The sequence below is a fragment of the Stutzerimonas stutzeri genome (assembly GCF_000952685.1).
In the GTDB taxonomy this organism is placed as follows: Bacteria; Pseudomonadota; Gammaproteobacteria; order Pseudomonadales; family Pseudomonadaceae; genus Stutzerimonas; species Stutzerimonas stutzeri_E.
Genome location: NZ_JYHV01000004.1, coordinates 1 through 56319 on the forward strand (window position 1 = coordinate 1; position 56319 = coordinate 56319).

Genomic DNA, 56319 nt, shown 5'->3' on the forward strand with positions numbered 1-56319 from the left:
GCAAGCGTTTTTGCTTACTTTTTTGGCAACTGAAAAAAGTGAGTCGCCCAGCAGGGCGAAACCTACGGTGCGAAGCGACGACGGAGCCGGGCTATACGAAGATGGCCGTATCGTCCCCTGATCGCGAGCAAGCTCGCTCCTACGAAAAGCGATAGACCGCTCAGCGGCTGAGGCATAGAGGGAACGATGACTCATCACGGCGCCCCCTAAAACGGCTGAACACTGGTGGTCAGCGTCCCCATCAACAACGCCCAGCCATCCACCAACACAAACACCATCAACTTGAACGGCAGCGAAATCATCATTGGCGACAGCATCATCATGCCCATCGCCATCAGCACACTGGCCACCACCAGGTCGATCACCAGAAACGGCACGAAAATCATGAAGCCGAGCTGAAAGGCCGTCTTCAACTCGCTCAGCACGAACGCCGGCAGCAGCAGGGAGAAGTCCAGTTCTTCGAGATTCTCCGGCACTTCTTCGCCGGCCAGCGACACCATGGTCTCCAGCGAGGTCTTGTTGGTCTGCGCCAGCATGAACGCCGAGAGGCTGGTTTTGGACACCTCCAGCGCCTGCTCCAGGCTGATCTCGTCGTTCTGAAACGGCTCGAACGCGGCGCTATGAATTTCCTGCCACACAGGGCGCATCACCAGCAGGGTAACGATCAGCGCGATGCCGATCAGGACCTGGTTGGGTGGGCTCTGTTGCAGGCCGATGGCCTGGCGCAGGATGGCCAACACGATGATGAAGCGGGTGAAGCAGGTCATCATCATCAGCATCGCCGGCAGGAAGCCCAGCAGCGTCATGATGATCAGGATCTGCAGCTTTATGCTGAATGCCTGACCGTTCTCGGTATCGTTCAGGTTGAACAGCGTGATTTCGCCGCCGGCAGCCTGCGCGGCCAGCGGGAACAGGCTGGCCAGCAGCAGGCACAGCAGCAACAGCCCGCGGCGCAGCTTCATTGCGTCAGCGCATCCAGGCCGACGCCGGACAGTTCGACGATGCGCAGGCCGTAACTGCCGTTCATCACCACCACTTCTGCTTTGGCGAACAGGGTGCCGTTGACCTTCACGTCCAGCGGCTCGCCGGCGACCTTGTCGAGGACGATGACGCTGCTGGTGTCGCACTCCATCAGTTCTTTCAGCGAAATCTCAGCCGAGGCCACTTCCAAGGTGACGTTCACCGGGATCTTGCCGAAGAAGCTCAGGTCCTGACGCGGCGCCTGGAGCTGGGGAGCGGGCGCAGCGGCTGGCTCGTCGATACCGTCGAGGCTCAGGTCGCCCTCGTTGATCAGGTTCTCGAATTCGTTGTCGGACAGTTGACCGGTCATTGGGATTTCACGCTTTCAAGTGAAGTGAGGAACAGGGCGCCGTCTTCTTCGAAGACAGTCCCCCGGAAAAGCTTCTGCTGGTTGATGCGCACTTCGTAGCGGTCCAGCGGGCGCACCATGAGGATGTCGTTGAGCTGCAGGGCAAGCACTTGCGACAGCGGCATTTGTACCGAGGCGACCACACAATCGAGGCGTACCGGCAGGTGCTTGATGTGATCGAGCGGATTGCCGGTCAGCCGAGCAGGCAACGGGCCGGCCAGGTGACTGGTGAGTTCATCGACCAGATCGGTGTCTAGATAAATGAAAATCGATGAACGGCTATTGGTCAGGTGGCTGATGTATTCGAACTCAGCGACATATTCCCAGGTGGTTTCTTCGTAATCGTTTTCATAGCGCTCAAGTTCACCGAATGTTTCGCCGGACAATATCGAGCGCGCAAAAATATAAGTCAGATCCAAGCCCAGTCGATCACGCATCCGTTGTTCTGAAGTGCTGATCGGCGGTGCTTCCTGACTCGGCACTATTGTTCCGCCGTAATAGCATTCGAGTGCCTCGGTGAGGAGTGCCCGATCAATTGAAAACCCGACCTTTCCCATCGGCGAGCGATAGATGCATTCCGGTGCTTTGTTTGCCGGCTCTTGAACATCCACCTTGCTCAATTCGAGGCTGATCCGGTAATTGCGCAAGAAGTAGTCACCCATCAAGCGTGGGTTCTTGTTGGTGGTTTCCTTGATGAACTGAGGAATCTTGTGGTGATGCCGGCCAAGCTTCTGCGGTTTCAAAACAGTCAGGCTTTGGGCGGGCACGCCATGGTGGACTTTTGAATTGCCAGACATGTTGTGAACGGTATTTCCTGGTTCTTGCACGGCAGGCGATGGCCTGTCGCGCGGGTAAAAGCAGAAGAATGTTTGGCCAGGGCGGGTTTGCGGTGCCTGAGATGACGGGCACAGCTCTAGCGTGCCGCCAGTCTAGGCTTGGGCGCGAGGAAGAATTAAATCAATAGGTATCAATTGATCTTTTTTGAGATCAGCTGTGAGCAATTGATTTAATTTTAGCGGAACTGATTGGGCGGTTCCGGGCGGGCTTGTTAGCGTGCGCGCAATTGTTTCGGAGCGGTCGGCTGCAGTTACCTGTCTCGTTCGGCGAGTTGGACAGACAAGGCGACGAAAGTTCCAGAAGACTTAAATAAATTTTTCAGCGAATCCGGCGTTGTGCTCGAGCAACAGGCGTAACAGCGCCAAGGTGGTCACATTGAATAGTGTCAGTCATGCAATGAACTACTCCCGCGATGAGCTATTCGCTCCAGCGCCGGCGCGCAAGAAAATTCTCATTGTCGGCAATCCCGCAGAGGCGGGTTGCGAGTTCCTTGAAGCGGGCTTGCGAAAGGAAGGCTGCGCAGTATTTTCACACGCCGATCTGAATGATCTGGATAACGCCGCTTTGAAGGGCACATCGCTGGTTTTCATCATAATCAGCGGCATACAACAGCCGGCCTTATATACGCAGGTCGATTCACTGATTCGTCGTGGACGCGCCATCAGCGTTATTCCCGTCGTGCAGTACGCCGACCAGGAAAAGGCCGCAGCCTTACTTGAACTGGGCTGTGTCGATTACTTGTTGTCGCCATTCAGCGCAAGCCAGTTAAGCGCATTGCTGCGCCGCCAGGAATTCGCCGATACGGCCCAGGAGAGTTTCGTCTCCTGTTCCCAGGCTGGCCGCCGTCTGCTGGCCATGGCACAGCGTGTGTCGCTGACCCGGGCGCCGATTCTGATCACCGGTGAAACCGGCACCGGTAAGGAGCTGATGGCGCGTTATATCCATCGCTTCTCGGCCAGTGCGGATGCACCTTTCATTGCAGTCAACTGCGCAGCGATTCCGGAGCAGATGCTCGAATCGATACTGTTCGGCCATGAGAAGGGCGCCTTCACTGGCGCGGTGACGGCCCAGCCGGGGAAATTCGAACTGGCCAACGGCGGCACGCTGCTGCTCGATGAGATCGGCGAACTGCCCCTGGGGCTGCAAGCCAAGCTGCTTCGCGTACTGCAGGAACAGCGCGTGGAGCGCCTCGGCGGGCGCAAGGAAATCGAGCTCAACGTGCGCATCATCGCCGCCACCAACCGCGATCTGCAGGTGGAAGTCGCGGAGGGGCGATTCCGTGCCGACCTGATGTTCCGCCTCGACGTGCTGCCGCTGCACATCAGCCCGCTGCGTGAGCGAAAGGAAGACGTGCTGCCGCTGGCTCGCCGTTTCGTGGCCAAGTACGCGCCGCAGGAAGCCGACGAAGAACTGTTCACCAGCGATGCCTGCCGCGCCCTGCTGCGGCACGACTGGCCGGGCAATGCCCGCGAGCTGGAGAACACCGTGCAGCGCGCCCTGGTGTTGCGCAACGGTCTGTTCATCCAGCCGCAGGATCTCGGCCTGGCAGCCCCTTCGCAAGTCGAAGTACGCACCGAGCGGTTGCCGCTGCCCACGCTCGAAACCGGAAAGGCTGCCCTACGCGCCAGCGGCAAGTGGGCCGAGTACCAGCATGTGATCGACACCATTCGCAAGTTCGACGGGCACAAGACCAAGGCGGCGGCCAGCCTCGGGATGACCTCGCGTGCCTTGCGCTACCGCCTCAATGCCATGCGCGAGCAGGGCATCGAGCTGGATTTCTGATTTAGACAAGGCAAGGGGAGAGCCAGCGATGAGTTCAATCACTCAGGTGCAGCAGGATTTGCTGGGCCGCATGCAGCAGCTGCAAGGCGTCGCCAGTGGCACCGTCATCAAGCCGGCCGAGCAGGCGGCGCCGGATGCCGGTGGCCTGTTCATGGCGGCGATGCGTTCGGTCGATGCCCAGCAGCATCAGGCCGGAGCGGCCATGGCTGCGGTGGACAGCGGCAAGAGCGACGACCTGGTGGGCGCCATGCTCGACAGCCAAAAGGCCAGTGTGTCGTTTTCCGCGTTGCTGCAGGTGCGCAACAAACTGACCACGGCGTTCGACGACGTCATGAGAATGCCGCTTTGATCCGGCGTGAGAGCTAAGACGTGCTGCAGAAAATCAAAAGCAAGCTGCCGGCTGGCGGCCTCCAGCTCGACCCGCGGGTAACGCTCGCCGGCATGGCGGTGATCGCCGCCGCGCTGGCTGTCGCCGTGGCCTTTTACCTGTGGCGTGACAACGGCTCGTTCCGGCCGCTGCATGGCGCCGGTGAGGCTTTCCCGGTAGCCGAGGTGATGCAAGTGCTCGATGCCGAGGCCGTGCAATACCGCATCCACCCGCAGAGCGGGCAGATCCTGGTGCGTGAGGACCAGCTGTCCCGAGCGCGCATGCTGCTCGCCGCCAAGGGCGTGAAGGTGGCGATGCCGGCCGGTTACGAGCTGTTCGACAAGGAGGAGCCGCTGGGCACCAGCCAGTTCGTCCAGGACGTGCGTCTCAAGCGCAGCCTGGAAGGCGAACTGGCACGCACCGTGATGTCGCTCAAGGGCGTTCAACATGCCCGCGTGCACCTGGCGCAGGAGGAGAACAGCTCCTTCGTGGTCAGTAAACGCGCGCCGACCAAGGCCTCGGTGATGCTCCAACTGGAGCCCGGTTACAAGCTGGGCGCCGATCAGGTTGGCGCGATCGTCAATCTGGTGGCTGGCAGCGTGCCCAACCTCAAGCCCGAAAATGTTGGCGTGGTCGATCAGTACGGCGCGCTGCTGTCGCGCGGTCTGAATGTCGGCGGTGGGCCGGCGCAGAACTGGGGCGCTGTGGAGGATTACCAGCAGAAGGCTGTGGCCAACATCGAGCAGGTGCTGGCGCCGGTGCTGGGCAGCGGCAACTACCGCATCAGCGTCGCCGCTGATATCGACTTCAGCCAGAAGGAGGAAACCTTCCAGTCCTATGGCGAAACCCCACGCCTGCGTCGCGAAGTGCTGAGCAACGAAAGCGCGCTGGATCAGCTGGCGCTGGGCATTCCCGGCTCGCTGGCCAACCGTCCCGTCGCCCCGCCGAAGGAAGGCGAGGAACCGGCGCCGGCCAAGGGCGAAACCAAGGGTGCCACCTCCTTGCGTGAAGAATCCACTCGCCAGTTGGACTATGACCAAAGCGTGGTGCATGTGAAGCACGCCGGTTTCGCCCTGCGCCAGCAGAGCGTGGCGGTGGTGCTCAACGCCGATGCCGCGCCCGAAGGCGGCTGGAGCGACGAGGCGCGCGCCGAGCTGGAAGCCATGGTCCGCAGCGCGGTGGGCTTCAAGCAGGATCGAGGCGATCTACTGACCCTCAGCGTCCTGCCCTTCGCCAGCGTGGAAACCGTCACTGAAGAGGTGCCCTGGTGGGAAAACAACCAGGTGCACGCCTTGGCCAAGCTGGGCGTGGCCGGCCTGATCGCGCTGCTGCTGTTGTTGATCGTGGTGCGTCCCGCCGTGCGCAGCCTGACCCAGCGCAGTGCGCCCGCTGAGGCCGATCCGGCTGCTCTGGAGGGCACCCTGGCGGGGATGGCGGGACCGCTGCCGATCGAGACCGAGTCGCGTGCGGCCCTGGCCAGCCCAAAATCCAGTGGCGACGGCGTACACGTATTCGGCGAGCTCAACCCGCTGTCCGAGATTCGCCTGCCAGCGCCCGGTTCGGGCCTGGAGCTACAGATCGAGCACCTGCAAATGCTCGCCAAGAACGACCCGGAGCGTGTTTCGGAAGTCATCAAGCACTGGATAGGCCGCAATGAAAGAGAACTCAACCCAGCCAGCTGAGTCGGCTACCGGCTCGAGCAAGGAGATCAAACCGCGTCCGGTACAGCTGCGCTCGGTGAGCTCGCTGGACCAGGCGGCCATCCTCATGCTGAGCATGGGCGATGACATCTCCGCCGGCATCCTGCGCAACTTCTCCCGCGAGGAAATCATCAGCATCAGCCAGGCCATGGCGCGCCTGTCCAACGTCAAGCAGCCGATGGTGTCCGACGTGATCAGCCGCTTCTTCGACGATTACAAGGAGCAGAGCAGCATCAAGGGCGCGTCGCGTACCTACTTGTCAGGCATGCTCGGCAAGGCGCTGGGTGGCGACATCACCCGCTCGCTGCTCGATTCGATCTATGGCGAGGAGATCCGCGCCAAGATGGCCAAAATGGAATGGCTCGATCCGAAGCAGTTCGCGGCGCTGATCGCCAAGGAGCACGCGCAGATGCAGGCCGTGTTCCTCGCGTTCCTGCCGCCGGGCATGGCCACCGACGTGCTCGAGTGCATGCCGGCTGAGCGCCAGGACGAGTTGCTCTATCGCATCGCCAACCTCAACGAGGTCAACAGCGACGTCATCGCCGAGCTCGAGCAGCTCATCGATCGCAGCCTGCAGGTGCTGTCGAACCAGGGCTCACAGGTGCGCGGCGTGAAGCAGGCGGCGGACATCATGAACCGCTTCAAGGGCAATCGTGACCAGATGTTCGAATTGCTGCGCGCCCACAACGAAGAGCTGGTGAGCAAGATCGAAGACGAGATGTATGACTTCTTCATTCTCTCCCGGCAGAACCAGGATGTGCTGCAGACCTTGCTGGAAGTGATTCCGCTGGAAGAATGGGTGGTCGCCCTCAAGGGCGCCGAGCCGGAGCTGGTCCGCGCGATTCAGGGCGCGATGCCCAAGCGTCAGGCGCAGCAGATGGAATCGATCAACCGTCGCCAGGGCCCGGTGCCGCTGTCGCGGGTCGAGCAGGTGCGCAAGGACATCATGGCGGTGGTCCGCGAGATGTCTACCGATGGCGACCTGCAGGTTCAGTTGTTCCGCGAACAGACGGTCGAGTAAGCGCCGATGAGCATCAAGATCATCAAGGGCGAAGGCCGCTCCTGGCGCCCGTTCCGCTTTCCGCCACGGGTCAGAACCGCGGCAGAGCTGGCGGACAGTGTTGCCGGCGACCCGGCCGCGCTGCAGCGCGCTGTTGCCGATGGCTTTCAGGAAGGCATCGACAAGGGTTACGAACAGGGTCTGGAGCAGGGCCGTGAAGCCGGTCACCGTGAAGGCTTCGAGCGTGGGGTGGAGGATGGCAAGGCGATCGGCCGAGAAGAGGGCCGCGCCCTGGGTCGCCAGGCTTTCGACCAGGCGGCCCGGCCGATGGACGATCTGGTCGAGCGCTTCGAGCGCTTTCGGCAGGAATTTGAACAAGCGCGTCGTGAGCAGCTGCTCGAGCTGGTGCAGAAGGTCTCCAAGCAGGTGATCCGCTGCGAGCTGACCCTGCATCCGACGCAATTGCTGTCGCTGGCCGAGGATGCCCTGGCAGCCATGCCCGGCGATCAGGACGATGTGCGCATCCTGCTCAACCCCGAAGAATGCAACCGGATCAAGGAGTTGGCGCCGGAACGCGCCGCTGCATGGCGTTTGGTGCCGGACGACAAACTCGCCCTCGGCGAATGCCGTGTGATCACCGCCGAATCGGAAGCCGACATCGGCTGTCAGCAGCGTCTGGATTCGTGCATGGATACGCTGGCCGAACACATCAGGGCAGAGGGCTGATATGTCCCTGCGCGAGAGCTTCCGGCTCGACGAGGCATTGCGCTCGCTGGATACGGTGCAGCTGGCCAAGGTCAGCGGCCGGCTGGTGCGCGTTTCCGGCATGTTGCTGGAAAGCCTTGGCTGCCAGCGCATGACCGGCCAGCGCTGCTTCGTCGAGCAGGGTGATGGCAGCATGCTCGAAGCGCAGGTGGTGGGCTTCAACCGCGATATCACCTATTTGATGCCGTTCAAGAAGCCGGTGGGCCTGACCGCTGGCTCGCGGGTGTTCCCCGCTCCGGACGACGCCAAGCTGCACATCGATGACTCCTGGTTGGGGCGCGTAGTCAACGGCCTCGGCGAGCCGCTGGACGAAATGGGCAAGCTCAGCGGGCGCGATCCCCTGCCCACCGAGCTGCCCTCGGTCAATCCCCTCAAGCGCAAGCCAGTGAGCGAACCGCTGGACGTCGGCGTGCGGGCGATCAATTCCATGCTCACGCTCGGCAAGGGCCAGCGCGTCGGGCTGTTCGCAGGCTCCGGTGTCGGCAAGAGCGTGCTGCTGGGCATGATCACCCGGCAGACCAAAGCCGATGTGGTGGTGGTCGGGCTGATTGGCGAGCGTGGGCGCGAGGTGCAGGAGTTTTTGCTGCATTCGCTGGGCGAGGAGGGCCTGAAAAAGGCCGTGGTGGTGGTGGCGCCGGCCAACGAATCGCCGTTGATGCGCCTCAAGGCCACCGAGCTGTGCCACAGCATCGCCGCTTATTTTCGCGATCAGGGCAACGATGTGTTGTTGCTGGTGGACTCGCTGACCCGCTACGCCATGGCCCAGCGCGAAATCGCCCTGGCGTTGGGTGAGCCGCCAGCGACCAAGGGTTATCCGCCGTCGGTGTTCGGCATGCTGCCGGAGCTGGTGGAGAGCGCCGGCAACGGCGCCAACGACAATGGCAGCCTCAGCGCGCTGTATACGGTGCTCGCCGAAGGCGACGACCAGCAGGACCCGATCGTCGATTGCGCGCGGGCGATTCTCGACGGCCATATCGTGCTGTCGCGGCGCCTGGCCGATGCCGGCCATTACCCGGCCATCGACATTTGCGCCTCGGTCAGCCGCTGCATGAGCCAGGTCGGCCAGCCACCGCACCTCGGCGCGGCGCGCCAGCTCAAAGAGTTCTACAGCACCTACGAGAAGATCAAGGACCTGATCCCGCTCGGTGGCTACAGCCCGGGTGCCGATATCAAGACCGACCGCGCCGTGCAGCTGGCGCCCACCATCGAGCGCTTCCTGCGCCAGGAAGTGGGCGAAGCGGCGGAGCTGGAAACCAGTCTCACCATCCTGCAGAGCATCATCCGGAAGCCATGAAACAGCAGATCGAAACGCTCACGCGCCTGGCCAGCCTGCGCGGTAACCGGGTCAAGCAGATGCTCGGGCAGGTTCAGTACCAGCAGAACCTCTGTCAGCGCTATCGCAACAACATCACCGGCCTCAGCCGCCTGTGCGGTTTCAGCGTGCCGATGAGCACCCCACTGCAGCGCGACAATCAGCAGCGCTACAAGGCCACGCTGTACAAAATGGTCGAACTGCAACGGCGCGAACTGGCGGTGGCCGAGCAGGCGCTGGCGCGAATCCAGCAGGAGTTGTTGCAGGCCATGCGCAGCGAGAAGGTGGTCGAGCATGTCATCGACGCCAAGATGCAGCAGTGGCAGCACTTGCTGATGTCGCAGGAGCAGAAGATTCAGGATGGCCTCGCCGCGCAGTCCTGGTGGCGTAACCAGATTGCCTAGGGCGCCCGGCGGTGCGACAGGAGACCTCGAACAGCGGCACCTGATCAGAGCGCTTCCGTCAGCCGCTGAAAAAAAGATTTAAGGTTTTCGCCCGAGCGGTCGCTTGTTTGGCAGTAACCACCGAGTTGGAACGAGATCATGGAAATCAGCCGGCAATTCAAGCCCGCCATTGCAATCCCCACCGAGACCGCCCCGGCGCGTCCGGCCGGTGTTCGCCCCGCCGCGCAGCCGGCCGCACGTCAGGCCGAAAGTCTGCCGCTGGAGCAGATGCACGACGCGCTGCGCGCCATGCCCGAGGTCGATCTGGACCGGGTAGCGGCCATCAAGCAAGCGTTGCAGCGCGGCGAGATATCCACTGACGTGGGTGAGCTGGCCAGCAGCATGCTCAGCTATCACCGCGGTAACGATGCGTGAGCCAGCGCGAGAAGCTGCTGGCCGTCGTCGATGACGATCTGCAGCAAGATTGCGGCGATTACCTCGCCTTGCGTGAGCTGATGCAGGAGCTCTACGGACGTCTGCTGGAACGCGATGTCCTGGAGATCAATCGGATCAATCTGCAAATCACCGTCCGCGTCGAGGCCATTGCTGCGCGTGCTCAACGTCGCAGCAAGGTGCTGGCCGCCTTCCGTCTGGAAACCTCGGGCGTCGGCATGCGTCGCCTGTTGTCCAGCTGCACGGGCGAGCGGGGTGAATCCTTGCAGCGGCATTGGCGGCAGGTCGGCGACCTCGCTGTGCAGTGCCAGCAATTCAACGAGCACAACGGCAAGCTGCTCGCCATGCACCACGATATCCTGCAGCAGCTGCTTGTCGGCAGTCAGGATGCCCGGCTCTATTCGCCTCAGGCCTACTGAGGCGCAAGCTACTCAGCGCCGTGGCCCACCTCGTCTCGCAGAAGTCGTAGCGCAGACCGCGCCGCGTTTCCGCCAGCAAAACAGCGGCTGTGAAAAGCGCATCCGCCCTACGGCTACCTTCGATCCTGCGCTAACCAACCACCCGACCGGTAAGACGGCACCGGGTCGTGTCGCTCGGATTGGTTCTTAACAAAACCATCCCCACCGTCGCCTTTACAGACAGATGTTCCGCCCTAGCAGTAGGCGGAAACGGTACTTCCCCGTTTCCTCGTCCTGCCGCGTTGCGGAAGTTCCTTTTCTGCATGCCATTGGCTGAGATGCCCGTATCACGGGGGCTTGAGACCTGGCATGCAATCTGCTCTGCAAGCATCAAGAGGGGATGGTGATGGCTATAGATTCCGATTACGTACAGCAGATGTCGACGCAGTTGGCGACCTACGAAGTTCAGTCTTCGTTGGATCGGCTTAACCGCAACGAAACGCGCTACAAGGCGCAGCGCGATGCGTTGAGCTCGCTGCGTACCTCGCTGACCACCTTCAAGTCGGCGATGACCAAGCTCAACAGCCGTACGTCGAGCATGCTGACCAACAGCGCGACCTTCAGCCAGGAGGGTTTCGCCACGGCCACCGTGGGCACTACCGCGACGGCCGGTACCTATGATTTTTATGTCGAGCGCCTGGCCGGCAAGCAGCAGGTGGCGGTGCAGGGGCTGGTCGACGGCAGCCTGAGCGGCACCCTCACGCTCAATGCTCAGGCTTTCGATCTGAGCAGCTACGCCACCCTCGATGACGCGGCCAAGGCCATCAACGCGGCAGGGCTAGGCGCCCAGGCCACATTGGTGCGCAGCAACGGCGCGGTCAATCTGGTGGTGACCAGCGAGAAAAGCGGTGCGGCCAACGGCTTCACCCTGGATGTAGCCGGCAATGCGGCAGCCACCACTACCACGCTGTCCACAGCGCAGGATGCCCTGATTCGCCTGGGCGGCAGCTACGGCGCCGGCGGCATCGAGCTCACCAGTGCCAGCAATACTTTCACCGACGTCATCGACGGCGTCAGCATGACCGTCAGCAAAGTGCATGCGGCGGGCGATGCACCATTGACCGTCACCGTCGGTCAGGACAAGGCTGGGACCAAGGCCAAGGCGCAGAACTTCATCGATGCCTTCAACAGCCTGATGACAAGCTTCGATTCGCTGACCGCCAGCGGTAGCGACAGCAGCGCCCGTGGCGCCCTGGCCGGCGATTCCAGCGTGCGCTCCATCGAGAGTCGCCTGAATGGCCTGCTGCGTACCGACTTCGGCGGCAAGAGTCTGGTCGAGTTCGGCATCAGCGCCGATCGCAACGGCAAGCTGAGCATTGACGCCACGCGTTTCGAGGCCGCAGTCGCCAACGATCCGGAAGGTTTCGAGGCACTGTTCACCGGCAAGGACAACCTGCTCGACAGCATCGACAAGACCGTCGCCAGCTACACCAGCAGCACCAACGGCATGCTGAAAAACCGCATGGACACGCTGGACATGAGCCTGCGCCGCATCGATGAGCAGTTCGACAATCTTCAGCAGCAGTACGACAACCACTACAGCCGCTACCTCAGACAGTTCACTTCCATGATGCAAACCATGCAGAGCATGGAACAGACCTACGGATTGTTCGGATGAATCCTTATCTCCAAAACGACAGTTACGACAGCTACCGCGCAGTAGACCTCGAAGCCCGCGCGGCCTCCGCATCGCCTTACGAGCTGGTGCTGGTGCTGATGGACGGCCTGCTCGACGAACTGGCTCGCGCCCGTGGACACATCGAGCACAAGCGCTATCAGCAGAAGGGCATTTCCCTGGAGAAGTGCATGAACATCCTTAACGGCCTCAACGGCGCGCTCGACGAAGAGGGCGGCGGAGAGGTCGTGCAGGGCCTGGCGCGGCTCTACGAATACTGCATCTACCGGCTCTCCGACGTCAGCGTAACGCTGTCGCTGGAAGGTCTGGATGAGGTGATCAATCTGCTTGGCATCCTGCGTGAAGGCTGGGAGGGCGTCAGTGCCGCCCGTAAATGACAGCGAACGCCTGATGGCGCTGCATGGGCAGCTGCAACAGGCGTTGCAGGCCAATGACTGGACAGCGGTTGCGACGACCGATGCCGCGATCCGCCAGTGCCTCGAAGCGCTGGCCGGTCGGCTGGAGCAGGACGAGCCCACACGATTGGCGAAAAGCCGCCTCAAGCAGCTGCATGGCGAAGGTCTGCAAGCCTGCGCCGACGAATGCGAACGCCTGCGCCTGTTGCTGCTGAACCATCTGGAGTACGCCGAGGGGCGTGCCGCTTACCAGCGTATCGATATGTTCCAAGCCGGAGACCGGGGATGATCCAGTCGATTCCAACCGCACGCGCGGCTGCCGAGAGTGCCGGGTCGGCCATGCCGACGCCCGCCCGCGTGAGCCAGGGCGGCAAGCCCGTCGAAGGGCGCCAGGTGACGGAGCGCGCCGTCCATGCTTTCGGTGAGCGCATGCGACTGGCCTCTCGTGAAACCGAGGCGCGTTCGACCGAGCCGCCTGCGGTCTGGATGCCTGATGCACCGGCGGCGCTGCCGACCGAGCAGGGGCAGGTGCTGCGGTTGGGTGGCGATGCGGCTCAAGGCGCCGAAGCGGCGCGAGAGCTGACCCCCGAACAGTGGTTGCTGAGCATGATCGACCAGCAACTCGCCGAGATCCAGGCGCGCGACGCGGCGCAACTGGAGGCGGTGCCCGAGCCGGTCGCGCCGGCTTCGGTGGAGGCTGCCGCGCCCTTGATCGATGAGCTGCTGGCCTGGATACCCGGATCTTCGCCTCTTGGTGAGCAGGAGTCCGAGGCCGATCAAGCGTTGACGGCCGACCCGCTGGACCTACTGGGCGGCTTTCACGGCAAGACCAGCGGGGCGAGCCTGACCGCGTCGCCCATGCCGAAGCCTGCCGCCGAGATGGCGCCAGGCCTGTCGACGCCAGCGCTGACCGATGTCTTGCCGACGGCATCATTGGAACCGCTGCTGAATGCGACCGAGTCCCTGGACGCCGGGGAACCGCTTGCCGGGGCCATCGAGCGGGGCCAGGCGCCGCTGGTGCAAGGCGCTGATCGTGGGCTGAAGCTGCAGGCGCCGGAAGCCAAGTGGGGCGAGCAGATGTTGCACGCCCTGCGTGAAAACGTCGATTTGCAGATCCAGCAGAAGATTCAGAGCGCCACCATCCGCCTCGACCCGCCGGAGCTGGGCAGCATGGAAATCCTGCTCAGCCACGAGTCGGGCCGGCTGAACGTGCAGCTGAGCGCGGCGAACGCCGACGTGGCGAGGCTGCTGCAGCAGACCAGCGATCGCCTGCGCCAGGAGCTGGTCGGTCAGCACTTCGTACAGGTCAACGTGCAGGTGGGTGCCGACAGCGGCGGTCAGCAGGGCCGACGCGATCAGCGGGCAACGTTGCCCGGTGAGGAGCCGCCGCTGGCAGCCCGGCCGGCGGAGCAGGAACAGCGCCGCGAGAACGGCCGCGCCCGTGACGTATTGATCACCGTTTGACCCGATTCAACCCAATTAGCCAACTGTGAGTGTGTTATGTCGACCCCCCGTCTCGTCCTGCTGATGCTGCTGCTCAACGTTCTGACCGTTGCCGGTGGCGTTGGTGTCAGCTACTGGCTGCTCAAGCCTGGCATCGAAGGTACGGTTTCCGAGGAAACCGCCGTGGTTGAATCTGTCGAGCCCTCGGAATACGTGTTCTTCCCGGTGCAGAAAGTCATCGTCAGCGTGCGTGGCGACGGTCGCGAGCACTACTTCGTGCTGGACCTGGCGTTGCAGGCAGACGCATCGGACGAGCCGCCGAAATTCGAGCAAGCCGAGCCCATCGTGCGCAACTCGGTGGTGGGCTACCTGTCGTCCCTGCCCTTCGATGAGTTACGCGGGCTGAAGATCGGTGAGTTACAGGAGCGTCTAGAAACGGCCCTGTTCGCCGACTTTGCCAGCAAGAACGCAGCAGTGCCGTTCAAGCACGTGCTGGTCAACAAGCTGATCGTGCAGTAAAGGCCCCGCCATGAGTGCCATTTGCCCCGTCGACTATTACGGCGCTACGCCGGCCGGCCCCTCGGTGTTCGCACCGGCCGCCGAACAGCGCTGGCTTATGCAGTATCTGCCGCTGGTCAAGCGCATCGTCCGGCAGTTGTCGCTGCAGGCCAACCAGGTGCTCGACCGTGAGGATATGGAGCAGATCGGCTTGATGGGGCTGCTCGAGGGGTTACGGCGCTACGGCGAGCCGGACGAGCAGTTCGGCAAGTTCGCCTCGCTGCGCATCCGCGGCGCGATTCTCGACGAGCTGCGTCGCCAGGACTGGCGTCCGCGCCAGGTTCGCCAGCAGGCGCACAAGATTCGCGACGCGATTCGCGACCTGTCCCGTCAACTGGGCCACGAACCCAGCGACGAGGAGATCAAGGCGTACACGGGCCTCGCCGAGAAGGACTATCAGGATTTCCTCTGGGCAGACTCGTCCGAGGCGATAGAAAGCCTCGACGAGCTGCTGCAGAGCGGACACGAGCATTTCCCCGACACCACGGAGTTGTTCGAGGAGCGCTTGATCAAGGAACGGGTGCTGGCGCAGGCGCTGGCCCGGCTGGACGAGCGCGAGCGGCTGGTGCTGACGCTGTATTACCAGCATGAGTTGAGCCTGAAGGAAATTGCCCTGGTGCTGGAAGTCAGCGACGCCCGGGTTTGTCAGCTGAGTAAACAGGCGATCGGCAAGGCTTGTCGCTTCCTAACAGAGAAGAGTCAGTAACGTCATGCAGAAAGTATTAGGCGCCTTCATCATCATCGGCTGTGTGCTGGGCGGATACGCCATGGCGCACGGTGACATGAGCATGCTCTGGCAACCGGCCGAGGTGGTCATCATCCTGGGTGCCGCGTTGGGCAGTCTCGTGGTTGGCAACCCCAAGGAAGTGCTGATCGAGATGCTGCATCAGATCAAGGGCGTATTTGCCTACAAGCGCCGTGGCGAGGAGTTTCAGCGCCAACTGCTGATGCTGCTGTATGAGCTGCTGGAGATGGTCGATGTCGGTGGCCTCAAGGTGCTCGACTCGCATATCGAGGAACCGGAGCAGAGCGACCTGTTCGTGCGCTACCCGCTGATTCTCCAGGAAAAGAACCTGATGGCTTTCATCGCCGACAACTTCCGCCTGATGGCCATGGGCAAGATCAGCGCGCACGAGCTGGAAGGCTTTCTCGAGCAGGAACTTGAAGCCATGGAGCACGCCCTGCTGCAGCCGGCGCGCTCGCTGCACAAGATCGGTGAGGCCATGCCCGGCTTCGGCATTCTTGCGGCGATCATGGGCATCATCATCACCATGGGCAGCATCGGTGGCAGCGTCGCGGAAATCGGCGCCCATGTAGCGGCGGCGCTGGTGGGCACGTTCCTCGGCATCTTCTTCTGCTACTGCCTGATGGACCCGCTGTCCAATGCCATGAGTCAGCGCATCAAGACCGAACTGTCGGCCTTGGAATGCGTGCGCACCACGCTGGTCGCCCACGTCGCCGGCAAGCCTACGCTGTTGGCAGTGGACGCCGGCCGCAAGTTGATCGAGCAGGACGTCAAGCCGGCCTTCCGTCAGCTGGAAAACTGGGTGACCCAGTATGAGGAAGATAGGGACGCCGCATGAGGAGCCGGGACAAGAACAAAGGCGGCGGCGACCACGAAATCATCATCAAACGGCGTAGCAAGAAAGGCCACGGTGACGAGCATGGTGGCGCCTGGAAGGTCGCCTTTGCGGACTTTACCCTGGCGATGATGGCCCTGTTCATGGTGCTGTGGATCATCCAGCCGCAGATGAATCAGACCAACCCATCCTTTGGCGAGATGGAGAGCAATCCGCTGGTTGAAGGCGGGGCCGGCATCTTCGACGGCACCAGCACCTCGCCGCTGGAGCTCGACGGGCTGCCGGTGCGCCCGCTGCCAGTGGAGCAGAAGGACCGCAGTGAGTCGGCGCGCGAACAGGACGGCAGCCACAACTACGGCTCGACCGCAGAACTGAAAAAGCTCGCCGAGCTGATGCGCGAAGTGGCCAATGAAGTCGATGCGTTGGCCAATCTGGAGGTCGATGTGGTCCCGCAGGGGCTGCGCATTCTGATCAAGGACGACCAGCAGCGCTTCATGTTTCAGCGTGGCAGCGCGACCTTGAATCCACATTTCCAGAAGCTGCTGGGCGTGCTTGCCGGTGTACTGGCGAAGGTCGACAACAAGCTGATCATCAGCGGCCACACCGACGCCACGCCGTACCGGCAGAAAAATGGTTACGACAACTGGAATCTGTCCGGTGACCGCGCGCTACGCGCCCGCAACGCCCTGGTCGACGCCGGCTTGGCTGAGCGCTCCGTATTGCAGGTGACCGCGCAGGCGGCCGTCATGCCGCTGCATCCAGAGGACCCACTGAACGGCGCCAACCGCCGCGTGGAAATCCTCTTGCTCACCGCCTCGGCCGAGGCTCTGTACAAGGAGCTGTTCGGCGACAGTTACGGCCAGGTTCGCTTTTCCGAGCGCGGCGCGAGCTACAGCGGTGAGGGTTCCTAGCGCGGGCTGTTTGGCGGGCTCGACCGTATCGATTCAGCCGGCGGTCGCCGACTGGATGGTCCCTCTGGGTTAGGCGTTATCCGGGTCGAAACGTTGGGTCAGCCGCGATCTGGATGGTCGTCCGAACAGTAGACCTGCTGAGTCTCGACGCCATAGAGGCAGGCGCCAACCTGCTCGAGGCTGATCCGTGCGCCCTTGTGGGCACCATAGAACAGATTGAACATCAGCTCATCATCGAGCCGATCCTGGGGGCCCAGGCCGTGAACCTGGCCCTCTTCAACGATCAACGAAGCCCGTCCGAGCAGATCCGTTTCCAGGCGACCGGACGCCTCGACAATCGCCGGGGAGTTGCGCGTGAGTGAATAAAACCGGCCCTTGTTGAAGACCAGGCTTTGGCTGACTTGCCGGGTCGTGCCGTCGCGCAGCAGAACGTAGCCGCTTGAACTGTAGCGGCCATCGAAACTGGACGATGTACTGCCATTGGTGCCCATTGCTACAAACGCCCACAGCAGTAACGCCGAAGGGGCCATCACGCGCAATAGGCGCCGGCCTACAGCGCCGGTTTCGTTCTGGCTGCTCATCGCAGGCATCCTTGTAGATGGTCGCTGGGGATCGTCTGAATCTGGCTCTTGTGAACCTTCAGCCAATTGACCCGGCCGTCGTCTTGCAGGCAACGGATCTCATAAAACCCGGGAGACATGTTGACGATCAGCCGGGCCGGTTCGGCCGTCATGCCGCTCATCGTATGGACCAGCAGGCGTGTTTCATTGACCAGCGAATCGAGCAAACGCTGGCTCTTTTCCACGTAAAGCACCTCGAAACCGTTCATATCCAAGGTCTGCGTAAAGGATGGCGCCGGCGTGCTGGCCAGGCGGAAACCCAAGGTCGCCAGTGCCAGCAGCATCAGCATGCCGGTGCTGGCGAGCGCCGCGGTCTGCCACGAGCGGTAGCCCTGGTTCTGTTTGGACGGGCTCGCAACCGCCGCGGCGCTGGGGGCCGGCAGTTCGACTAAGGCACTGGTCGCCCTTTCAGGCAGCGGCTCTGCAGGCAAAGATCCGGTTACAGCGGCGGGGCTGGCTGCCAAGGCTGTCTTTTCGACCATCACGTATTGCGGGTTGAACAGATAGCCGCGCCGCGGCAGCGTCTGAATGATCTGGTTGCGGCTATCGAACAGTGCCTGGCGCAGCGTATAGATTTGCTGATTGAGGCTGCCCTGGCCGACGACCCGACCTTCCCAGGCGTAATTCATCAGCTCTTCGCGGGAGACCACCTCACCGGGCGCCTGCAACAGGCGCTCCAGCACCCGGCTACCGGAAAAGCCGAGGTCGAGCGTGTTTTCGTTTTCCTCTTGGCTCAGTACGAGCTGATAGAGCGATCGATCGAAACGAGCCGAGCAATCGGCCCGGCCGGTTTGCAACAGGGGGCAGGCGAGGGCATCGGTGGCCGTAGGGGTCAGAGATGAAGTCATGAGCGCCTGGTTAGGAAAAGAAATTTAGCTGTGATGAGGTTGGCAAATAGAGCGGCGGCATATTGGCGCCGTTTTTTTGATACTACAAGCCGGTCATTACAGGAAATCGCTGAACGGACGCTCCGAACCCTTAATGTCGAGAGCGTTGAGAAACGGCATATATGCCGTGCATAGCGGAATAAGTGGGATTAATCAGACATATCTTGTGTTTTTGGGGTCACGTGCTGATGACCACCATTGGTCGGGTAGCCTTTAGCGAGAACGCCGGAAAGCAAAAAGCCCCGAACCAGTCGGGGCTTTTTCTGTGCCGGTCGTTGCGACCGGCGGTGCTGCGTGCCGCTTAGCCCAGCAGGCCCATGACCATGCCTGGCATCTGGCCAGCTTGCTTGAGCATGGAGATGCCCGACTGCATGAGCATGGAGTTCTTGCTCATGTTGGCGCTTTCGATGGCGAAGTCGGCGTCCATGATCCGGCCTTTGGCCATTTCAGTGTTGTCCTTCATGTTCGCCAGGTTGTTGCTGGTGTGGTTCAGGCGGTTGATGTTGGCGCCGAACTGGGCGCGCATCGAACCTACGTCGTCCAGAGCGGTTTCCAGCGCGGTGATAGCGGCGCCGGCGTTGGCGGCGGAGTCCAGGGTCAGGGCCTGAACGTCGGTCGTCAGCGTGGTTTCCAGGGTGCCCATGTCGGCAGAGACGTCGAGCGCCAGGGTTTCTGCTGCGCTCGCACCGATCTGGAAGTTGACTGCGGCAGCCAGCTTACCGGTGAACAGCGCTTCGCCAGCGTACTTGGTGTTGTTGAAGATGTTGGTCAGTTCCTTGCCCAGCTCGTCGAACTCGGCCTGCAGCGAAGTACGGTCGTCAGCAGTGTTGGTATCGTTCGCGGCTTGGGTCGACAGGTCCTTCATGCGCTGCAGAATGTCGGTGGTTTCGCTGAATGCGCCTTCCGCGGTTTGCAGCATGGATACCGCATCGCCAACGTTACGCATGGCGACACCCATGCCGCGGCTCTGTGCGTTCAGGCGGGTGGCGATCTGCAGACCGGCGGCGTCGTCCGCGGCGGAGTTGATGCGCAGGCCGGTGCCCAGACGCTGCTGGTTGGTGGCCAGGGCGTTGTTGGACTTGTTCAGCGCGGTGTTGGTGGTCAGAGCGGAGTAGTTGGTGTGAATGGACAGAGCCATGATGATCATCCTTCGTGCGATTGGGCTGTTAGGAGCTGGCTTGACTGCCTGCTGAAAAGGTAAGGCGACAGCCCCTGGCGAAGGATTAAATCCTGACGTCAAAAATTTTTAGTTGCGCTTCGAAGCCTGATACGGCGCGACTCCAGCCGCTAAAACGTACTGCTCACTACCCCAGCTTCCAATACCTTCGCATCGATCACCTTGCCGCTGCGTGTGTTGCGCACGCGGATCACCTCGCCAGGCTGACCATCGCCCAGGGCTTCGCCGGACGTTGAGGCTTCGATCCCGTCGTTGCTGGCGACGATTTTCACCGGCTCCCCGCGTTTGACTGCCATGGCCTGCTCCAGCAACGCGGGGGTGATGGTCTGACCGGCGCGAACGCGACGTTTGGCGGCCAGGCCGACCACCTCGCTCAGGCGGTTATAGAACCCGCGCCGGGCCTTGGCGATGTTGATGCGCTCGAGCTTGAGGTCGCTATCACGGATGGTCTGGCCCCGGTCGATGATGGCTGCGGCGTGCACGGCAGGCAGGAATACATGGGCTTGGGCAGTGGCACTCAGCGACCAGCCGGGGGTGTCCGCGCAACGGATCTCCAGTTGCTGCCGCTCCATGGCCGAGGGCGCATCGCCCGTGGCGCGTACCCGCAAGCTGTTGCCGCAGGGGGGATGGTGGTGGGCGGAGCCTGGCAGGCTGGTTTCATAACGCAGCTGCATACCCTGCCAGCCTTGGCGCTCAGCCTGCTGCTCGAGCATGGCGCGCAAGTGGTTCTCCACCGCCTGGCGTATCTGAGCGGTCGCGTCCGCGTGTGCCTGGAAGCTCGCGCTCATGACCAGCAGCGTGATGGCCCAACAGGCGGAAGGCCCTTTTCCGCTTCCCTTCCGCGAAGGCTCTCGATGCGGAAGCAAAGGTCCGGAAGGTTGAACTGATTCTTTAGTTTTATCGATATTAAACAAGGACTTACCTGCATCTATCGGTTCGGCATGGTTACTGCAAAAGATCTCGAAAGCTGCGGGCTGTCGTTCGGCCCGCTCGTGCTGAAAAGGTATGGGTGAATGAGTATACGGATTGATGAAGCGCTGGGCGTTCACGAGCGCGCCCTGGGGTTGCGCATGCAGCGCAGCGAAATTCTCGCGGCGAACCTGGCCAACGAGGACACGCCGGGCTTCCAGGCGCGGGACATCGATTTCAGCAAGGAAATGCAGCGGCTGGACAGCAGCATCTCGCCTCGCGCCAGCCTCGCCAGTACCGATCCGCGTCTGCTGTACCGCATTCCGGACCAGGCTTCGCAGGACGGCAACACCGTCGAGCTGTCCACCGAGCAGGCGCAGTTCTCGCGCAACTCCATGGATTTCCAGACCAGTCTGACCTTCATCACGATGAAATTTCGTGGCTTGAAGCAAGCCATCGAGGGACGTTGAAGCCATGTCATTCGATTCCATCTACCGCATCGCCGGCTCGGCCATGAACGCACAGACCGTGCGCCTCAACACCGTGGCGAGCAACCTGGCCAACACCGATTCGGCGGCCAACAACGCCGCCGACGTCTACCAGGCGCGCAAGCCGATGTTCGCGGCCGTCTATGAAAACAACTCGCTGACCCGTGGCGTCGGCCTCGGTGGCGCCCACGTGCAAGTGCTCGACGTGGTCACCTCCGGCGCCGAGCCCAAGCGTCGTTACGAGCCGGGCAATCCGCTGGCCGATGGCGATGGCTACGTCTATTACCCCGACATCAACGAGATCGAAGAGATGACCGACATGATGTCGGCCACGCGCAGCTTCGAGACAGGTGTCGAGGTACTTAATCGCGTGAAGAGCATGCAGCAGAGCCTGCTACGGCTGGGAGAGTCCTGATGGCGGTGACCAATAATCTCCAGGGCAGCGGCTTGTCCGGTAGCGCCAGCAACGATCTGCCGAAGCAGGCAGTGAACGTCAGCGACGCCACCCAGATGGAGAACAACTTCATCAGCTTGATGGTCGCGCAGATCAAGTACCAGGATCCGACCAAGCCGGTCGACAGCACCGAGTTCCTCAATCAGTTCTCGGCGATGTCGCAGGTCAAGAGCATGGAAAACCTGGCGACCCTGGCGCAGAACAACCTCGTGCTGACCGACAACCTGCAGACGCTCACGGCTGCCGGCCTGGTTGGTCAGCAGGTGAGCGTGGCCGTCGAGTCGGTGGAGCTGAGCGGTCAGGTCGTCAGCGGCGGCTTCGATCTGAGCCACGCCTCGACCCGCACCGCCGTTGTGTTGACCAATTCCAACGGCACTCAGACCCGTATCGAACTAGGCGCGCAGTCGGCCGGCAAGGTGCCCTTCGTAATCGACCCGGCCAAGCATGGCCTGCGCGACGGCAAATACAGCGTCAGCATCGAATCGGAGAACGGTGAGTTCCCGCAGGTGGAAGTCGCCGGTCAGGTCTCCAACGTGCGCGTTAGCGCCGAGGGGCCAGTGCTTCAGGTGCAGGGCGTCGGTTCGGTGCCCTTCTACAACATCCTCGAATTCGCCCAGGCCGATGCCGGGCTGCTCGGCGGCTGAGCTTCGGTGCTCGCCAGTCTTCACTTCCTTTTACATATCGAGATCAGCCCATGAGCTTCAATATCGCCCTGACCGGCCTGTCCGCCGTCAACGAACAACTCAATACCATCGGTAACAACATCGCCAACTCCGGCACCGTCGGCTTCAAGTCCTCGCGCACCGACTTCGGCAGTCTCTATGCCGAAAGCCAGGCCATGGGCGTCGAGGTGATCGGCACGACTCAGAGCATCAGCCAGGGCGGCGCGCTGACCACCACCAACCGTGACCTGGATCTGGCGATCTCCGGCGGCGGCTTCTTCGTCACACGCGCCAGCAACGGCGACGTTGCGTACACCCGCGCCGGCATGTTCGGTACCGACAAGAACAGCTACCTGACCAACAGCCTGGGCCAGCGCCTGCAGGGTTACCCGACCGATGCGACCGGCAATCTGCAGACCGGCGTGATCAGCGACCTGCAGATGAAGACGGGCGGATTGCCGGCCAAGGCCACCGACGAGCTGAGCTTCGTCGCCAACCTCGATGCCAATCAGGACGTGCCCGCTGTGGCGTTCGATCCGCTGGTGGCCGACAGCTACAACTCCACCTACACGACCAAGGTGTTCGACTCTCAGGGCAAGGAACACACCCTGACCCAGTACTTCGCCAAGACCACCGACAACAGCTGGAATGCCCACTATTACGTCGACGGCACCGCGCTGGCTGGCCCGCAGGCGCTGACCTTCGACACCAGCGGCTCGTTGGCGACTCCGATCGGAATCGTCGGTCTGACCGCGCCGCTGGGGGGTGGCGTCGCGCCACTGAACATCGCACTCGATTACACCGGCACCAGCCAGTACGGGTCGGAGTTCAACGTCACCAGCAACCGCGCCAGCGGCTACGCCGCGGGTGAGCAGACCGGCATGAGCGTGGAGAAGGACGGCAAGGTTTACGCCACCTACTCCAATGGTGAGCGTCTGCTGCAGGGCCAGGTCGTGCTGGCCACCTTCGTCAACCCCGAGGGTCTGAAGAACATCAGCGGCACCGCCTGGACCGAAACCGCCGCTTCCGGTGCGGCCATGCTCGGTGCGCCCGGTGTCGGCCAGTACGGCAACCTGGCCAGCGGAGCGCTGGAAAGCTCCAACGTCGACCTCACTCAGCAACTGGTGGGCCTGATGGAAGGCCAGCGTAACTACCAGGCAAACACCCAGGTCATTTCCACCAACAAGGAACTGACCCAGGTTCTGTTCAACGCGCTCTGAGGCTGATTCATGGATCGTTTGGGATACACGGCGATGACCGCTGCCAGCCGCACGATGATGTCGCTGCAGGTGCGCTCGAACAACCTCGCCAACGCCAACACCCCGGGCTTTCGCGCCGACCTCGAGCGCGCCCAGGCGGTGGCGGTCGAGGGCTACGGCTACGATAGCCGGCACATGGCGGTGGTCGAGAACAACGGCGTCAGCATGGCTGCCGGCCCGCTGATGGCCACCGGGCGTGAGCTGGATTTCGCCGTCAAGGGCGCCGGCCTGATCGTCCTGCAGGACGGCGAAGGTGAGGCCTACACCCGCCAGGGCAGCATGCAGATCGACGCCGAAGGCCGTCTGACCCTCAACGGCCGCGCCGTGATGGGCGAGGGTGGACCGATCGAGCTGCCCGAGCATGACCGCGTCGAAATTGGCAACGACGGCACCGTCTCGATCATGGCGCCCGGCGACTGGATGATGGCCGAAGTGGACCGCATCCGCCTGGTCGACGTGGCAGCGGCAGATCTGATGAAGAACGAGGCCGGCTTGCTGGTGACTCGTAACGGCGAACCCGCTGCACCCAGCGAAGACGTGCGCCTGGCGAGCGGCTTTCTCGAGTCGAGCAACGTCTCGGCGATCGACGAGTTGGCCTCGACCATGAGCCTGAATCGCCTGTTCGAAACCCAGGTAAAGATGATGAAAGCCGCCGAGGACCTTTCCGACGCCGGTAACCGAATGATCCGCGGCAGCTGATCGGGAGATAACGCATGAATTCCGCACTTTGGGTCAGCAAGACCGGTCTGGCCGCCCAGGACACCGCCATGGCGACCGTCGCCAACAATCTGGCCAACGTCAACACCAACGGCTTCAAGAGCGACCGCGCGGTCTTCGAGGACCTGTTCTACAGCATCGAGAAGCAGCCCGGCGCACAGGCTGACGAGATCAATACCGTGCCTTCCGGGATCCAGCTGGGCAGCGGCGTGCGCGTCGCCGGCACGCAGAAGGTCTTCACCGAGGGCAGCATCCAGACCACCGGCCAGCCGATGGATCTGGCGATCGTCGGGCGTGGCTTCTTCCAGGTCGAATCGCCCAACGGCGACATTCTCTACACCGAGAACGGCCAGTTCCAGCTCAACGCCGAAGGCGTGATGGTCAATGCCCAGGGCTTGCCGCTGACGCCGGCCATTGAAGTGCCGCAGGGCAGCACCGGCTTTACCGTCGGCGCCGATGGCATCGTCACCGCGGTATTGGCCGGCGACACCCTGCCGTCCGAGCTCGGGCAGATCACCTTGGTCAACTTCACTAACCCGGGCGGCCTGGAAGCGCTGGGCGGCAACCTCTATCGCGAAACGGTCGCCAGCGGTGAAGCCGTCGAAGGCGTGCCGGGTGAAGAGGGCCTCGGCCAGCTCAAGCAGGGCGTACTGGAAGGCTCGAATGTGCAGGTGGTCGAGGCCATGGTGGCGATGATCGCCATTCAGCGCGCCTACGAGGCCAACGCCAAGGTGCTCGACGCTGCCAGCGGCATGCAGCAGTTCCTCAACCAGACCGTCTGAGATCGATGATGCGTACCCCCATCCTGCTCGTCGCCCTGACCCTGCTCGGCGGCTGCGCCAGCTTCAACGAAATGCTGCCGGACGAGCCGTCAACCGAGTACGAGCCGCTGGAGCTGGACTACAGCCTGCCGCCGACCACTGGCGGCGGCCTGTTCCGCTCCGGCTACAGCGGTTCGCTGATCAGCGACAAGCGCGCGGTACGGGTCGGCGACATCCTCACCGTGGTACTGGACGAATCCACTCAATCGAGCAAGAGCGCCGGTACCAGCTTCGGTAAGGAATCGAGCGTCGGTATCGGCATTCCCACCGTGCTCGGCAAGGCCTACCCGGACGTCGAATCATCGGCCTCCGGCGAGCGCGAGTTCAAAGGTTCGGCCAAGAGTTCGCAGCAGAACACCCTGCGTGGCTCGATCGCCGTCAGCGTTCATCGCGTGCTGCCCAACGGCACCTTGCAGATCAAGGGCGAAAAGGCCCTGCGGCTGAACCAGGGTGACGAGTACATCCGCCTCACCGGGCTGGTGCGTATCGACGACATCAACCGCTACAACCAGGTGTCCTCGCAAAGCGTGGCCAACGCCAAGATTTCCTATGCCGGGCGCGGTGTGCTCAACGACAGCAATTCGGCTGGCTGGCTGACGCGCTTCTTCGCGTCGCCGCTGTTCCCTCTTTAAGCGAGCTGCCCTGGAATGACTAGCCCGATGCGATCCGTGAAGCTGTTTTTTGTCGCCGTTGCGCTGTGCTGGCAACTGCCGGTGCATGCCGTGCCGCTGATGGACCTGGTGGATGTCGAAGGCATCCGCGGTAACCAGCTGATCGGCTACGGCCTGGTGGTCGGCCTCGACGGCACCGGCGACAAGAACCAGGTGAAGTTCACTAGCCAGTCGGTGACCAACATGATCAAGCAGTTCGGTGTGAACCTGCCGCCGAACGTTGATCCGAAGCTGAAGAACGTCGCCGCGGTGACCATTACCGCCACGGTGCCGCCTTCCTATTCGGCCGGGCAGAGCGTAGACGTCACCGTCTCCTCGCTGGGCGACGCCAAAAGCCTGCGCGGCGGCCAGCTGCTGATGACCCCCCTGCAGGGCGTCGACGGCGAGATCTATGCATTGGCTCAGGGCGCGGTCATCGTCGGCGGCGTCAACGCCGAAGGCGCGAGCGGCTCCAAGGTGGCAATCAACACGTCGAACAGCGGCCTGATCCCTAACGGCGCGACCATCGAGCGGATGATCCCGAGCGACTTCACCGAGCGCCCAGATGTGATGCTCAACGTGCGTCAGCCCAGTTTCCAGACCGTCACCCGGGTGGTCGATGCGGTCGACGCCTACTTCGGCAAGGGCACCGCCACCGCGCTCAATGCCACCAAGATATCCATCCGCGCGCCGGTTACCAGTACCCAGCGCATGAGCTTCATGGCCATGCTCGAGCGCCTGGAAGTGGAAGAAGGCCGCACCCGGCCGAAGGTGGTGTTCAACAGCCGCACCGGCACCGTCGTGGTCGGCCAGGGCGTACGGGTGAAGGCCGCCGCGGTGGCCCATGGCAGCCTGACCGTGACCATTAGCGAGCGGCCGCAGGTCAGCCAGCCGAACGCCTTCGGCCGTGGCGAGACGGTCGTCACGCCGCAATCGGACGTGGCCATCGAGCAGGACCGCAAGGCCATGTTCAAGTGGGCCGAAGGCGCCAGCCTGGAAAGTATCATCAACACCATCAACAGTCTCGGCGCCACGCCCGACGACGTGATGAGCATTTTGCAGTCGCTGGAACGCGCCGGCGCACTGAACGCTGAATTGATCGTGATGTAAGACCGGGTTGGCGAGCCAGCGGTTGTAACCCAGCAGGCCCGACGCGCAGTAGATTTTGAACAGGTTCCAAGACGACCATGAGCATCGTTTCCCTACCCCAGCACCTCAATACGCTGCGCAATCGCGCCGACGGCCCGACCGCGGCGCGGCGGCAGCAGCTGGAAGTCGTCGCCGAGCAGTTCGAGGCGATGTTCCTGCAGCAGATCCTCAAACAGATGCGTAAGGCTGGCGACGTGCTCGGCGCGGGTAATCCCATGCGCAGCCGTGAGCTGGACACCATGCGCGACTTCTATGACGAAGTGCTGGCCGACACCCTGGCCGGCAAGCGCCAGACCGGCATCGCCGACATGCTGGTGCAGCAGCTCGGCGGCGAGGCCGGCACCGCGCAGGCACCGACTGCCTTGGCCGGTCAGGTTGGCAGCGGCTTGCAGAGCGGCGGCTTGCATGCGCTGCGTGGCACCTGGCAACGCGGCGTCGATGCGTTGGACAGCGCCTGGGAAAGCGGCAAGGCGGGCTTCAAATCGCTGGTCGACAGCGTCATCAAGCATGAGTCCAGCGGCAACATCGCGGCGGTCTCACCCAAGGGCGCGCGAGGCCTGATGCAGCTGATGCCCGGCACCGCACGGGACATGGCGGCCGAATTGGGTCTGCCGTTCAGCGAGGCGCGGCTGACCAGCGATGCCGAGTACAACAAACGCCTGGGCAGCGCCTACCTGAACAAGATGCTCGACCGCTACGATGGGCATCAGGCCTTGGCGCTGGCCGCCTATAACGCTGGCCCTGGCAAGGTCGACGAGTGGCTCAAGATCCACGGCGACCCGCGCAAGGGTGAAGTCGGCACCGGGGCCTGGGTACAAAAAATCCCCTACTCGGAAACCCGTAACTACACCCGCAATATCCTTAACGACCTGCGTGCTGAAGCATCGAAGCCGGTCGAGCCGCGGGCGCAGATCCAGCCGCTGAGCGATCCTCTGCCGCCGACACTTAATTCCGCTGCCGATGCGGTCGCTCTATCCACTCAGCACCATCGTGTTGTCGGCGGCGGCCATCTGTCCGTGGCGTTCGCGCAACCGATCCGGATCGAGCCGAAGGAAGTCGTGTCGTGAGTATTTTGGGTCAAATTGGCTACAGCGGCGTTCGCGCCTCGCAGATCGCTCTCTCGGCGACCGGGCAAAACATTGCCAACGTCAACACGCCGGGCTTCAGCCGCTTGAGGCCAGACCTGCATTCGCTCGGCGGCCAGGGCTCGGTCAGTGTCGGCGGCGGCGTTCAGGTCAGCAGCATCCGTCGCCTGTCCAACGATTTCCAGAACCAGCAGCTCTGGCGCGCCGGCACCGACAAGAACTACTTCAATACCAATCAGCAGTACCTGACCGCGCTCGAAGGCCTGATCGACAGTGAAGGCTCCAGTGTCAGCGTCGGCCTGGACAATTTCTTCGCCGCGCTCAGTGAAGCCAGCTCCACCCCTGAGTCCATCGCCCTGCGCCAGCAGATCATCGGCGAGTCCAAGCAACTGGCACAGCGCTTCAACGGCCTGAACAGCAACATCGGCATTCAGCTCAACGCACTGCAGGGCCAGCGTGTGGCGATGACCAGCGAGATCAACGGGTTGTCCGGCAATATCGCCGAGCTCAACGCGCAGATTCGCGAGATGGAGTCGTCCGGACGCGACACCTCGACCCTGCGCGACTACCGCGAGAATCTGGTCAAGGACCTCAGCCAGTACGCCGGCCTCCGCGTGCAGGAAGCGTCGGATGGCACCCTCAGCGTGTCGCTGGTCAATGGCCAACCACTGGTGGCCGGCACCACGGCCGGACAGATGAAGGTCAGCGATAACCTCGCGGGCGAACAGGAGATGGCCCTGGTCTTCGCCAATACCACCTTCCCGCTGAATCAGAAGGGCCTCGGCGGCTCGCTCGGCGCGCTGTACGACATGGAATACGGCGCTCTGCGCCCGGCCCAGCAGGATCTGCACGACATGGCGTCGGCGCTGGCGACGATGGTCAACGACACCCTCGGCGGTGGCTTCGACCTCAACGGCAACCCCGGCCAGCCACTGTTCGTCCACAACCCCGGCAGCACCAGCGGCATGCTTGAGGTCAACCCACTGGCGGCTGCCGAGCTGGCGTTCTCCTCGGTGCCGGGCGAAGTGGGAAACAACAAGAACCTGCTTGCGCTGCTCGATTTGAAATCGCGAGGCATCAACGTTGCGGGCAACACCGTACCGCTCAACGATGCCTATGCCGGCCTGGTTGGCCGTGTCGCCAGCGCCAGCCGGCAGAACCAGGCGGACCTCAGCGCTGCCAGCACCGTCGCCGATCAGGCGCAAGCCCAGCGCGACAGCGTCAGTGCGGTGAACCTGGATGAAGAGGCGGTCAACCTGATGGCCTACGAGCAGGCCTACCAGGCCAACATGAAGGTGATCAGCACCTCCAACGATCTGTTCAACGCCGTACTGGCGATGTTCTGAGCCGGCCCCCGCCGGCTCGACTGACGAGAAAGACACCATGCGTATCTCCAACGCCCAGATCACAGCCATGATGCACGGCTCGCTGAATACCAGCTCCGAGAAGCTCGGCAAGCTCATGCAGCAGATGGCCACCGGCGAGCGCATGCTGCTGCCCTCGGATGACCCGATCTCCGCCGTGCGCGTACTGCGCATCCAGCGCGAGGAAGCGACGCTAACGCAGTACCGCACCAACATTGCCAACGTCTCGGGCAACCTCTCCAAGCAGGAGGCCAACCTCAAGTCCGCCTCGGACACCATGCTCAACGTGCGCGACATGCTGTTGTGGGCGGCCAACGGCAGCAACACCAGCGATGACCTGGCGGCGATCGCCAATGAGCTGCAGAGCCTGGAGAAGACCATTCTCAGCTTCGCCAACGTGCGTGACGAAGAGGGCCGCTACCTGTTCTCCGGCACGCTCAGCGATCGCCCGGCGATCACCTTCGACGCGGCGACCGAGACCTACACCCTGACCGGCAACGACCAATACCGCCAGGCGGCAGTCGCCAATGGCGTGCTGGTCGATGAGAATGTCACCGCCGCGCAGGTGTTCGGCGCTGGCGTGGGCATGCTCAACGATCTCAATGCGCTGGTGAAAATGCTCGCCGACCCGGCGCTGGACGCAACCGATCCCGCGGTTCAGGCATCGGTTACCGCTACGTTGAACAGTCTCGACGCCACCCATGGCGACCTGCTCGGCGCGGTCACCGAGCTGGGCGGGCGGCAGAACACCCTGACCCTGCTGTCGAGCAGCAACGAGGACGTCTCGCTGGTAAACAAGAAGATCGAGGGCGAGCTTTCGCAGCTCGATTACGCGACGGCCAGCATCGACCTGAACAACTATCAGCTGTCGCTGCAGGCGACGCAGAAGACTTATTTGAAGATCAACGGGCTGTCGCTGTTCGGCATGCTCTGACCGAGGTAGCGTGAATGAAGATTGGCAAGCAGCTCCCGGCTGTTTCCGCAATCAACCCGCAGGAGCGCCGCGAGGCGTTGCTGCGCGATGCGCCCGCGCCGCTGCGCGCCGGTGTGCCGTCTGATGCGCCGCACACCGAGACGACTACCAGCAAGAGCACCAGCTTCAGCCTGCAGCTCAATCAACAACTGTCGTCGATGCAGTCGGCCGACAGCTATCTGGGCGACCTGCAGACGCGCCTGTCGCAACTCAAGCTCAACCTCAGTCGCCAGATCAGTTCGCCGCAGCCGAACGGTGAAGAAAGCATCCGCCAGGCGGTGCAGCAAGTCGGCGACTTGCTCAAGGAGCGCAGCCAGCGCTCCGGCAACTCCCTCGACGCCACGCTCAAGCTGCGGCTGACCGAGCCGGTGCGCAGCCGCTTCAGTCTGCAGGGGCTGGAATCGCTGGAGAAGATTCGCCAATCCGGCCGCGAAACATTGCTGTTCAGCGGCGGCCGTCAGTTGGCCGAACCGGTGGCGGTGGTGCTCGACGACGAGATGAGCGATGAGCAGATTCTGCGGCGCTTCAATGGCAGCCTGGGTCAGGCCGGCATCCGCGCCGAGCTGGATCAGCACGGCGATCTGAAGTTCTCCGCTCGTGAAGACGATTGGCACAAGCTCAAGGATCAACTGGCCGTGCAGGGCGAGGGCAAGCTATTTGACAAGGGCAAGTCCACGCGCGTGCAGAGCCAGGAAGAGCAGCTGCTGAGCTTTCCCGAAGAGCTGCAGTTGGGGTCCTTTCGCGAACTCCGTCGGCTGCTCGACTCGGTGGTCGCCGGGCTCGACAAGGTCACCGCACTACGCGAACAGCTGAGCCTCCGTCAGCAGGAAATTCGTGAGTTCCTGGCGCGCCAGGCGCATGCCGACGAAAAACAGTGGGCCTTGGACTTCTCTCGTTCGGTATTCAATCTGATGCAGCGCAGCCCCTCCAGCTACGCCGCCGTCACCCAGACGGTGGTGGCCCAAGCCACCATTGGCCGCTTCGCGGTGGTCAGCCTGCTCTCCTGATCGACCCCGCGCCGAACCCGCGTTGCTTAAAGCCTGCTGCGATCGATGAACTTCACATCCGAGGGGCGGCCCATCGGCAGCGTCTGCAGGGTATCGCCCAGCCTGCCGCTGTCGGGGTCGCGCTGCAGCACCACCAGGGCGTCGCTCTTCTGATTGGCAATGATCATGAATCGACCGCTCGGGTCGATGGCGAACTCGCGCGGCTCGCGGCCTTCGCTGGAACGCGCCTGAATCTCACGCAGGTTGGCGTTCTCCTCGATGGCATAGACCATGATGCGGTTCTTCTCGGCCCGGTCGCTCACGTACAGGAAGCGTCCGTCTGTTGAAGGATGGATGGCGCCCGGCGAATGCAGCTTGGGAGCATCACCAGCTGCCAGGTCGACCAATTGCCGCTGCACCAGGCCACCATCGACATGATCGAAGCGAGCCACCTGAGCGCTGAGTTCCAGCGTGGCGTAAGCCTGCAGGCCGTCCGGGCTGAACACCAGATGGCGCGGGCCGCTGCCCTCCGGCAGGGCGATGAATGCCGGATCAGCCGGCGACAGTGGCCGTTCTGCATTGGCCGGGTCGTAGCGGTAGACGAAGATCCTGTCGGCGCCCAAATCGCTGACGAACAGGGTCTTGCCGTCCGGCGACATCACCGCCGAATGCACATGCGCTGACTGTTGGCGCTCGGGGTGCACTTCGCTGGCCTGATGCGCGGCAATCTGGGTGACCGGCATGAGTGTCCCGTCCTTGGCCGTCGGCATCACGGCCAGGTTGCCGCCGGGGTTGGCGCTGGAGCCGTAATTAGAGACGAACAGGTAGCGCCCGTCGCGGCTGAGGCTCAGATGCGTCGGCTCGTCGCCGAGGGTCAGCTGCTGGGCCAGCGGCGATAGCTTGCCGCTGTTCGGCGCCATGATGAAGGCGCTCACCCGGCCCACCGGGTCGGGATGTCCCGGGCCGTTCTCGTTGGCCGCATAGAGCCGGTTGCGGTTCAGGTCCAGCGCCAGCCAGGACGGATTGTGACTGCGCACCACCTGCAGCGGTTGCGCTTCGATCTGGCCGCGCTCGGCGTCGAACTGCATGCGGTAGATGCCTTCGCTGTCACCTTCGCTGGTATAGCTACCGACGAGAAACTGGTACATGGGTGCTGCCGCTCCCGTGAGACTGAACGTCAGAAGCGCCGCGGCGATGCCGAGGCGTATGGGTGATGAACCCCGCGATGAACGGCGCATGGGTCGCTCCTGTATCGCTGAATGATTGAAGCCTGGAATCGCTTTGAGCGCGTCACACGAAAAAAATTTGCTACCGCTCGCCTGACGCTGTCGATTTCGTCGTTCCCCGTGCGACTAGGAGTTAAAGACAGGCGCAGGCGAGGGTATGGCGATGCGTTATTTATGCCTGGTTTATCTGGATGAAACCGCGCTGGCGGCAATGTCCGTCAATGCTCGGGCGGCGCTGGAGGCCGAGTGTCGGGACTACCGCGAAGGCCTGCTGCGCAGCGGCCGATTGATCGTTGGCGAAGCGCTGCAGTCGGCGCTCAGTACCACCACCCTGCGCGTACAAGGCGATCAGGTATCGCTGCACGATGGCCCGATCGCCGAAGGGCGCGAACAGCCCACAGCCATCTACCTGTTCGAGGCGACCGATCTCAACGACGCCATTCTGCTGGCTTCGCGCATTCCGCCCGTACGTCTGGGGTGCGCCGAAGTGCGGGCATTGCATTCGCGCTCGCCGCCATGACCCTTGTTCAATCGCAACCAAAGCGCTTTACCGTCATCACCCAGGTCCATCCCACCAAGAGGAAACGAAAATGAACACTGCAAGCGATATTCAGAACGGCGAAACCCGCATCCGTGAACTGATGGCCGAGTTCGAACAGCTGGTTGGCAGCAAGGATCTGGATCGGATCATGGCCCAGTATGCGTCCGACGTCGTGGCCTTCGATGCGGTCGGCGAACTGCAGTTCAAGGGCGCCGAAGCCTATCGCGCCCACTGGCAGCGCTGCTTCGACTTCTGCCAGGGCGAAGGCTTCTTCAAGATCGGCGACGTCGATGTCGTTGCCAACGGCGACCTCGCTTTCAGCTATTCGCTGAACCACTGTGGCGGCACCAACGAGAAAGGCGAGATGCAGACGGCCTGGATGCGTGGCACTCGCTGCTGGCGCCGGCAGGGCGGCGACTGGAAGGTCGTGCACGAGCATTTCTCGATGCCATTCGACATGGCCACTGGTCAGGCTTGCTTCGACGTCAAACCCTGAGTTGAACAGCGACTCATCTCGTGCAGCTGTTGCGTCGAGAAGCCCTCGTTCTTTCGCCGCCAGCTGCTAATGTTGTCGGTCTGCATGATGTGATGGAGAACAGCATGAAATACCTTTGCCTCGTCTACTACGACGAAAAGCGTGTGGATGCCATGACCGACGAGCAGTGGGCTGCGCTGGTCGACCAGTGCATGGCCAACAGTGAACGCCTGCACCAAAGTGGCCACTTCGTCGCTGGCGAGCCGCTGCAGTCGGTACGCACCGCCAAAACCGTGCGCGTACGCGAAGGCGCGGTCTCGGTGGTCGACGGCCCATTCGCCGAAACCCGCGAGCAGCTGGCCGGCTTCTATCTGCTAGAAGCGGCGGATTTCGACGAGGCGGTACAGCTGGCGGCGAAGATTCCACCGGCCACGCTGGGCAGTATCGAAGTGCGTCCGCTGCGCCAGCTGCCTGACCGTTGATGCACCCGGACGCGTTTGCGTGACGGCCATGTCGGACGGTGAAGCGGCAACCCAGCGGGCTGTCGAGGCTATCTACCGCAACGAGTCGCGACGTGTGCTGGCGACCCTGATCCGTCTGCTGGGCGACTTCGACCTGGCCGAGGAGGCGTTGCACGACGCCTTTTTCGCCGCTGTGCAGCAGTGGCCTCGTGACGGCATCCCGGCCAACCCGCGCGCTTGGCTGGTATCGGCCGGGCGCTTCAAGGCCATCGACGGCCTGCGTCGGCGGGCACGCTTCAATGCCTCGCTGAACCTGTTGGCCGATCAGCTGGACGCCGCAGAGGAGCCGGACTGGGATCACGACATGCTGGAGGACGATCGCCTGCGGCTGGTCTTCACCTGCTGCCACCCGGCCTTGCCTGACGATGCACAGGTGGCGCTGACCCTGCGCGAGGTCTGCGACCTGAAGACCGAGGAAATCGCCCGCGCCTTTCTCGCCTCGCCCAGCACCATCGCCCAGCGCATCGTGCGCGCCAAGCAGAAGATTCGTGATGCCGCGATTCCTTATCGTGTGCCTTCGCGCGAGGAATTGCCGGCGCGCCTGGATAACGTGTTGAGGGTGATCTACCTGGTGTTCAACGAGGGCTATTCGGCCTCAAGCGGTGCCGAGCTGACCCGTGCCAGCCTGAGTGCCGAGGCGATCCGGCTGGGCCGATTGTTGCTCGAGCTGCTGCCGGACCCGGAGCTGATGGGCCTGCTCGCGCTGATGCTGCTGCATGACTCGCGCCGCGCCGCGCGCACCGATGAGGCGGGTGAACTGGTGCGCCTCGACGATCAGGATCGCAGCCTGTGGGACCGGGCTCAGATCGAAGAGGGCTCGGCGCTGGTGCAACGCGCGCTGGCCTCGCGGCGTTTCGGCCCCTATACCTTGCAAGCTGCGATCGTCGCCGTGCATGCCGATGCGCCAAGCGCGGCGCAGACCGACTGGGCGCAGATCGTCGGGCTCTACGACGTGTTGTTGCGCGTCTGCCCTTCGCCGGTGATCGAATTGAACCGCGCGGTGGCAGTCGCCATGCGCGAAGGGCCCGAAACTGGCCTGAGGCTGATCGACGACCTGCTGGCCCGCGGGCAGCTTCAGGACTATCACCTGCTGCACTCGGCCCGTGCCGATTTTTGCCGCCGCCTCGGTCGCCTGGATGATGCGCGGAGCGCCTATCGGGACGCGTTGCAGTTGGCGCAACTGGAGCCGGAGCGGCGGTTTCTGCAGCAGCGCCTGGATGAGCTTGGATCCGGCCAGTCGCAGTAGGCTAACGCCCGCCGCCACCTAAAAGCATCGCCCTGCGATGAATGTCCGGGCCGCCGCCCTCCAAAAGCCTCGCCCCGGGTCGGGCCTCCCACGAAAGCGGCCGGCGCACGGCCCCTGCTTGTGTGGGAGGCGCGCCCCGCGGCGAATGCAGTCCTGTAGGGTGGGCCGGGTGGTGTTCCGCTTCAGCCCACCGCTTGCTTGCCGGAACTGCCTCATTCATGTTTCGCCCGTGCCTTGTCACCGAACTCTGGTGGGCTGAAGCCCACCCTACAAAAACCGGCATCGAGACTCGGAGCGCCGCCCGGCCATGATCAGCTGTCGGCGCTGCCCGTCGGCAGGTAATCGCTACGACTGAGGCCGTGACGTTGCATCTTTTCGTTGAGGGTGCGGCGTGGCAGCTGCAGCTGATTCATCACCTCGGCGATGTTGCCTTTGTGTTGCTGCAGGGCGCTGTGTAGGCATTGCGCTTCGAAGGCTTCCATCTGTTCGGCCAACGATGTACCGGCGCCCGCGGCCGGGACGCTGGCGTTCGCGGACGAGGGTGGTGTCAGACCCAGCGCATGGCGCTCGGCGGCGTTGATCAGCTCGCGCACGTTGCCCGGCCAATCATGGCTGAGCAGTTGCGCCAGCTCGCCTGGACTGGCCGGCACCGGGTCGCGGCCATGACGCTGGGCTGCCTGACTGGCGAAATGGTCGAACAGTAGCGGGATGTCTTCGCGACGATCACGCAGCGGCGGGATGTGCAGCTCGGCGACATTCAGGCGATACAGCAGATCCTCGCGGAAGCGCCCGCCACGCACTTCTTCGAGCAGGTCCGGCTTGGCCGCGCTGATTACCCGCAGGTCGACCTCGATGCTGCGGTTGGAACCGAGCCGCTCCAGGGTCTTTTCCTGCAGCACCCGCAGCAGCTTGACCTGCTGGGCCAGCGGCATGCTTTCGATCTCATCGAGAAACAGGGTACCGCCGTGGGCATGCTCGATCCGGCCGATGCGCTTGCCCTGGGCGCCGGTGAAGGCGCCGCTCTCATGGCCGAACAGCTCGCTTTCGAAGATGGTTTCCGGGATGGCCGCGCAATTCAGCGCCACGAAGGGGTTGCGTGCTCGCGGGCTGAAGTCGTGCAGGCAACGCGCTACCTGCTCTTTGCCGCTGCCGGTGTCGCCGCGAATCAGCACGTTGACGTTGGTGCCGGCCAGTTCCAACACTTGGCGCCGGAGGTGCTCCATGCCCCGCGAAACGCCCAGCAGCATGGATTCGATACGGCCCTTGCGGGTGAACTGCTCGCGCAGCTGACGGTTCTCGCAGACCAGCCGGCGCTTATCCTGGGCGCGGCGCACGCTGTCGAGCAGACGTTCCGGGGTGAAGGGTTTTTCAATGAAATCGTAGGCGCCCTGGCGCAGCGCTTGGACCGCCATCGGTACGTCGCCATGGCCGGTGACCATGATCACCGGCAGCTCCGGATCCAGCGCCACCAACCGCTCCAGCAGGCCGAGGCCGTCCAGGTCGGGCATGCGCACGTCACTGATCAGTACGCCGGGGAAGTCACGGTTGATCGACGCCAGCGCTTGCTCGGCGCTGGCGCAGGTGCGCACGCTGAAGCCAGACAGTTCCAGCCATTGCTGCACGGCCTGACGGATCGCCGCTTCGTCGTCGATGAAGATGACCTGACCGCTCATGTCTCACTCCTCTTGCGAGTTGCCAGTCTACTCGGCGGCGGCCTGTTCGGCTGCCGGCAGGTGCAGGACGAAGACGGCGCCGAGCGCATCGTTGTGTGCTTCCAGGTTGCCGCCGAGATCGCGCACGATGCCGTAGGAAACCGCCAACCCCAGGCCCAGCCCCTGGCCGACAGGCTTGGTGGTGAAGAAGGGCTCGAAGACCTGGTCCAGATGCTCACTGGCGATGCCGCCGCCGCTGTCGGCGACGCTCAGCGTCCAGCCCTGCCGGTCGCGGTGACCCTCGATGCGCAGCTGGCGGACCTGGCTACCCTGCATGGCGTCGAGCGCATTGGTCAGCAGATTGATCAACACCTGTTCCAGACGAATGCCATCGCCACTGACCCAGGCATCGGCCGGCACCTGACGCAGGACCTCGACGCTATCGTTGCGGATGCGCGGGCCGAGCAGTTGCAGAGCCTGTTCCAGCACCTCGGCCAGGCTCAGCCGTTGACGCAGACCGGCGGGACTCTTACGCGCGAAGGTCTTCAGATGACTGGTCAGTGCGGCCATTCGCTCGAGCAGGCCCTCAACTTGGCCGATGCCTTCGCGCACTGCGTCGGTGCGGCCGTTGTCGAGCAGCAATCGCTGGCTGGCCAGCTGCATGCGCAGGGCGGTCAGCGGCTGGTTGATTTCGTGGGCGAGGGCGGCGGACATCTGCCCCAGCGCCGCCATGCGTGCGGCATGTACCAGTTCATCCTGGGCGGTGCGCAGCTCTCGCGTGCGCGCCTCCACCAGGTGCTCCAGCTCGCTGCGGCTGCGCTGCTCGACGCGCCGGGTCTTGCGTCGCTGGGCCAGGTAAAGCAGCAGGAATGCCAGAGTCATCCACACGCCGGCCGCGGCCAGGCGATAGCTGCGCACGTTGGCGGCGATCAGTTGCGGTTCCTGCAACAGGTGCAGCGTCCAGTTTTCTTCGGGCAGCTGCAGGCGCTGCCAGAGGTAGTTGCGGCGACCGTCCGGGCCGTCCACCTGGCGCCGTTCGCTGTCTGCGGCGATGCGTTGCAGGCTGTGGTTGGGTAAGGGTTGCAGGTTCTGCTCGGCATAGCGGCGCGCGGCGACCAGCTGCGCGCGTACCGTTTCGTCGAGCGGGCGCAGGTAGCGGAAACGCCAGGCGGGGCGGTTGGTAAGGATGACGATATCCAGCGAGTCGGCAATCAGCAGAATGCCCGACTGCCCGACCCACTCGCGCTGCATGTCCTCCAATTCGAGCTTGACCACCAGCACGCCGATCACCTCGCCGGCGCTGTTCTTCACCGAACTGGACAGGAAGTAGCCGGGGATGCCGGTGGTCACGCCGACAGCGAAGTAACGCCCGGAGTCGTTTTTCAGCGCATCGAGAAAATAGGGGCGGAAGGCGTAGTTGTTGCCGACGAAGCTGGTCCAGTCGCGCCAGTTGCTGGCGGCGAGGGTTTCGCCGCGGCGATCGAGCAGATAAAGCACCGAGGAGCCTGCCGCCTCGTTCTGTTGCTCCAGGCGCTGGTTCAACAGCTCCCGCAGGGCCTGATCGCCAGGGTTGTTCAACAGCTCTTGGATATCGCTGTCCAGTGCAAGCAATGCCGGCACCGAGCGAAAGCGCTCGACCTGGGTGTGGATCGCCTGTGCGTACAACTCCAGCTGCCCACGTGCCTCCTGGCTGCGCTCGGCCCAGGCGCGACGCTCGGCAATCTGCCCGGCCCAATACATGCTGAGCAGCAAGCCGACGAGGATCAACAAGACGATCAGGGCAACGTGGTGACGGCTGGAGTGGACAGGCATGGCGGGCTCGCTGTGGGGATTTCGCATGGTAAGCCAAAGTGCCTGCAGGGTGGTTTGCCGAGTCAGCTAGCGGCTATCGATGGTCAGGCGCGGTCGCGGTGACGGGCGGGTTTCGGTATGCTTGCCGACCCTTTCGGCGCCTTCCAGCGCCAAGACTCGTATGAAATGGTTGATTCCATGACCTGGCTGCCTAGTCCGCCTTAGCGCAACGTCCCTCTGCCTGGCTGCGACCGCCTGTCATAGCGGGGTCGCGTTCTGCCGTGCGCCCACACCTCGTGTGCGTGGATCGCACCCATACTCGAATTTGAAAACTGGTCTCGTTTCAGCCTTGCTTGCCATACCCGGTCTGGCGGCGATGCCTTTGCTCTGGAAATTCCGATGCTCCATTCGATCAAGCAAAACTGGTTCTGCAATATTCGTGGCGACGTGCTTTCCGGTCTCGTCGTCGCCCTGGCGCTGATCCCTGAAGCGATCGCCTTTTCGATCATCGCCGGCGTCGACCCGCGGGTCGGTCTCTATGCGTCATTCTGCATCGCGGTAGTGATCGCCTTCGCCGGCGGTCGCCCCGGCATGATCTCCGCTGCGACCGGTGCCATGGCGCTGCTGATGGTGACGCTGGTGCGCGAGCATGGCCTGCAATACCTGCTGGCCGCATCCCTGCTCTGCGGGGTACTGCAGATCGGCGCTGGCTACCTGCGGCTCGGCTCGCTGATGCGCTTCGTCTCGCGCTCGGTGGTCACCGGCTTCGTCAATGCCCTGGCGATCCTGATCTTCATGGCGCAGCTGCCGGAACTGACGAACGTCACCTGGCACGTCTATGCCATGACCGCCGCCGGCCTCGGCATCATTTACCTGTTCCCCTATGTGCCGAAGGTGGGCAAGGTCATCCCCTCACCCCTGGTGTGCATCCTCACGTTGACCGCAGTGGCCATGTACCTGGGGTTGGACATCCGCACTGTCGGCGACATGGGCGATCTGCCCGATACGCTGCCTGTTTTCCTCTGGCCGGAAGTCCCGCTGACATTCGAAACCCTGCAAATCATCTTCCCGTACTCCGCCGCGCTGGCCGTGGTCGGTCTGCTGGAGTCGCTGATGACCGCCACCATCGTCGATGACCTGACCGATACCGGCAGCGACAAGAACCGCGAGTGCAAAGGGCAGGGGGTCGCCAACATCGTCTCCAGCCTGTTCGGCGGCATGGCCGGTTGCGCGATGATCGGTCAGTCGGTGATCAACGTGAAATCGGGCGGTCGCACTCGTCTGTCGACGCTGATCGCTGGCCTCGTGCTGCTGCTGATGGTGGTGTTTCTCAGTGACTGGGTCGGCCAGATCCCTATGGCCGCGCTGGTGGCGGTGATGATCATGGTGTCCATCGGCACCTTCAGCTGGGATTCGCTGCGCAACCTCAAGCGTTATCCGCTCTCGACCAACATCGTGATGGTGGTCACGGTGGCGGTCGTGGTCTTGACTCATAACCTGGCCTACGGCGTGCTGGCGGGTGTGCTGCTGGCGGCGATGTTCTTCGCCAACAAGGTCGGCCATTACCTCGACATCCGCTCGGAGCTGGATGGCGACGGCAGTGGTCGAACCTATCGGGTGATCGGGCAGGTGTTCTTCAGCTCCTCGGACAAGTTCACCGCCGCCTTCGATTTCAAAGAAGCGCTTTCACGGGTCACTATCGACCTCAGTCAGGCGCACTTCTGGGACATCACCGCCGTAACCGCACTGGACAAGGTGGTGCTCAAGTTCCGTCGTGAGGGCACCGAAGTCCAGGTGCTGGGTCTGAATGAGGCGAGCGCGACGATCGTCGACCGCTTCGGGGTGCACGATAAACCCAATGCTATCGACAGCCTCATGGGCCACTGACAGGGAGAACGACATGAACCAGGTTATGGCTTGCATTGACGGTTCACCGCAAGCGTCAGCCGTGTGCGATTGCGCGGCATGGGCCAGTCGGCAGCTGGATGCGCCACTGACCCTGCTGCACGTGCTCGACCAGCAGCAGTACCCGGCGACCGGCAACCTCAGCGGCATCATCGGCCTTGGCAGCCGTGAATACTTGCTCGAGGAACTGGCCGCGCTGGATGAGAAGCGCAGCAAGCTGGCGCTCGAAGAAGGACGAATGATGCTCGACGCTGCCCGGCAGCGTGTGATTACCGCGGGTGTCGAGCAACCGGACGTGCGCCAACGCCACGGCGATCTGGTCGAAACGTTGCACGACCTTGAACCGGATATCCGGCTGCTGGTGATCGGCAAGCAGGGCGAAGACAGCGGCAGCGACCTGCAACTGATCGGCAGCCAGCTCGAAAGCGTGATCCGCACTCTGCACCGGCCCATTCTGGTGACCCCGGCCGACTTCAGTGTGCCCACGAGCGTCATGCTGGCCTTCGACGGCAGCGCCACCACCCGCAAGGGCGTCGAGATGCTCGCCTCAAGCCCGCTGTTCAAGGGGATTCCGATTCATCTGGTGATGGTCGGCGATGACACCACTGATAGCCGTGCGCTGCTCGAATCCGCCCGCGATTCGCTGGCTGCGGCGGGATTTGAGGTGCACATCGCCATCCGCGCCGGGGAAGTCGAGCCGGTGCTGCATGCCTACCAGGCCGAGTATCAGGTCGGCCTGCTGGTGATGGGCGCCTATGGTCACTCGCGGATTCGCCAGTTCCTCGTCGGCAGCACCACCACCCAAATGATCCGCTCGACCACCACACCGCTGCTGTTGCTGCGCTGATAGAGGCGACCCGCGGGCGGGCTGGTCAGTAGGGACCGCTTCGCCCCGGGGGCGGTCCCACAGCAGCCCCAAGCGCCCCATGAAGCTCCGTGGGAGGCGCGACCCCGCGCCGAATGAGCCCCGCCGCCCAGCTCAACGGTTTTAACCGCAGTGGTTGTATGCAGTGGAGAAACCGCTTCGCCCCGAGGTCGGGGCTCCCACAGCACCTCCAGGCACCACTCGAATCTCCGTGGGAGGCGCGACCCCGCGCCGAATGGGCTTGGGGCTCATTCGCCCTCTACGGCTCGCTCGCCTAGCGATACAGGTCCGCCCGCGACCAAGGCAGTTCATGGGAACCATCCGGCAAGGGCTTGCTCGCCAGAATCTGGTGCAGGTTGATCCAGTTGCGGCGGAAGCCATAGGCACAGCCCGCGAGATAGACCCGCCAGATGCGCAGCGCCCGCTCTGGCACCATCCGCTGGGCTTCGGCCAGATTCTTCTCCAAGCGTTCGCTCCAGAACTGCAACGTGCGCGCGTAGTGCAGGCGCAGACTCTCCACGTCGACGATTTCCAGCCCCGATTCGCTGATGCAGGCGCCGATCTTAACCAGGTGAGGTAGCTCGCCATGGGGGAACACGTAGCGGTCAATGAACTCGCCCGCGCCGTGAGCCACTGGCCGGCCGTCGAGATGCCGCGAAGTGATGCCGTGGTTGAGTACCAGCCCGCCCGGGCGCACCACATCCGACAGCTGCTTGCAGTACAGCGGCATATTGGCGTGCCCCACGTGCTCGAACATGCCCACACTCACCACCTTGTCGAACTGGCCATCCCGGGGCAGATCGCGGTAATCCATCAGCTCGAGCGTCACCTGCCCCTCGAGCCCCTCGGCGGTGACGCGCTCGCGGCCGAGCTTGAGCTGCTCGCGGCTGAGCGTGATGCCGAATACCTGGGCACCGAATTCACGCGCCGCGAAGCGCGCCAACCCACCCCAGCCGCAGCCGACATCGAGCAGGCGATCACCCGGTTTCAGCCGTAACTTGCGGCACAAGTGCCGCAGCTTGGCCTGCTGCGCCTGATCGAGATCTTCCGTGCCGGTCTCGAAGTAGGCACAGGAATAGACCATGTCGCGGTCGAGCCAGAGTTGATAGAACTCGTTGGACAGGTCGTAGTGATAGGAAATGGCCTCGGCGTCGGTGGCCTTGTCATGCGCCTCGCGAGTCGGCAGCGCGGAGTGCTCTTCACCCAGGGCGCTGGTGATTTCATCGCCGATGCGAATGATTTCGTCCAGCGGCCCGTGCAGGTCGATCTGACCCTCCACATAGGCACCGCCGAGCAAGTCGAGGCTGGGATGTGCGAGTTGCGGCACGAGGCTGGGGTCCTTGATCTCCAGCGTTACGGAAGGGGCCGGGCCTATGTCGATCTCGTTGCCATCCCAAAGCTTCAGGCGCAACGGAAGTTCCAGCTCCTTCAAGGTCGGAAGTAATGCGGCCAACATACTCGATCTCCTGAATGTCACGTGCATGGAATCCTAGACCAGCTTTTTCACGCTTGCGCTCGATCGGCCGATGGCTTTTGTCTATCAGTCCGATTGAATATTTGCTGGCAGGGCGCAGGAAAGGGCTGGCGCCGTGATCAAGCGCTGGCGTATGCAGGTTCCGGATACAAGGCGAGGGAAGCGCTTGGGAGCCAGGACGAAATGGCGGAAGGCAGTGGAGTCGAACTCGTTTTTTTGGGCCACCAGTGACTGGCAATCTTCGGCTTTGCTAGGCCTACCGCTTGCGCATGCCCGCTTTGTTCCACTCTAGACGGCAGTGATTTCGACACTTTATCGACACGGCAAGGATGAAAAGGGTGCTCAAGGTCGCACGCGGTGCAACCTATGGATTGGGTACAATTTCAGGCTTCTCGAAGCTGGTGTATAAACATCCTTCCTTCCTGAGAAGACCGGAACGAGGGCCTAGGAAGAGAATCGGACGGGTTTTTATACACCAAGCCAATTCGGCGTCTTATACACCAGTTAGTGTCTAATTATAGTTAGGTATCTTCGATGGCACAGCGAAAAGATACAGGCCTGATAATGATTGCAGGAGCATTACTCTTGTCAGGCTCCTATATCTTGACAAAGGCAATCCAAGGAAATGGATCCACAATAATATCAAGCAGGATTCTTAACTCCGCACCAACAAACCCAGAAACTAGCATGCTTGCCGCAATAACAATAATAGCAGTCGGCTTATTTGTTTTTTACAAGGCATGAAAATCAGGCAATACCTAACAATGCGCTCAACAATCGCTCACTTCGCCCGCTGGACAGCCAAAAGCTTCGCTTTTGTCTGCCTGTTAGCTAATCGTTATGTTCCTAATCAAGGAATCGTCAAAATGGAAGCTGAAGATTTCTCCAAAGAAACATCCATTAAAAATAACCCTCGGCCACCTGCTTCTTGCCTGGGAGGTCTTGTCTGATAAATTCTCAGACTTGCATTCTCACAAAGATCTTTCAGAAGAAGAACGCAGAGCCATTGGGGTTTAGCGGACTTGCTTGAAAACTCCTTGGCCGAAAACGGCGTCACTAAAAGGCCTCAAGCAGAATGGACGGTGCTTATCAGCAGAGCGAAGGAGTATATGAAGGCTGTCCCTGTTGATTTCCTTGAATAGGCTCGTGTCGTGACTAGCAGTTAGTTCAAATTGTTCGCTTCGCTCACTAGACTGGCAATGGCTACGCTTTTGCTCGCCTGTAGCTTAATCTTTAGGCACTAGCATGAAACTCGAGTTTCACCTTGAGGCTGTAATCACTGAGACACCTGAGCGCTTGTTAATAGGTGATCTTGCGCCTTTAGGAAAAGATAAACTGAATGCCATGCTGCGAGGGTTATTGGCATACGAGATGCGTGCTAATCTCAGCTCTGAGCACCAGAACCTTTACCCTTACCTAGAGCGACTTCAGTCTAGACGACTTGAAGTTGCCAAACGCTTTGTAGAGTTAGGCGGCATAGTAAGTGCTGTAGTTCTCACAGGTTCGTTGCCGGAATGGTCTTCGGAAGAGCGACCTCCAGTTGCGAGTCTGGTCAAAACTAAAGGGCACCAGTTATACAATGCATAACGGTTCGCTCATATCGCTCACTTCGTTTGCTGGGTCGGGGATAATCTTCACCCTTAACATCGCTAGGTTTGGATATTTAAATGACAGTTGACAGAGCGGGACAATTAATAATGAGCGCACTAGCTGTAGTTTTGTTTTTGCCTGTACCTGTTAGCTATTTATCAAATCGTGAAGTGCCGGTAGTGCTGCAGATAATCTTGGTGATTTTAGCCATGACTTTGTTGCTTGCCGCTTGGGCAACATCACCAAGGTTCAGGGAAAATTTGCTTGCGGAGCTTCCTTCCTTGGTTATTTCCAGGGGGTAGATAGTTGCCTAACAGTAATTCAAGCCGTCCGCTTCGATCACTGGGATTGGCTAAGGCGGCAACATCCTGACCCTGCAAAAGGTCCTGGGCCACGCCTCGCTGAACATGACCATGCGCTACGCGCACTTGGCACCGGACTACCTGAAGGACGTCATCACGCTCGGACCCATTCGGGGTTTTCGACACTTCTACGTTGGGCAAACCTGCGACAGAACCTAGAACCCCGCCAAGACGGGGCACAAGCATCAATGCTTAGTGGCAGTGGTAGTCGCCGGTCTTGTGATTGCGATGGCAACCTTTGGAGTCTGTACCGCCACTGTGGGCGAACGCGGACGCGGAGGTTACTGCAATCAAAGCAGCGATGATCACGGCAGAAATCTTCTTCATTTTTGGTGCTCCGTCTTGCTGGCATGTCAGCGTGATATCAAAGTGATATCTAGGCGCATGATGCTCTTGCCAGTAAGGGAAGTCGCCAATTTTCGACACTTCTTCGACATCCAAGGCAAGGCCGCTCCGGTCGAGTAGCTGGAGGCCGCATAGCCTGGGGCTTTCAGAGCGGGAATTGGCGGAAGGCAGTGGGAGTCGAACCCACCCGGGGACGGCTGCCGCCCCCAACCGGGTTTGAAGCCCGGCCGCACCACCGGGTGCGATTGCCTTCCAACGCGTGCCCGGGTGGGCAGGGTTGGAGTGAGTTGGCAGCCTACCTGAGCTCGGCGTCCGAGGCCAAGGCGCTGTCGCGTCGCACCTTGCGTTCGTTGCCGAAGCGGCGGGTGAGGCCGATGCGGTCGAAGTGTTCGAGCAGCTGGATGCTGCGTTTGCGGCCTAGCTGGACCTGGTCGCGGAAGGCGGCGGCGCGGATTACTCCAGATTGGCGTTCCATCTCCAATACCTGGTTGGCCAGCTGGCGAATGGTCGCGTCGGGATAGAAGAGGTCCTTGACGACCTGTTGCAGCTCGCCGATGCGCGACAGTTTGCGCAGCAGATGACGAACCCGCTCCTCTTCGACGTCCAGTGCGCTGGCCAGGTCGCGCACCCAAGGCGGGTTGAAGCGGGCCGCTTCGAGCAATGGCCATAGTCGGGCCTTGAGGACTTCTTCTTCTTCATTCAGGTGTATTCGGTGCCCGGGCAGGTGCAGCCAGGGACCGCTGGCTTCGATCATGCCGGCTGCCAGTGCCTGGTCCAGCACGGCGAGATAAATAGCTCGCTCCAGCTGGGGCAAGGCGTAACGGCGAAGACGGTCGCGATCCGGGCCGAGTTCGTCCGGTTGGCTTTCATGGAAGCGCTGCAGGGAGGCTGCCAGGCTTTGCCCGAGGTAGTCCCAGGTGCCGCGCTCGAATAGCCGCGGGCCCAGCCGAGTGGAGATTTCCAGCGCTTCGTCGGGTAGGCGCCAGGTATGCCGTGGCCGATTGAACTGACGCTCCAGCAGGGCCGGCTCCAGGCCATTGAGGGCGCTCGGCAGTAAGGCCGGGAGGATATCTTCGAGTGTGTCGCCGCTCAGCGCGCGCAGCACGGCCAGGCGTGCATGACGATGTCGGTTGCGTGGCGGGGCGAAGGGATCGAGCACCCGTCCGCCGCCCAGGGTTCGCTGGGCGGACTGGTCGCGCAGTACCACGCGATCGCCGTGCACGGCATGCGCCGGCGCATCGAGCAGTAATTGCGCATGAACGTGACCGCCGGGCGCTAGGCATTCGCCTTCCAGCAGCGCGATGCGGCCGGTAACATCCTGCGCGCCGAGGTGAATGTGTACCGGCGTCCAATGACGCAGGTCACGGGTTTCGCTGGGCAACAGGCTGAATTCGATGTCGAGGCGTCGGGTCGCGGCCTGCAGTTCGGGCGTCACCAGCCAGTCGCCGCGGCTGATCTGCTCTACGGCTAGACGGTCGCCGGCGAGGTTCAGGGCTACGCGCTGGCCCGCTCGCGCCTGCTCGCAGACCTGATTCTGGGCATGTAACCCGCGCACCCGAACCGTGCGCCCGGCCGGACTAAGAGACAGCTCGTCACCGACGCTGACGTGTCCGGCGAAAGCCGTACCGGTGACCACCACACCGGTGCCGGTGACGCTGAAGGCACGGTCGATGGCCAGACGGAAATGGCCGTCTTCGCGGCGCGCGCGTACTGCGGCGGCCTGTTCTACCAGTGCCGAACGAAGCGCGTCGATGCCCTCGCCGGTGATGCTGGAGACTGGGAAGACTGGCGCTCCAGCCAGCGGCCCGGGTTGCAGCAGCGATTCGATCTGAGCGCTCACTTGGGCGATGCGAGGTGCTTCGACCCGATCGATCTTGGTCAGCGCGACCAGGGCGCAGCGAATGCCCAGCAGCTCTATGATGGCCAGATGTTCGCGGGTCTGTGGCATCACGCCGTCGTCGGCCGCCACTACCAGCAACACGCAATCGATGCCGCAGGCTCCGGCCAACATGTTGTGCACGAAGCGCTCGTGGCCGGGCACGTCGATGAATCCGGTGAGGTCCGCCTCGCCGAGGGACGCGTACAAGTAGCCAAGGTCGATGGTGATGCCGCGCTGACGCTCTTCGCGACGACGGTCGCCCTGCTGGCCGGTGAGCGCCTTGAGCAAGGCCGTCTTGCCATGGTCGATATGACCGGCTGTGCCGATGATCATGACGCCAGTTCCCGTTGCAGGTGGGGCAGCTGCTCAAGCAGGGCCGGCTCGTCGTCCAGCTGGCGCAGGTCGAGCCAGAGTGCGTCGTCGGCAACTCGGCCCAGAATCGGGATTGGCAGGCAGCGCAACGCCTCTTCGAGCTGGCGCAGGCTACGGCCGCGTAGGCGCCTGGGCTGCTGCGGGCGGATGCACAGCGCAGCGCTCGGCAGGCGTGCTACCGGCTGTGCGCCGCTGCCGATCATGCCCAGCGCATCGCTCACGGCGACCTGCCAGTGTTCGCCAAGCGCAGTCGTCAACGCCGGCGCGAGCCGTTCGGCCTGTGTGCGGATGTCTGCCTGTGGGCGGCTCAGCAGGCGCAGGCTGGTCAGGCGCTCACCAAGGCGATCGGGGTCGCGGTAGAGGTTGAGCACTGCTTCGAGCGCCGCCAGGGTCAGCTTGTCGACACGCAGGGCGCGCTTGAGTGGATTCTTCTTGATCTTGCCGATCAGCTCGCGGCTGCCGACAATCAGCCCCGCCTGTGGACCACCGAGCAGCTTGTCGCCGCTGAAGGTGACGATGTCAGCGCCGTCGCGCAAGGCTTCCTGCACGGTGGGCTCTTTCGGCAATCCCCAGCGCGACAGGTCGACCAGGCTGCCGCTGCCCAGGTCTTCGAGCAGCGGCAGGCCATGGGCGCGCGCGATGGCGGCCAGTTCGGCCGTGGCGACGCTGCTTGTGAAGCCTTGCACGCTGTAGTTGCTGGTGTGCACGCGCATCAGCAGGCCGCTGCGCGGGTTGATCGCGGCCTCGTAATCCTTGGCGTGGGTGCGGTTGGTGGTGCCCACTTCGTGCAGCTTCACGCCGGCGCGGGCCATGATGTCAGGAATGCGAAAGGCGCCACCGATCTCGATCAGCTCTCCGCGGGAAATGATCCCTTCCTTGCGCGCGCCAAGGCTGTTCAGCGCTAGCAGCACGGCAGCGGCATTGTTGTTCACCACCGTGACGGCTTCGGCGCCGGTGAGCTCGCGGATCAGCCCTTCGATCAGGTCGTCGCGGTCGCCGCGCTTTCCGCTGGCCAAATCGAACTCCAGATTCAGTGGATAGCGCGCCGCCAGGGTAATCGCCTCGATGGCTTCGTCCGGTAACAGGGCGCGGCCAAGGTTGGTGTGCAGTACGGTGCCGGTCAGGTTGAACACACGGCGTACGCGGCTGCGATGCTGGTTGGCCAGGCGCTCACCGGCACGACCGGCGAGCACTGCTTCGGACAGCTCCAGCGCGGCGAGCTGGCCCTGGCGAGCCGGTTCACGCAGCTCGTCGAGCAGGTCGCGCAGGGTGCCGAGCAGCGCTTCGCGGCCGTAGCGCTGGTGTAACGGCTCGCAAGCGGGTGCGCGCAGCAAACGGTCGACCGAAGGCAGACGAACACTGCTCATAGCTGAGGACCCGGATTGCGATTCGGTGAGGAAAGGGCAGTGGGTGCGCGAGTCGTGCCGACGGCGCTGAACCCTGTTGCGAGGTTGCCTGGCACGCAGGACTCCATTCTTTTTCTACTTCGCGATCTGAATAGACGCTTAATTCTTCGCAGGGTTCAGCTCAGCCCGCCGGGAAGTTGCATCGGCCTGTTTCAAAGCAGATGAGCGAATTCGGTAAGTTTAACTGTGCAACGATCCTGTCTAACCCATGCGCCATGTTGCTGGATGGAGCGTCCCGTTTGTTAAACGCTGGGGATGAATCCAGCGAGCCCTTTTGCCGCTCGCTGCCGCCGGGCTTCGGTCGTCATACCGAATCAAGCAGTAAACCGCGAGTCGCAGAAACGACAAACCCGGGCTAGCCCGGGTTTGTGAGTGACCGCTGCGCGGGTCAGGCGTTCTGGCGGATACCCGCGACCAGCCATGGCTGGTTCTCGCCTTGTGCACGTTCCATGCGCCAGCTTTCGCTGAAGGGCTCGCCCTGGTCGAAGCGCGAATTCTTCGATACGCCGACGAAAGTCAGGGTGGCGATGGTCTTGTCGGCCTGGTCGTCCACGCCGTCGAGCTGGATTTGCAGATCGTCGATGTAGGTGGACTGGTAGGCGTCGCCAAGCTCGGCACGCTCGCGCTGGAGGAACTCATGCAGCTGGGGCGTGACGAATTCGGCGATCTTGTCCATTTCGTTGGCGTCCCAGTGCTGCTGCAGCGACATGAAATGCTCGCGAGCCGCCGCCACGAAGCTCTGCTCGTTGAACCAGGCGGGAGCGTTGATCACCGGCGCTGCGGCCGGCGCGGCGCTGCTGCCGAAGATCGACGGTTGCGCAGGCATCTCGCGCTGCATCGGTGCGTGACCGGCCATGGCCGGTTGCTGCTGGCGACGGCGGGCGGCGAGGAAGCGGAACAGTAGGAAGGCGATGCCGCCGAAAATCAGGATATCCATGAACTGGATGCCTTCGAAGCCGTCTCCCATGAACATGGAGGCCAGCAGGCCACCAGCGGCGAGACCGGCCAACGGGCCGAGCCAGCGCGACGCACCGCTGGCAGCAGCGGGTGTCTTGCCTGCCTGAGTCGGCGCGGCCTGGGTCTGCTGAGGCGCCTGTCGGGTTTGATGGCTAGGCGCCGAGCCGAAGCTCTTGCCGCCGCCGAAACGCTTGGCGTGGACGTCGAGGCTGAGGGTCAGGCCGATACACAGCGCCATGAAAATGCTGAGCACACGTTGCATTTGGTATTCCTGGTTGGACGAAGGTACGGAGCAGATGGTGCACGCCTCGGTTCGGGCGCGCCAGTTGCAGAGTGTTTCGGGCTTTTGCTTCGCTGCGCTTGCCGACCTCGACAAGCGCAGCAGTCGCCTGGCTCAGCGCCAGTTGTACAGTTCTTTCTCGGAGATCTCGTGCATCGGTTTGACCTGGTCCTGGAATGCCTTCATCGACGCCCAGATACGGCCGTTCAGCTCGCTTTGCGCGGCCAGCTCGCCGAGAACCACATCTGCCTGCTCGCGCATGGCAGTCAGTACCTCATCGGGGAAGCGCTTGAGCTGCGCGCCTTGTTGCTTGAGCTGTTCGAGCGCCAGGGCGTTGTTGTAGACGTAGTCGTCGATCATGTCGCGGCTGGCGGCAAGAGCGGCTTCGGTGAGGATCGCGCGCAGGTCGTCCGGCAGGCTGTCGAGGGCCTTCTGGTTGACCAGCAGCTCCAGCACGGCCTGTGGCTCCTGCCAGCCGGGGTAGTAGTAGTACTTGGCAGCCTTGTGCAGGCCAAAGGCGAGATCGTTATACGGACTGACCCAGTCGGTGGCATCGATCGCACCCGTCTGCAGTGCGGTAAAGACCTCACCGCCCGGCATGTTGACGGTGGTCGCGCCGAGTCGGCTCAGTACTTCACCGCCCAGGCCGGGCGTGCGGATCTTCAGGCCCTTGAGGTCGTCGAGCGAGTTGATTTCCTTGTTGAACCAGCCGCCCATTTGCATGCCGGTATTGCCCACCACCATGGGTTTGACGCCGTAGGGGGCATAGGCTTCATCCCAGAATGCCTGGCCGCCGCCTCGGGTCAGCCAGGCATTCATTTCGCTGGTCGACAGGCCGAAGGGTACCGAGGTGAAGAACTGCGCCGTTGGCACCTTGCCCTTCCAGTAGTAGGCCGCGCCATGACCCATTTCGGCAGTGCCGCGGGAGACGGCGTCGAACACTTCCAAGGCCGGAACCAGCTCGCCGGCGGCATAGACCTTGATGGTCAGCCGGCCATCGCTCATCGCGTTGACCCGGTCAGCCAGGCGCTGGGCGGCGGTGCCCAGGCCCGGATAGTTCTTCGGCCAGGCGGTGACCATCTTCCAATTGAAGATCTGCGGCGCTTCGCTGGCGGCAGTGGCCTTCGGCTCGGGGGTGGGCTCGACCTTCTTTTCGTCTTTACAGCCGGCAAGGCTGAGCGAAGCAAGCAAGGCTGCGGCAACACCAAACAAGTGACGGCGTTTCATGAATGGGTATTTCCTTTGGCGATTTTATTAGTATGGGTACAGGTTGACGTATACGTCATAGCGCTTCCAGTTTGGCATAACTGAGCATCAACCACTTGCTTCCTTCGTCTTCGAAATTCACCTGGACGCGTGCCTGAGCGCCGGAACCTTCGAAATTGAGGATGGTGCCTTCGCCGAACAGCGAATGGCGGACACGCTGACCGAGGTTGAACGGGGTTTCCGGCACGTTGGCGCCGTCGAATAACGAACCACCGCTCATGCCGCGGGTGTTGAAGCTGCGGCTGACGGTATTGCTCAGGCGCACTTCGCTGACCAGTGCAGGTGGCAGCTCGCGGACGAAACGCGAGACCTTGTTATAGGTCTCGCTGCCGTACAAGCGCCGGGTTTCAGCATAGGTGATGATCAGTTGCTGCATGGCGCGGGTGATGCCGACATAGGCCAGCCGGCGTTCTTCTTCCAGACGGCCGGGTTCTTCCAGGCTCATCTTGTGCGGAAACAGCCCTTCTTCCATGCCAACCAGGAACACCAGCGGGAACTCCAGTCCCTTGGCGCTATGCAGCGTCATCAACTGCACGCTGTCTTCGTGATCGCCGGCCTGCTGCTCGCCGGCTTCCAGCGAGGCGTGATCGAGGAAGGCGGCCAGTGGCGTCTGCTCGTCCTCTTCGTCTTCGCTGTAGTTGTCGAAGGCACGCGCGGCGGAAACCAGTTCCTCGAGGTTCTCCACCCGTGCCTGGGCTTTTTCGCCTTTCTCGTCACGGTGATAGGCGAGCAGTCCGGATTGTTCGATGACCAGCTGCGCCATGTTGTGCAGCTGCATGCCCTCCACCTTCAGGGCAAGGGTGTCGATCAGTTCGACGAAGCCGTTCAGCGCGCTGGCCGCACGGCCCGAGACTACTTTGGTACCGACCGCCTGGTGCAGCGCGGCCCACATCGAGGTGCTTTGCTGGCGGGCCAACTGGCGCAGGGCTTCGACGGTCTTCTCACCGATGCCACGCGCCGGCACGTTGATCACTCGCTCCAGCGCTGCGTCGTTGTCGCGCGTCTGGATCAGCCGCAGGTAGGCCATGGCGTTCTTGATCTCGGCACGCTCGAAGAAGCGCTGGCCGCCATAGATCCGGTAGGGGATTCGCTCGCGCAGCAGGGCTTCTTCGAGCACCCGCGACTGCGCATTGGAGCGGTAGAGAATGGCGATCTCGCTACGTGCCAGACCTTCCTTGCGGATCGCACTCTCGATGCTTTCCACCACGTAGCGCGCTTCGTCGTGCTCGTTGAAGGCGGCGTAGAGGCTGATCGGCTCGCCTTCGCAGCCCTCGGTCCAGAGTTCCTTGCCGAGGCGGCCCTGGTTGTTGGCGATCAGCGCGTTGGCCGCCTTGAGGATACAAGCGGTGGAGCGGTAGTTCTGCTCCAGGCGGATGGTTTCGGCATCCGGGAAGTCTTCGCTGAACTGGTGCAGATTTTCCACCCGCGCGCCGCGCCAGCCATAGATCGATTGGTCATCGTCGCCCACCACCATCAGGCTCTCGCCGCCCTTGGCCAGCAGGCGCAGCCAGGCGTATTGCACGGCATTGGTGTCCTGGAACTCGTCCACCAGGATATGGCGGAAGCGCCGCTGATAGTGGTCGAGCAGCCCCGGATTGTCCCGCCACAGGTCCAGTGCGCGCAGCAGCAGCTCGGAGAAGTCGATTACGCCGGCGCGGGCACAGGCCTCTTCGTAAGCTTGGTAGATGCTCAGCATGGTGGCCAGGAACAGGTCGCCGCTGGGCTGGATGTGCTTGGGCCGCAGGCCTTCGTCCTTCTGCCCGTTGATCCACCACTGGGCCTGGCGCGCCGGCCAGCGTTGTTCATCGAGGCCGAGTTCGCGGATCACTCGCTTGACCAGGCGCTGTTGGTCGTCGGAGTCGAGGATCTGGAAGTTCTGCGCCAGCTTCGCTTCCTGCCAATGCGCGCGCAGCAGACGGTGTGCAAGCCCGTGGAAGGTACCGACCCACATGCCTTGTGGGTTGACCTTCATCAGCTGCTCGATGCGCTGGCGCATCTCGGCGGCGGCCTTGTTGGTAAAGGTCACCGAAAGGATCGAGTGCAATGATGCCCGTTCGACCTGGTGTAGCCAGGCGATGCGGTGCACCAGTACGCGGGTTTTACCCGAGCCGGCACCGGCGAGGACCAGTTGACGACCCAGCGGCGCGGCCACGGCCTGGCGCTGGGCATCGTTGAGGGAGTTCAGGAGGAGGGAGAGATCGTCATGCATCGGCGCATTCTAGCCGTAAACCGACCCGGCTGGCTCGCGCAACGGACGGGCGCGGAGGTACGATCGTTTGAGCGTTGGCTGCGGGTGGGTTTGCGCGGGGTGGTTCGGATTCGGTCTGCCTCGTTTTTGCGTTTTCTCAAGCCGAGGTGAGCGGCGGTTCTCGTTCATTGGTCGGAACGGGCTATTGCAGGGACTAGCAACATGCCATCATCGGTCGGTGACTGCAGCGCCTTGACGCCCTTACAGACACCCTATTACAAGACGGCATGATGATCGATTCCGCTCAATCAACCCCAACGGTGTCACTGGCCAAGGAGAATCAGGCCGTACTCGACCTCGCTGACCTCGATCAACGGACTGAGCGTACGCGACTGCTTTATCAGGGCTCCCGGGCCTCGCTGTTGTTGATGATTTTCGCCAGCCTGGCCTTCGCTGGGCTGCTGTGGAACGAGGCGCCGCCGCTGGAGCTGGTGCTATGGTCGGGTTGGACGCTGTTGCTAGCGTTGCTGCGATTGCATCAGGCGTACGCGTTCGATAAGGCCGAGGCGGACGATCAACAGCGTCCGCAATGGCGGCAACATTTCTTGCTCGGCAGTGCCTTTACGGCGGTCACGCTCTGCTACGCGATCGTGGCACTGATTCCCAACGACGATTTCCTTCAACAGACCCTACTGTATGGTGCGGTCGGCTCGGTCATCATCGCCGCTAGCGTCGCGAGTGGCGTTTCATTGCGTGCCTTTCTGGTTTTCACCATCCCCAGCCTGCTGCCCGCCGCGTTTGTATTACTGAGTAGTGGCCAGGCGCTGCGCCAGGGCTGGGGCGTGCTGACCGTCATCGTGCTGGCAATGCTGAGCATGATCGCTTGGCAGACCAATCGCCTGCAGACGGCGAGCCTGCGTCAGCGCTGCCAAAACCAACTGCTGATCGCGCGCCTTCAACACATTCGCGGCGAAGCGACCCAGCTGAACGGTGAGCTGGCGCGCGAAGTAGAACAGCGCCGACACGCCGAAGATCAATTGCGCGAAGCCTATGACGGGCTTGAGCAACGCGTGGCCGAGCGCACCGCTGAGCTGCGTGAAAGCGAGGCGCGACTGACCCTGGCGCTCGAAGCTAGCGAGCTGGGACTGTGGGATTGGAATATCGAACAGGGCGAGGTGCACCATTCGCGCATGGAAGTGGTGTTCGGCATCGGCCAGAACGATTCGGCGCGGCGGATTGACCCGCAACGGCCGGAGATTCACCCCGAAGACCTGCCGCGGGTACGCAAGGAAATCATTGCCCACTTCAAGGGCGAAACCGAGCTGTACAGGGTTCAGTACCGGGCGCTGCGGCCGGACGGTAGCTGCCTGTGGATGGAGGATCGCGGTCGGGTCATTGAACGCGACGCCAAGGGGCGTGCGGTGCGAATGATCGGCACCCGTCGGGATGTCAGCGAAACCCATCGGCAGGCTGAGCAACAGCGTCTGGCAGCTGCCGTATTCGAGGCGGCGAGCGAGGGCATGGCAATCATGGATGCCGAGTTCCGCGTGCTGGCAGTCAATAATGCCTGCTGTGCGTTGTCCGGTTACACGCGTGAGGAGCTCATCGGGCGCAGCGTCGCCCGCTTGGCCAGTTCAGAGGACAGCCGTCAGCAGTACGCGTCAATTCGCGAGTCGCTGGAGCAGGACGGATGCTGGCAGGGCGAGTTGATCGAGACCCGCAAGAACGGCGAGGTCTATCCGCAATGGGCCCAGCTGCAGGTGGTTCGTGATAGCCGAGGCCGCATCAGCAACGTGGTGGCATTCGTTTCGGACATCGGCGTCCGACGGCAGGTAGAGGAGCGTCTGCGCTATCTGACGCACTTCGACGAACTCACCGGACTGGCCAATCGCGGCATGCTCAAGGCCCGTCTGCACGCAGCCTGCGAGCGTGCGCGCAACAGCAATCGCGGCCTGGCGGTGCTCTACATCGACCTCGACCGTTTCAAGCTGCTCAACCAGAGCCTGGGGCACGAAGCGGCTGATCAGCTACTGCGCGAAGTGTCCCGCCGCTTGTCGCACACCTTCTCCGATGCTGACACCATCGCGCGGCTGTCTGGCGATGAGTTCGTGGTCGTGCTCGAGGGCTATGGCAGCCTGTCGACTTTGGCGCACAGCGGCAGCCGATTGCTGTCGCGCATCAGCAAGCCGGTGCTTGTCGATGGCCAGGAGCTGGTGGTCAGTGCGTCCGTCGGCGTCAGCTTGATGCCCGACAATGCTCGCGAAGCTACCTCGCTGCTGCTACAGGCGAACATGGCGATGCAGCATGCCAAACACCTGGGCGGCAACACGCTGCAGTTCTTCACCGAGCGCTTGCAGACCTCCAGTCTGGAAAACCTGCAGCTGGAAAATCAGTTACGTCGCGCGCTCGACGAGGGGCAGCTGGAAGTCTTCTACCAGCCGCGGTTGGACGTGGTGGATGATCGCCTTGACGCTGCCGAGGCGCTGGTGCGTTGGCGGCATCCACAGCAGGGCTTGATGGCGCCGGGTTCCTTCATCCCGCTGGCTGAAGAGACCGGCCTGATCATCCCGTTGGGCGAGTTCGTCCTGCGTGAGGCCTGCCGGCAAGCCCGGCAATGGCAGCTGGATGGACTGGCGGCGATCCGGGTCTCGGTAAACCTTTCGGTCAAACAGCTGCGCCAGGGGAATCTGGTCAGTCTGGTGCGTCAGGTGCTGGAGGAGACCGGCCTGCCGGCGGACCGGCTGGAACTGGAACTGACCGAAAGCCAGTTGCTCGATGACGTCGACAATGCCGTCAGCATCAGTCATCAGCTGCGCGCACTGGGCGTG

55 protein-coding genes and 1 tRNA gene (1 of these 56 only partly in view) are annotated in these 56319 nt (G+C 62.6%); 38 read left to right on the plus strand and 18 right to left on the minus strand.

The annotated features are described in order from the left end of the window. Nucleotides 1-206: 206 nt before the first annotated feature. Genes fliP through UF78_RS00835 form a run of 3 tightly spaced genes read right to left on the minus strand, consistent with a single transcriptional unit; the run spans nt 207 to nt 2166 of the window. Complete coding sequence (gene fliP / locus UF78_RS00825) at nt 207-962, minus strand: flagellar type III secretion system pore protein FliP (protein WP_045160123.1); 756 nt, start codon at nt 960-962, stop codon at nt 207-209. Continuing rightward, a complete protein-coding gene (gene fliN / locus UF78_RS00830; protein ID WP_045160124.1) occupies nt 959-1330 on the minus strand; it encodes a flagellar motor switch protein FliN in 372 nt (123 codons plus the stop codon). The genes fliP and fliN overlap by 4 nt, the downstream gene beginning before the upstream one ends. Further along, nucleotides 1327-2166, minus strand: coding sequence for a FliM/FliN family flagellar motor C-terminal domain-containing protein (locus UF78_RS00835; RefSeq protein ID WP_045160125.1), 840 nt, complete (start codon nt 2164-2166; stop codon nt 1327-1329). Before UF78_RS00835 ends, fliN begins: the two co-directional genes overlap by 4 nt. 436 nt (nt 2167-2602) lie before the next feature. Here UF78_RS00835 and UF78_RS00840 point away from each other — a divergent pair, with 436 nt between their 5' ends. The 17 genes from UF78_RS00840 (at nt 2603) to UF78_RS00920 (ending at nt 16949) form a co-directional block, all read left to right on the plus strand. After that, the gene (locus tag UF78_RS00840) at nt 2603-3988 is read left to right on the plus strand and encodes a sigma-54-dependent transcriptional regulator (protein ID WP_045160126.1); all 1386 of its coding nucleotides are present in this window, start codon (nt 2603-2605) and stop codon (nt 3986-3988) included. Nucleotides 3989-4016: 28 nt separating this feature from the next. After that, nucleotides 4017-4337, plus strand: coding sequence for a flagellar hook-basal body complex protein FliE (locus tag UF78_RS00845; protein ID WP_045160127.1), 321 nt, complete (start codon nt 4017-4019; stop codon nt 4335-4337). Between the two features lie 20 nt (nt 4338-4357). After that, a complete protein-coding gene (fliF, locus tag UF78_RS00850) occupies nt 4358-6037 on the plus strand; it encodes a flagellar basal-body MS-ring/collar protein FliF (protein ID WP_045160128.1) in 1680 nt (559 codons plus the stop codon). Beyond that, nucleotides 6009-7076: a FliG C-terminal domain-containing protein gene (locus UF78_RS00855; protein WP_045160130.1), complete on the plus strand. Its 1068-nt coding sequence runs from the start codon at nt 6009-6011 to the stop codon at nt 7074-7076. The genes fliF and UF78_RS00855 overlap by 29 nt, the downstream gene beginning before the upstream one ends. A gap of 6 nt (nt 7077-7082) precedes the next feature. Next, nucleotides 7083-7781: a flagellar assembly protein FliH gene (fliH, locus tag UF78_RS00860; RefSeq protein ID WP_045160131.1), complete on the plus strand. Its 699-nt coding sequence runs from the start codon at nt 7083-7085 to the stop codon at nt 7779-7781. Nucleotide 7782: 1 nt separating this feature from the next. Further along, complete coding sequence (fliI, locus tag UF78_RS00865; protein ID WP_045160132.1) at nt 7783-9114, plus strand: flagellar protein export ATPase FliI; 1332 nt, start codon at nt 7783-7785, stop codon at nt 9112-9114. After that, entirely contained in the window at nt 9111-9536 is a 426-nt protein-coding gene (locus tag UF78_RS00870) for a flagellar FliJ family protein (protein ID WP_045160133.1), read from the plus strand. The genes fliI and UF78_RS00870 overlap by 4 nt, the downstream gene beginning before the upstream one ends. Nucleotides 9537-9674: 138 nt before the next feature. Next, on the plus strand, nt 9675-9950 hold the full coding sequence (flgM, locus tag UF78_RS00875) for a flagellar biosynthesis anti-sigma factor FlgM (protein ID WP_045160134.1): 276 nt from the start codon (nt 9675-9677) through the stop codon (nt 9948-9950). Beyond that, nucleotides 9947-10387, plus strand: coding sequence for a flagellar protein FlgN (gene flgN, locus UF78_RS00880; RefSeq protein WP_045160135.1), 441 nt, complete (start codon nt 9947-9949; stop codon nt 10385-10387). Before flgM ends, flgN begins: the two co-directional genes overlap by 4 nt. Nucleotides 10388-10772: 385 nt before the next feature. Continuing rightward, nucleotides 10773-12044 carry a flagellar filament capping protein FliD gene (gene fliD / locus UF78_RS00885; protein ID WP_045160136.1) on the plus strand — a complete coding sequence of 424 codons (1272 nt, stop codon included), beginning with the start codon at nt 10773-10775 and terminating at the stop codon, nt 12042-12044. Beyond that, nucleotides 12041-12439: a flagellar export chaperone FliS gene (fliS, locus tag UF78_RS00890; RefSeq protein WP_045160137.1), complete on the plus strand. Its 399-nt coding sequence runs from the start codon at nt 12041-12043 to the stop codon at nt 12437-12439. The genes fliD and fliS overlap by 4 nt, the downstream gene beginning before the upstream one ends. Then, nucleotides 12423-12746, plus strand: a complete 324-nt coding sequence (locus UF78_RS00895; protein WP_045160138.1) for a hypothetical protein — start codon at nt 12423-12425, stop codon at nt 12744-12746. Before fliS ends, UF78_RS00895 begins: the two co-directional genes overlap by 17 nt. Further along, nucleotides 12743-13921, plus strand: a complete 1179-nt coding sequence (locus UF78_RS00900) for a flagellar hook-length control protein FliK (RefSeq protein WP_052679261.1) — start codon at nt 12743-12745, stop codon at nt 13919-13921. The genes UF78_RS00895 and UF78_RS00900 overlap by 4 nt, the downstream gene beginning before the upstream one ends. A 36-nt stretch (nt 13922-13957) precedes the next feature. Continuing rightward, nucleotides 13958-14419 carry a flagellar basal body-associated FliL family protein gene (locus tag UF78_RS00905; RefSeq protein ID WP_045160139.1) on the plus strand — a complete coding sequence of 154 codons (462 nt, stop codon included), beginning with the start codon at nt 13958-13960 and terminating at the stop codon, nt 14417-14419. A gap of 10 nt (nt 14420-14429) precedes the next feature. Continuing rightward, the gene (locus UF78_RS00910; RefSeq protein WP_045160141.1) at nt 14430-15164 is read left to right on the plus strand and encodes a FliA/WhiG family RNA polymerase sigma factor; all 735 of its coding nucleotides are present in this window, start codon (nt 14430-14432) and stop codon (nt 15162-15164) included. 4 nt (nt 15165-15168) lie between these two features. Beyond that, complete coding sequence (motA, locus tag UF78_RS00915; protein WP_045160142.1) at nt 15169-16041, plus strand: flagellar motor stator protein MotA; 873 nt, start codon at nt 15169-15171, stop codon at nt 16039-16041. After that, complete coding sequence (locus UF78_RS00920) at nt 16038-16949, plus strand: OmpA family protein (protein ID WP_045160143.1); 912 nt, start codon at nt 16038-16040, stop codon at nt 16947-16949. The genes motA and UF78_RS00920 overlap by 4 nt, the downstream gene beginning before the upstream one ends. A 98-nt stretch (nt 16950-17047) precedes the next feature. On the opposite strand, the gene UF78_RS00925 is transcribed toward UF78_RS00920, so the two are convergent. The 4 genes from UF78_RS00925 to flgA form a co-directional block, all read right to left on the minus strand. Then, on the minus strand, nt 17048-17530 hold the full coding sequence (locus UF78_RS00925) for a hypothetical protein (protein ID WP_045160144.1): 483 nt from the start codon (nt 17528-17530) through the stop codon (nt 17048-17050). Next, nucleotides 17527-18417: a winged helix-turn-helix domain-containing protein gene (locus UF78_RS00930; RefSeq protein WP_045160145.1), complete on the minus strand. Its 891-nt coding sequence runs from the start codon at nt 18415-18417 to the stop codon at nt 17527-17529. Before UF78_RS00930 ends, UF78_RS00925 begins: the two co-directional genes overlap by 4 nt. Before the next feature lie 340 nt (nt 18418-18757). Next, the gene (lafA, locus tag UF78_RS00935) at nt 18758-19594 is read right to left on the minus strand and encodes a lateral flagellin LafA (RefSeq protein WP_045160146.1); all 837 of its coding nucleotides are present in this window, start codon (nt 19592-19594) and stop codon (nt 18758-18760) included. Nucleotides 19595-19743: 149 nt separating this feature from the next. Continuing rightward, nucleotides 19744-20421: a flagellar basal body P-ring formation chaperone FlgA gene (flgA, locus tag UF78_RS00940; RefSeq protein ID WP_045160147.1), complete on the minus strand. Its 678-nt coding sequence runs from the start codon at nt 20419-20421 to the stop codon at nt 19744-19746. Nucleotides 20422-20646: 225 nt separating this feature from the next. Between flgA and flgB the strand changes: the two genes are divergently transcribed. From flgB to UF78_RS01000, 12 genes are all read left to right on the plus strand, one after another. Beyond that, nucleotides 20647-21012 (plus strand): flagellar basal body rod protein FlgB, encoded by a 366-nt coding sequence (flgB, locus tag UF78_RS00945; protein ID WP_045160148.1) that lies wholly within the window; start codon nt 20647-20649, stop codon nt 21010-21012. 4 nt (nt 21013-21016) lie between these two features. Continuing rightward, nucleotides 21017-21445 carry a flagellar basal body rod protein FlgC gene (gene flgC / locus UF78_RS00950; RefSeq protein WP_021209033.1) on the plus strand — a complete coding sequence of 143 codons (429 nt, stop codon included), beginning with the start codon at nt 21017-21019 and terminating at the stop codon, nt 21443-21445. Further along, entirely contained in the window at nt 21445-22128 is a 684-nt protein-coding gene (locus tag UF78_RS00955) for a flagellar hook capping FlgD N-terminal domain-containing protein (protein ID WP_045160150.1), read from the plus strand. Before flgC ends, UF78_RS00955 begins: the two co-directional genes overlap by 1 nt. A gap of 50 nt (nt 22129-22178) precedes the next feature. Beyond that, the gene (gene flgE, locus UF78_RS00960) at nt 22179-23366 is read left to right on the plus strand and encodes a flagellar hook protein FlgE (protein WP_045160151.1); all 1188 of its coding nucleotides are present in this window, start codon (nt 22179-22181) and stop codon (nt 23364-23366) included. Nucleotides 23367-23375: 9 nt separating this feature from the next. Then, a complete protein-coding gene (flgF, locus tag UF78_RS00965) occupies nt 23376-24104 on the plus strand; it encodes a flagellar basal-body rod protein FlgF (protein WP_045160152.1) in 729 nt (242 codons plus the stop codon). A gap of 14 nt (nt 24105-24118) precedes the next feature. Then, nucleotides 24119-24904 carry a flagellar basal-body rod protein FlgG gene (gene flgG, locus UF78_RS00970; protein WP_045160153.1) on the plus strand — a complete coding sequence of 262 codons (786 nt, stop codon included), beginning with the start codon at nt 24119-24121 and terminating at the stop codon, nt 24902-24904. Between the two features lie 5 nt (nt 24905-24909). Beyond that, nucleotides 24910-25575, plus strand: a complete 666-nt coding sequence (gene flgH / locus UF78_RS00975; RefSeq protein ID WP_045160154.1) for a flagellar basal body L-ring protein FlgH — start codon at nt 24910-24912, stop codon at nt 25573-25575. 27 nt (nt 25576-25602) lie between these two features. After that, the gene (locus tag UF78_RS00980; protein WP_045160155.1) at nt 25603-26703 is read left to right on the plus strand and encodes a flagellar basal body P-ring protein FlgI; all 1101 of its coding nucleotides are present in this window, start codon (nt 25603-25605) and stop codon (nt 26701-26703) included. Nucleotides 26704-26780: 77 nt separating this feature from the next. Next, nucleotides 26781-27809, plus strand: a complete 1029-nt coding sequence (locus UF78_RS00985; RefSeq protein ID WP_045160156.1) for a transglycosylase SLT domain-containing protein — start codon at nt 26781-26783, stop codon at nt 27807-27809. Continuing rightward, a complete protein-coding gene (gene flgK, locus UF78_RS00990; RefSeq protein WP_045160157.1) occupies nt 27806-29173 on the plus strand; it encodes a flagellar hook-associated protein FlgK in 1368 nt (455 codons plus the stop codon). Before UF78_RS00985 ends, flgK begins: the two co-directional genes overlap by 4 nt. A gap of 37 nt (nt 29174-29210) precedes the next feature. Beyond that, on the plus strand, nt 29211-30125 hold the full coding sequence (flgL, locus tag UF78_RS00995) for a flagellar hook-associated protein FlgL (protein ID WP_045160158.1): 915 nt from the start codon (nt 29211-29213) through the stop codon (nt 30123-30125). Nucleotides 30126-30139: 14 nt separating this feature from the next. Next, complete coding sequence (locus UF78_RS01000) at nt 30140-31171, plus strand: hypothetical protein (protein ID WP_045160159.1); 1032 nt, start codon at nt 30140-30142, stop codon at nt 31169-31171. 26 nt (nt 31172-31197) lie between these two features. Here UF78_RS01000 and UF78_RS01005 read toward each other — a convergent pair whose 3' ends face one another. Continuing rightward, a complete protein-coding gene (locus UF78_RS01005) occupies nt 31198-32388 on the minus strand; it encodes a lactonase family protein (RefSeq protein WP_196298624.1) in 1191 nt (396 codons plus the stop codon). 145 nt (nt 32389-32533) lie between these two features. Between UF78_RS01005 and UF78_RS01010 the strand changes: the two genes are divergently transcribed. From UF78_RS01010 to UF78_RS01025, 4 genes are all read left to right on the plus strand, one after another. After that, on the plus strand, nt 32534-32896 hold the full coding sequence (locus UF78_RS01010; protein ID WP_230623561.1) for a YciI family protein: 363 nt from the start codon (nt 32534-32536) through the stop codon (nt 32894-32896). A 70-nt stretch (nt 32897-32966) separates the two neighbouring features. Next, the gene (locus UF78_RS01015) at nt 32967-33413 is read left to right on the plus strand and encodes a YybH family protein (protein ID WP_045160160.1); all 447 of its coding nucleotides are present in this window, start codon (nt 32967-32969) and stop codon (nt 33411-33413) included. 104 nt (nt 33414-33517) lie between these two features. Further along, nucleotides 33518-33874: a YciI family protein gene (locus UF78_RS01020; protein ID WP_045160161.1), complete on the plus strand. Its 357-nt coding sequence runs from the start codon at nt 33518-33520 to the stop codon at nt 33872-33874. A 28-nt stretch (nt 33875-33902) separates the two neighbouring features. Continuing rightward, entirely contained in the window at nt 33903-35159 is a 1257-nt protein-coding gene (locus UF78_RS01025; protein ID WP_045160162.1) for an RNA polymerase sigma factor, read from the plus strand. Between the two features lie 311 nt (nt 35160-35470). On the opposite strand, the gene UF78_RS01030 is transcribed toward UF78_RS01025, so the two are convergent. Then, nucleotides 35471-36832, minus strand: coding sequence for a sigma-54-dependent transcriptional regulator (locus UF78_RS01030; RefSeq protein ID WP_045160163.1), 1362 nt, complete (start codon nt 36830-36832; stop codon nt 35471-35473). Nucleotides 36833-36859: 27 nt separating this feature from the next. Further along, nucleotides 36860-38623, minus strand: coding sequence for a sensor histidine kinase (locus UF78_RS01035; protein WP_045160164.1), 1764 nt, complete (start codon nt 38621-38623; stop codon nt 36860-36862). A 378-nt stretch (nt 38624-39001) separates the two neighbouring features. Between UF78_RS01035 and UF78_RS01040 the strand changes: the two genes are divergently transcribed. Next, the gene (locus UF78_RS01040; RefSeq protein ID WP_045160165.1) at nt 39002-40489 is read left to right on the plus strand and encodes a SulP family inorganic anion transporter; all 1488 of its coding nucleotides are present in this window, start codon (nt 39002-39004) and stop codon (nt 40487-40489) included. Nucleotides 40490-40502: 13 nt separating this feature from the next. Then, the gene (locus tag UF78_RS01045) at nt 40503-41354 is read left to right on the plus strand and encodes a universal stress protein (protein WP_045160166.1); all 852 of its coding nucleotides are present in this window, start codon (nt 40503-40505) and stop codon (nt 41352-41354) included. Nucleotides 41355-41646: 292 nt separating this feature from the next. Here UF78_RS01045 and cfaB read toward each other — a convergent pair whose 3' ends face one another. After that, nucleotides 41647-42828 carry a C17 cyclopropane fatty acid synthase CfaB gene (gene cfaB, locus UF78_RS01050; RefSeq protein ID WP_045160167.1) on the minus strand — a complete coding sequence of 394 codons (1182 nt, stop codon included), beginning with the start codon at nt 42826-42828 and terminating at the stop codon, nt 41647-41649. A 1263-nt stretch (nt 42829-44091) separates the two neighbouring features. Here cfaB and UF78_RS22795 point away from each other — a divergent pair. Together UF78_RS22795 and UF78_RS22800 are read left to right on the plus strand one after the other, a co-directional pair. Further along, nucleotides 44092-44433, plus strand: coding sequence for a hypothetical protein (locus tag UF78_RS22795; protein ID WP_155397579.1), 342 nt, complete (start codon nt 44092-44094; stop codon nt 44431-44433). Between the two features lie 110 nt (nt 44434-44543). Beyond that, entirely contained in the window at nt 44544-44738 is a 195-nt protein-coding gene (locus UF78_RS22800) for a hypothetical protein (RefSeq protein ID WP_155397580.1), read from the plus strand. A gap of 252 nt (nt 44739-44990) precedes the next feature. On the opposite strand, the gene UF78_RS23260 is transcribed toward UF78_RS22800, so the two are convergent. The 7 genes from UF78_RS23260 to uvrD form a co-directional block, all read right to left on the minus strand. After that, a complete protein-coding gene (locus UF78_RS23260) occupies nt 44991-45125 on the minus strand; it encodes a YHYH domain-containing protein (RefSeq protein ID WP_102851770.1) in 135 nt (44 codons plus the stop codon). Between the two features lie 176 nt (nt 45126-45301). After that, nucleotides 45302-45397 (minus strand) — tRNA-Sec (locus UF78_RS01055). Nucleotides 45398-45438: 41 nt separating this feature from the next. Then, the gene (selB, locus tag UF78_RS01060; RefSeq protein WP_045160168.1) at nt 45439-47355 is read right to left on the minus strand and encodes a selenocysteine-specific translation elongation factor; all 1917 of its coding nucleotides are present in this window, start codon (nt 47353-47355) and stop codon (nt 45439-45441) included. Beyond that, the gene (gene selA, locus UF78_RS01065; RefSeq protein ID WP_045160169.1) at nt 47352-48761 is read right to left on the minus strand and encodes an L-seryl-tRNA(Sec) selenium transferase; all 1410 of its coding nucleotides are present in this window, start codon (nt 48759-48761) and stop codon (nt 47352-47354) included. Before selA ends, selB begins: the two co-directional genes overlap by 4 nt. Nucleotides 48762-49188: 427 nt before the next feature. Then, the gene (locus tag UF78_RS01070) at nt 49189-50019 is read right to left on the minus strand and encodes a Tim44 domain-containing protein (RefSeq protein WP_045160170.1); all 831 of its coding nucleotides are present in this window, start codon (nt 50017-50019) and stop codon (nt 49189-49191) included. Between the two features lie 132 nt (nt 50020-50151). Then, nucleotides 50152-51264 (minus strand): TRAP transporter substrate-binding protein, encoded by a 1113-nt coding sequence (locus tag UF78_RS01075; RefSeq protein WP_045160171.1) that lies wholly within the window; start codon nt 51262-51264, stop codon nt 50152-50154. A 55-nt stretch (nt 51265-51319) separates the two neighbouring features. Continuing rightward, the gene (gene uvrD, locus UF78_RS01080) at nt 51320-53512 is read right to left on the minus strand and encodes a DNA helicase II (protein WP_045160172.1); all 2193 of its coding nucleotides are present in this window, start codon (nt 53510-53512) and stop codon (nt 51320-51322) included. Between the two features lie 269 nt (nt 53513-53781). On the opposite strand from uvrD, the gene UF78_RS01085 reads away from it, so the two are divergent. Next, nucleotides 53782-56319, plus strand: the 5' portion of a protein-coding gene (locus UF78_RS01085) for a putative bifunctional diguanylate cyclase/phosphodiesterase (RefSeq protein ID WP_045160173.1). 303 nt of this gene lie beyond the right edge of the window; only the first 2538 of its 2841 coding nucleotides appear in the window; its start codon is at nt 53782-53784; the stop codon falls past the right edge of the window.

Excerpts from the sequence above, each read along its gene's own strand:
- UF78_RS00985 (WP_045160156.1), top strand. The coding sequence starts at position 26,781 with ATGAGCATCGTTTCCCTACCCCAGCACCTCAATACGCTGCGCAATCGC.
- fliP (WP_045160123.1), bottom strand. The coding sequence starts at position 962 with ATGAAGCTGCGCCGCGGGCTGTTGCTGCTGTGCCTGCTGCTGGCCAGC.
- UF78_RS01010 (WP_230623561.1), top strand. The coding sequence starts at position 32,534 with ATGGCGATGCGTTATTTATGCCTGGTTTATCTGGATGAAACCGCGCTG.
- flgH (WP_045160154.1), top strand. The coding sequence starts at position 24,910 with ATGATGCGTACCCCCATCCTGCTCGTCGCCCTGACCCTGCTCGGCGGC.
- UF78_RS00855 (WP_045160130.1), top strand. The coding sequence starts at position 6,009 with ATGAAAGAGAACTCAACCCAGCCAGCTGAGTCGGCTACCGGCTCGAGC.
- UF78_RS01005 (WP_196298624.1), bottom strand. The coding sequence starts at position 32,388 with ATGCGCCGTTCATCGCGGGGTTCATCACCCATACGCCTCGGCATCGCC.
- UF78_RS01000 (WP_045160159.1), top strand. The coding sequence starts at position 30,140 with ATGAAGATTGGCAAGCAGCTCCCGGCTGTTTCCGCAATCAACCCGCAG.
- UF78_RS01075 (WP_045160171.1), bottom strand. The coding sequence starts at position 51,264 with ATGAAACGCCGTCACTTGTTTGGTGTTGCCGCAGCCTTGCTTGCTTCG.
- motA (WP_045160142.1), top strand. The coding sequence starts at position 15,169 with ATGCAGAAAGTATTAGGCGCCTTCATCATCATCGGCTGTGTGCTGGGC.
- flgL (WP_045160158.1), top strand. The coding sequence starts at position 29,211 with ATGCGTATCTCCAACGCCCAGATCACAGCCATGATGCACGGCTCGCTG.
- UF78_RS00870 (WP_045160133.1), top strand. The coding sequence starts at position 9,111 with ATGAAACAGCAGATCGAAACGCTCACGCGCCTGGCCAGCCTGCGCGGT.
- UF78_RS01035 (WP_045160164.1), bottom strand. The coding sequence starts at position 38,623 with ATGCCTGTCCACTCCAGCCGTCACCACGTTGCCCTGATCGTCTTGTTG.
- uvrD (WP_045160172.1), bottom strand. The coding sequence starts at position 53,512 with ATGCATGACGATCTCTCCCTCCTCCTGAACTCCCTCAACGATGCCCAG.
- lafA (WP_045160146.1), bottom strand. The coding sequence starts at position 19,594 with ATGGCTCTGTCCATTCACACCAACTACTCCGCTCTGACCACCAACACC.
- selB (WP_045160168.1), bottom strand. The coding sequence starts at position 47,355 with ATGATCATCGGCACAGCCGGTCATATCGACCATGGCAAGACGGCCTTG.
- cfaB (WP_045160167.1), bottom strand. The coding sequence starts at position 42,828 with ATGTTGGCCGCATTACTTCCGACCTTGAAGGAGCTGGAACTTCCGTTG.
- UF78_RS00900 (WP_052679261.1), top strand. The coding sequence starts at position 12,743 with ATGATCCAGTCGATTCCAACCGCACGCGCGGCTGCCGAGAGTGCCGGG.
- UF78_RS01015 (WP_045160160.1), top strand. The coding sequence starts at position 32,967 with ATGAACACTGCAAGCGATATTCAGAACGGCGAAACCCGCATCCGTGAA.
- flgF (WP_045160152.1), top strand. The coding sequence starts at position 23,376 with ATGGATCGTTTGGGATACACGGCGATGACCGCTGCCAGCCGCACGATG.
- flgG (WP_045160153.1), top strand. The coding sequence starts at position 24,119 with ATGAATTCCGCACTTTGGGTCAGCAAGACCGGTCTGGCCGCCCAGGAC.
- UF78_RS00840 (WP_045160126.1), top strand. The coding sequence starts at position 2,603 with ATGAACTACTCCCGCGATGAGCTATTCGCTCCAGCGCCGGCGCGCAAG.
- UF78_RS00930 (WP_045160145.1), bottom strand. The coding sequence starts at position 18,417 with ATGACTTCATCTCTGACCCCTACGGCCACCGATGCCCTCGCCTGCCCC.
- flgA (WP_045160147.1), bottom strand. The coding sequence starts at position 20,421 with ATGAGCGCGAGCTTCCAGGCACACGCGGACGCGACCGCTCAGATACGC.
- UF78_RS22795 (WP_155397579.1), top strand. The coding sequence starts at position 44,092 with ATGAAACTCGAGTTTCACCTTGAGGCTGTAATCACTGAGACACCTGAG.
- UF78_RS01030 (WP_045160163.1), bottom strand. The coding sequence starts at position 36,832 with ATGAGCGGTCAGGTCATCTTCATCGACGACGAAGCGGCGATCCGTCAG.
- UF78_RS00920 (WP_045160143.1), top strand. The coding sequence starts at position 16,038 with ATGAGGAGCCGGGACAAGAACAAAGGCGGCGGCGACCACGAAATCATC.
- UF78_RS00910 (WP_045160141.1), top strand. The coding sequence starts at position 14,430 with ATGAGTGCCATTTGCCCCGTCGACTATTACGGCGCTACGCCGGCCGGC.
- flgC (WP_021209033.1), top strand. The coding sequence starts at position 21,017 with ATGTCATTCGATTCCATCTACCGCATCGCCGGCTCGGCCATGAACGCA.
- UF78_RS00905 (WP_045160139.1), top strand. The coding sequence starts at position 13,958 with ATGTCGACCCCCCGTCTCGTCCTGCTGATGCTGCTGCTCAACGTTCTG.
- UF78_RS01020 (WP_045160161.1), top strand. The coding sequence starts at position 33,518 with ATGAAATACCTTTGCCTCGTCTACTACGACGAAAAGCGTGTGGATGCC.
- fliD (WP_045160136.1), top strand. The coding sequence starts at position 10,773 with ATGGCTATAGATTCCGATTACGTACAGCAGATGTCGACGCAGTTGGCG.
- UF78_RS00980 (WP_045160155.1), top strand. The coding sequence starts at position 25,603 with ATGCGATCCGTGAAGCTGTTTTTTGTCGCCGTTGCGCTGTGCTGGCAA.
- flgE (WP_045160151.1), top strand. The coding sequence starts at position 22,179 with ATGAGCTTCAATATCGCCCTGACCGGCCTGTCCGCCGTCAACGAACAA.
- UF78_RS00925 (WP_045160144.1), bottom strand. The coding sequence starts at position 17,530 with ATGAGCAGCCAGAACGAAACCGGCGCTGTAGGCCGGCGCCTATTGCGC.
- UF78_RS22800 (WP_155397580.1), top strand. The coding sequence starts at position 44,544 with ATGAGCGCACTAGCTGTAGTTTTGTTTTTGCCTGTACCTGTTAGCTAT.
- UF78_RS01040 (WP_045160165.1), top strand. The coding sequence starts at position 39,002 with ATGCTCCATTCGATCAAGCAAAACTGGTTCTGCAATATTCGTGGCGAC.
- UF78_RS01025 (WP_045160162.1), top strand. The coding sequence starts at position 33,903 with ATGTCGGACGGTGAAGCGGCAACCCAGCGGGCTGTCGAGGCTATCTAC.
- UF78_RS01070 (WP_045160170.1), bottom strand. The coding sequence starts at position 50,019 with ATGCAACGTGTGCTCAGCATTTTCATGGCGCTGTGTATCGGCCTGACC.
- fliI (WP_045160132.1), top strand. The coding sequence starts at position 7,783 with ATGTCCCTGCGCGAGAGCTTCCGGCTCGACGAGGCATTGCGCTCGCTG.
- flgM (WP_045160134.1), top strand. The coding sequence starts at position 9,675 with ATGGAAATCAGCCGGCAATTCAAGCCCGCCATTGCAATCCCCACCGAG.
- fliN (WP_045160124.1), bottom strand. The coding sequence starts at position 1,330 with ATGACCGGTCAACTGTCCGACAACGAATTCGAGAACCTGATCAACGAG.
- UF78_RS00835 (WP_045160125.1), bottom strand. The coding sequence starts at position 2,166 with ATGTCTGGCAATTCAAAAGTCCACCATGGCGTGCCCGCCCAAAGCCTG.
- fliS (WP_045160137.1), top strand. The coding sequence starts at position 12,041 with ATGAATCCTTATCTCCAAAACGACAGTTACGACAGCTACCGCGCAGTA.
- fliH (WP_045160131.1), top strand. The coding sequence starts at position 7,083 with ATGAGCATCAAGATCATCAAGGGCGAAGGCCGCTCCTGGCGCCCGTTC.
- flgB (WP_045160148.1), top strand. The coding sequence starts at position 20,647 with ATGAGTATACGGATTGATGAAGCGCTGGGCGTTCACGAGCGCGCCCTG.
- UF78_RS01045 (WP_045160166.1), top strand. The coding sequence starts at position 40,503 with ATGAACCAGGTTATGGCTTGCATTGACGGTTCACCGCAAGCGTCAGCC.
- UF78_RS23260 (WP_102851770.1), bottom strand. The coding sequence starts at position 45,125 with ATGAAGAAGATTTCTGCCGTGATCATCGCTGCTTTGATTGCAGTAACC.
- UF78_RS00845 (WP_045160127.1), top strand. The coding sequence starts at position 4,017 with ATGAGTTCAATCACTCAGGTGCAGCAGGATTTGCTGGGCCGCATGCAG.
- UF78_RS00955 (WP_045160150.1), top strand. The coding sequence starts at position 21,445 with ATGGCGGTGACCAATAATCTCCAGGGCAGCGGCTTGTCCGGTAGCGCC.
- selA (WP_045160169.1), bottom strand. The coding sequence starts at position 48,761 with ATGAGCAGTGTTCGTCTGCCTTCGGTCGACCGTTTGCTGCGCGCACCC.